At 72.7% G+C, this 57671-nt stretch carries 45 protein-coding genes (2 of these 45 running past the window's edge); 21 read left to right on the forward strand and 24 right to left on the reverse strand.

Annotation, left to right across the window (positions count from 1 at the left end; translation table 11 throughout):
• The 6 genes from TPA0908_RS20495 to TPA0908_RS20520 all read right to left on the reverse strand — a co-directional run.
• Positions 1 to 175, reverse strand: the 5' end (the start) of a protein-coding gene (locus tag TPA0908_RS20495) for an ROK family transcriptional regulator (RefSeq protein WP_281940273.1). Its footprint begins 1112 nt before the window's first position; only the first 175 of its 1287 coding nucleotides appear in the window; its start codon is at positions 173 to 175; the stop codon falls past the left edge of the window.
• A 296-nt stretch (positions 176 to 471) separates the two neighbouring features.
• On the reverse strand, positions 472 to 1497 hold the full coding sequence (locus tag TPA0908_RS20500) for an SDR family oxidoreductase (protein ID WP_281940275.1): 1026 nt from the start codon (positions 1495 to 1497) through the stop codon (positions 472 to 474).
• 8 nt (positions 1498 to 1505) lie between these two features.
• Positions 1506 to 2726, reverse strand: coding sequence for a beta-ketoacyl-[acyl-carrier-protein] synthase family protein (locus tag TPA0908_RS20505; protein WP_281940277.1), 1221 nt, complete (start codon positions 2724 to 2726; stop codon positions 1506 to 1508).
• On the reverse strand, positions 2723 to 2974 hold the full coding sequence (locus TPA0908_RS20510) for an acyl carrier protein (protein WP_281940279.1): 252 nt from the start codon (positions 2972 to 2974) through the stop codon (positions 2723 to 2725). The genes TPA0908_RS20505 and TPA0908_RS20510 overlap by 4 nt, the downstream gene beginning before the upstream one ends.
• 13 nt (positions 2975 to 2987) lie before the next feature.
• A complete protein-coding gene (locus TPA0908_RS20515; protein ID WP_281940281.1) occupies positions 2988 to 4232 on the reverse strand; it encodes an aspartate aminotransferase family protein in 1245 nt (414 codons plus the stop codon).
• Positions 4222 to 5448, reverse strand: a complete 1227-nt coding sequence (locus TPA0908_RS20520; RefSeq protein WP_281940283.1) for an acyl-CoA dehydrogenase family protein — start codon at positions 5446 to 5448, stop codon at positions 4222 to 4224. The genes TPA0908_RS20515 and TPA0908_RS20520 overlap by 11 nt, the downstream gene beginning before the upstream one ends.
• Before the next feature lie 193 nt (positions 5449 to 5641).
• Between TPA0908_RS20520 and TPA0908_RS20525 the strand changes: the two genes are divergently transcribed.
• Genes TPA0908_RS20525 through TPA0908_RS20550 form a run of 6 tightly spaced genes read left to right on the forward strand, consistent with a single transcriptional unit; the run spans position 5642 to position 11783 of the window.
• Positions 5642 to 6616, forward strand: a complete 975-nt coding sequence (locus TPA0908_RS20525; protein WP_281940285.1) for a hypothetical protein — start codon at positions 5642 to 5644, stop codon at positions 6614 to 6616.
• Positions 6613 to 7125, forward strand: a complete 513-nt coding sequence (locus TPA0908_RS20530) for a hypothetical protein (RefSeq protein ID WP_281940287.1) — start codon at positions 6613 to 6615, stop codon at positions 7123 to 7125. Before TPA0908_RS20525 ends, TPA0908_RS20530 begins: the two co-directional genes overlap by 4 nt.
• A gap of 43 nt (positions 7126 to 7168) precedes the next feature.
• Complete coding sequence (locus tag TPA0908_RS20535; RefSeq protein WP_281940289.1) at positions 7169 to 7606, forward strand: type II toxin-antitoxin system RatA family toxin; 438 nt, start codon at positions 7169 to 7171, stop codon at positions 7604 to 7606.
• 7 nt (positions 7607 to 7613) lie between these two features.
• Complete coding sequence (locus TPA0908_RS20540) at positions 7614 to 8435, forward strand: hypothetical protein (RefSeq protein WP_281940291.1); 822 nt, start codon at positions 7614 to 7616, stop codon at positions 8433 to 8435.
• A gap of 20 nt (positions 8436 to 8455) precedes the next feature.
• On the forward strand, positions 8456 to 11086 hold the full coding sequence (locus tag TPA0908_RS20545) for a phosphoenolpyruvate synthase (protein WP_281940293.1): 2631 nt from the start codon (positions 8456 to 8458) through the stop codon (positions 11084 to 11086).
• Positions 11087 to 11093: 7 nt separating this feature from the next.
• Positions 11094 to 11783 (forward strand): dTMP kinase, encoded by a 690-nt coding sequence (locus tag TPA0908_RS20550; protein WP_281940295.1) that lies wholly within the window; start codon positions 11094 to 11096, stop codon positions 11781 to 11783.
• A 17-nt stretch (positions 11784 to 11800) separates the two neighbouring features.
• On the opposite strand, the gene TPA0908_RS20555 is transcribed toward TPA0908_RS20550, so the two are convergent.
• From TPA0908_RS20555 to TPA0908_RS20580, 6 genes are all read right to left on the reverse strand, one after another.
• Positions 11801 to 12151 carry a LysR family transcriptional regulator gene (locus TPA0908_RS20555; protein WP_281940297.1) on the reverse strand — a complete coding sequence of 117 codons (351 nt, stop codon included), beginning with the start codon at positions 12149 to 12151 and terminating at the stop codon, positions 11801 to 11803.
• Between the two features lie 716 nt (positions 12152 to 12867).
• Complete coding sequence (locus TPA0908_RS20560; RefSeq protein ID WP_281940299.1) at positions 12868 to 14658, reverse strand: vWA domain-containing protein; 1791 nt, start codon at positions 14656 to 14658, stop codon at positions 12868 to 12870.
• An 85-nt stretch (positions 14659 to 14743) separates the two neighbouring features.
• Complete coding sequence (locus TPA0908_RS20565; RefSeq protein ID WP_281940300.1) at positions 14744 to 16075, reverse strand: serine/threonine-protein kinase; 1332 nt, start codon at positions 16073 to 16075, stop codon at positions 14744 to 14746.
• 134 nt (positions 16076 to 16209) lie between these two features.
• Positions 16210 to 19605: a S8 family serine peptidase gene (locus tag TPA0908_RS20570; RefSeq protein WP_281940302.1), complete on the reverse strand. Its 3396-nt coding sequence runs from the start codon at positions 19603 to 19605 to the stop codon at positions 16210 to 16212.
• A 45-nt stretch (positions 19606 to 19650) separates the two neighbouring features.
• Positions 19651 to 20889, reverse strand: a complete 1239-nt coding sequence (locus TPA0908_RS20575; RefSeq protein ID WP_281940304.1) for a hypothetical protein — start codon at positions 20887 to 20889, stop codon at positions 19651 to 19653.
• Positions 20886 to 22058, reverse strand: coding sequence for a ThiF family adenylyltransferase (locus TPA0908_RS20580; protein WP_281940306.1), 1173 nt, complete (start codon positions 22056 to 22058; stop codon positions 20886 to 20888). Before TPA0908_RS20580 ends, TPA0908_RS20575 begins: the two co-directional genes overlap by 4 nt.
• 425 nt (positions 22059 to 22483) lie before the next feature.
• On the opposite strand from TPA0908_RS20580, the gene TPA0908_RS20585 reads away from it, so the two are divergent.
• Positions 22484 to 25081, forward strand: a complete 2598-nt coding sequence (locus TPA0908_RS20585) for a tetratricopeptide repeat protein (protein ID WP_281940308.1) — start codon at positions 22484 to 22486, stop codon at positions 25079 to 25081.
• A gap of 341 nt (positions 25082 to 25422) precedes the next feature.
• Entirely contained in the window at positions 25423 to 26262 is an 840-nt protein-coding gene (locus TPA0908_RS20590; protein WP_281940310.1) for an SAM-dependent methyltransferase, read from the forward strand.
• Here TPA0908_RS20590 and TPA0908_RS20595 read toward each other — a convergent pair.
• The 7 genes from TPA0908_RS20595 to TPA0908_RS20625 form a co-directional block, all read right to left on the reverse strand.
• Positions 26259 to 27674: a GH1 family beta-glucosidase gene (locus TPA0908_RS20595; RefSeq protein WP_281940312.1), complete on the reverse strand. Its 1416-nt coding sequence runs from the start codon at positions 27672 to 27674 to the stop codon at positions 26259 to 26261. The two genes, TPA0908_RS20590 and TPA0908_RS20595, sit on opposite strands and share 4 nt — an antisense overlap.
• Complete coding sequence (gene yicI / locus TPA0908_RS20600; RefSeq protein WP_281940314.1) at positions 27671 to 29914, reverse strand: alpha-xylosidase; 2244 nt, start codon at positions 29912 to 29914, stop codon at positions 27671 to 27673. The genes TPA0908_RS20595 and yicI overlap by 4 nt, the downstream gene beginning before the upstream one ends.
• Positions 29911 to 30786, reverse strand: coding sequence for a carbohydrate ABC transporter permease (locus tag TPA0908_RS20605; RefSeq protein WP_281940316.1), 876 nt, complete (start codon positions 30784 to 30786; stop codon positions 29911 to 29913). Before TPA0908_RS20605 ends, yicI begins: the two co-directional genes overlap by 4 nt.
• 1 nt (position 30787) lies before the next feature.
• Positions 30788 to 31759 carry a carbohydrate ABC transporter permease gene (locus TPA0908_RS20610; protein ID WP_281940317.1) on the reverse strand — a complete coding sequence of 324 codons (972 nt, stop codon included), beginning with the start codon at positions 31757 to 31759 and terminating at the stop codon, positions 30788 to 30790.
• 67 nt (positions 31760 to 31826) lie between these two features.
• The gene (locus TPA0908_RS20615; protein ID WP_281940318.1) at positions 31827 to 33131 is read right to left on the reverse strand and encodes an ABC transporter substrate-binding protein; all 1305 of its coding nucleotides are present in this window, start codon (positions 33129 to 33131) and stop codon (positions 31827 to 31829) included.
• 78 nt (positions 33132 to 33209) lie between these two features.
• Complete coding sequence (locus TPA0908_RS20620) at positions 33210 to 34253, reverse strand: LacI family DNA-binding transcriptional regulator (RefSeq protein ID WP_281940319.1); 1044 nt, start codon at positions 34251 to 34253, stop codon at positions 33210 to 33212.
• Positions 34254 to 34480: 227 nt separating this feature from the next.
• A complete protein-coding gene (locus TPA0908_RS20625) occupies positions 34481 to 36862 on the reverse strand; it encodes a glycoside hydrolase family 95 protein (RefSeq protein WP_281940321.1) in 2382 nt (793 codons plus the stop codon).
• Between the two features lie 355 nt (positions 36863 to 37217).
• Here TPA0908_RS20625 and TPA0908_RS20630 point away from each other — a divergent pair, with 355 nt between their 5' ends.
• The 6 genes from TPA0908_RS20630 to TPA0908_RS20655 all read left to right on the forward strand — a co-directional run bounded on the left by TPA0908_RS20630 (position 37218) and on the right by TPA0908_RS20655 (position 42800).
• On the forward strand, positions 37218 to 38075 hold the full coding sequence (locus TPA0908_RS20630) for a fumarylacetoacetate hydrolase family protein (RefSeq protein WP_281940323.1): 858 nt from the start codon (positions 37218 to 37220) through the stop codon (positions 38073 to 38075).
• Positions 38072 to 38914: an SDR family NAD(P)-dependent oxidoreductase gene (locus TPA0908_RS20635; protein WP_281940324.1), complete on the forward strand. Its 843-nt coding sequence runs from the start codon at positions 38072 to 38074 to the stop codon at positions 38912 to 38914. Before TPA0908_RS20630 ends, TPA0908_RS20635 begins: the two co-directional genes overlap by 4 nt.
• Positions 38914 to 39882: an aldo/keto reductase gene (locus tag TPA0908_RS20640; RefSeq protein WP_281940325.1), complete on the forward strand. Its 969-nt coding sequence runs from the start codon at positions 38914 to 38916 to the stop codon at positions 39880 to 39882. The genes TPA0908_RS20635 and TPA0908_RS20640 overlap by 1 nt, the downstream gene beginning before the upstream one ends.
• A gap of 112 nt (positions 39883 to 39994) precedes the next feature.
• A complete protein-coding gene (locus TPA0908_RS20645; RefSeq protein ID WP_281940326.1) occupies positions 39995 to 40729 on the forward strand; it encodes a (Fe-S)-binding protein in 735 nt (244 codons plus the stop codon).
• A 20-nt stretch (positions 40730 to 40749) separates the two neighbouring features.
• Positions 40750 to 42168: a lactate utilization protein B gene (locus TPA0908_RS20650; RefSeq protein ID WP_281942625.1), complete on the forward strand. Its 1419-nt coding sequence runs from the start codon at positions 40750 to 40752 to the stop codon at positions 42166 to 42168.
• Complete coding sequence (locus TPA0908_RS20655) at positions 42135 to 42800, forward strand: LutC/YkgG family protein (RefSeq protein ID WP_308447839.1); 666 nt, start codon at positions 42135 to 42137, stop codon at positions 42798 to 42800. The genes TPA0908_RS20650 and TPA0908_RS20655 overlap by 34 nt, the downstream gene beginning before the upstream one ends.
• 1 nt (position 42801) lies before the next feature.
• Here TPA0908_RS20655 and TPA0908_RS20660 read toward each other — a convergent pair whose 3' ends face one another.
• Positions 42802 to 43413 carry a DedA family protein gene (locus TPA0908_RS20660; RefSeq protein ID WP_281940328.1) on the reverse strand — a complete coding sequence of 204 codons (612 nt, stop codon included), beginning with the start codon at positions 43411 to 43413 and terminating at the stop codon, positions 42802 to 42804.
• 370 nt (positions 43414 to 43783) lie between these two features.
• On the opposite strand from TPA0908_RS20660, the gene TPA0908_RS20665 reads away from it, so the two are divergent.
• Both TPA0908_RS20665 and TPA0908_RS20670 read left to right on the forward strand, forming a co-directional pair.
• Complete coding sequence (locus tag TPA0908_RS20665; RefSeq protein ID WP_281940330.1) at positions 43784 to 45247, forward strand: endo-1,4-beta-xylanase; 1464 nt, start codon at positions 43784 to 43786, stop codon at positions 45245 to 45247.
• A gap of 23 nt (positions 45248 to 45270) precedes the next feature.
• Positions 45271 to 46044, forward strand: coding sequence for a hypothetical protein (locus tag TPA0908_RS20670; RefSeq protein ID WP_281940332.1), 774 nt, complete (start codon positions 45271 to 45273; stop codon positions 46042 to 46044).
• A 150-nt stretch (positions 46045 to 46194) separates the two neighbouring features.
• Here TPA0908_RS20670 and TPA0908_RS20675 read toward each other — a convergent pair whose 3' ends face one another.
• A complete protein-coding gene (locus TPA0908_RS20675; RefSeq protein WP_281940334.1) occupies positions 46195 to 47079 on the reverse strand; it encodes an aminoglycoside phosphotransferase family protein in 885 nt (294 codons plus the stop codon).
• 532 nt (positions 47080 to 47611) lie between these two features.
• Positions 47612 to 47926: a hypothetical protein gene (locus TPA0908_RS20680; protein ID WP_281940336.1), complete on the reverse strand. Its 315-nt coding sequence runs from the start codon at positions 47924 to 47926 to the stop codon at positions 47612 to 47614.
• A gap of 401 nt (positions 47927 to 48327) precedes the next feature.
• Between TPA0908_RS20680 and TPA0908_RS20685 the strand changes: the two genes are divergently transcribed.
• From TPA0908_RS20685 to TPA0908_RS20695, 3 genes are all read left to right on the forward strand, one after another.
• Positions 48328 to 50283, forward strand: coding sequence for an elongation factor G (locus TPA0908_RS20685; RefSeq protein ID WP_281940338.1), 1956 nt, complete (start codon positions 48328 to 48330; stop codon positions 50281 to 50283).
• Positions 50284 to 50749: 466 nt separating this feature from the next.
• A complete protein-coding gene (locus tag TPA0908_RS20690; protein ID WP_281940340.1) occupies positions 50750 to 52249 on the forward strand; it encodes a SulP family inorganic anion transporter in 1500 nt (499 codons plus the stop codon).
• Positions 52250 to 52321: 72 nt separating this feature from the next.
• Positions 52322 to 53209 carry a hypothetical protein gene (locus TPA0908_RS20695; RefSeq protein WP_281940342.1) on the forward strand — a complete coding sequence of 296 codons (888 nt, stop codon included), beginning with the start codon at positions 52322 to 52324 and terminating at the stop codon, positions 53207 to 53209.
• Between the two features lie 124 nt (positions 53210 to 53333).
• Here the strand turns inward: TPA0908_RS20695 and TPA0908_RS20700 are convergent, their stop codons facing one another.
• Positions 53334 to 53783: an OsmC family protein gene (locus tag TPA0908_RS20700; protein ID WP_281940344.1), complete on the reverse strand. Its 450-nt coding sequence runs from the start codon at positions 53781 to 53783 to the stop codon at positions 53334 to 53336.
• 165 nt (positions 53784 to 53948) lie between these two features.
• On the opposite strand from TPA0908_RS20700, the gene TPA0908_RS20705 reads away from it, so the two are divergent.
• Positions 53949 to 54797, forward strand: a complete 849-nt coding sequence (locus tag TPA0908_RS20705; RefSeq protein ID WP_281940345.1) for a hypothetical protein — start codon at positions 53949 to 53951, stop codon at positions 54795 to 54797.
• Positions 54798 to 54811: 14 nt separating this feature from the next.
• Here TPA0908_RS20705 and TPA0908_RS20710 read toward each other — a convergent pair whose 3' ends face one another.
• Positions 54812 to 56806, reverse strand: a complete 1995-nt coding sequence (locus tag TPA0908_RS20710) for an acyl-CoA dehydrogenase family protein (protein ID WP_374709235.1) — start codon at positions 56804 to 56806, stop codon at positions 54812 to 54814.
• A 208-nt stretch (positions 56807 to 57014) separates the two neighbouring features.
• Here TPA0908_RS20710 and TPA0908_RS20715 point away from each other — a divergent pair, with 208 nt between their 5' ends.
• On the forward strand, positions 57015 to 57671 hold the 5' end (the start) of the coding sequence (locus tag TPA0908_RS20715; protein WP_281940346.1) for a Na+/H+ antiporter subunit A. The gene runs 2193 nt beyond the window's last position; 657 of the gene's 2850 nt are visible here — the first part of the coding sequence; it begins with the start codon at positions 57015 to 57017; the stop codon falls past the right edge of the window.

The following is a 57671-nucleotide window of genomic DNA, read 5'->3' on the forward strand; positions in this document are numbered from 1 at the left end:
TCTCGACCACCAGGCCCTCGTTGATGAGCTTGCGGACGAGGGTGGAGATCGTCGGCGCGGTGAAACCGGTGGCCTTGATCAGGCCGACCCGACTGATCGTCCCGGCCGCCCGGATCGCGTCGAGAACGACTGACTTGCTGCTCGTATGCGGCTTGCTCGTTGCTGGTTCGCTCACTGCTTCTCTGCCACGGCTGGTCGGTCGGCCGAGCGAATCATACAGCGATCCCGATGCCCGGGGCGGCGCCCGAGGTCGTCAAGGTATCGACACCCGCCTAAATGGGCGTCGAGAATTCTCCCCGAAAAGGTTTTCGGGAGCGTTCCGGTCCCGGCGCGATCAGGCGAGGCTCCCGCTGGGGACCATCCGGGACCTCGAACCGGTGAGATACGAAGACACCCATCAGCGAGCCGTGACCGGCAATCCTCCGGAGGACGTGCACCGGCACGCTGCCGGACGTGACATGGCGATGGACGTCACGGGGCCATGAGCCAGCCCTCGGTGGGGTGGCCCGCGCGGCGGGGCACCTGATCCGCCCACCAGCGAGTGGACGCGCGTACGACCTGGGCCGGGTCCGTCACCGGGAAGGTGGGCTCGAACGGTCGGCGCATCGCGGTGTACGCCTCGAACTGTTCGAGCAGGTCGGTGGCGCGCATCTGCATGGGTGAGAGGTGCTCGCGTACCAGTGGGAGATGCAGGCGCTTCCAGCGGTCGGGCGCGACGATCGGGGGGAACGGCACGGGGTCGCGTTCGCGCTGGTGCCGCCACTCGTTTATCTCGTCGAGGAAGGCCGACAGGAACGCGCCCATGGTCAGGCAGTCCTTCCCGGCGGCGATCACCTCGGTCCGTCCGCCGCCGGGCCGGAGGCAGCACGTTTCGAGCGCCGCGGCCACCTCGTCGACCGGAGCCACCTCGACATAGCCGTCGCCCGCGCCGACGACGGCCGGCGCCAGGCCCGACACGAGGGCCTGGAAGAGCGTGTACGGGCCGGTGAACGCCGAGATCACCCCGGTGGACCGTCGACCCAGGATCAGCGGTGGGCGGACGATCACGCAGTCTCCGACGGCAGAGTCGGTGACGATCCGCTCACCGACGGCCTTGGACCACTCGTAGCCGTTGCGGAAGCCGTCGTACTCGGCTCGCCCCGGCGCGTCCGTGGGGCCGGGTCCGTCGGCATAGGCGGTCGACACGTGCACGAACCGGGTACGTCCCGTGGCCAGAGCCAGGGCCGCGCGCAGGGTGTCGATGTTCGCGCGGGTGGCCTCGACGCGGTCCATGGTCCAGCGGGTGGACGCCGCGGTGTGCACGATGACGTCCCACGGGCCGCGCAGTTGCGCGGGTGGATCCTCCGTACCCATCACCCAGCCGACGGTCGGTGGCCCGCCCTCGGGCGCAGGGAGGTGGCGCACCGTGCGCACCACGTCGAACCGCGGGTCCCGGGCAAGAAGCCGGGCCGTCTCACTGCCGACGATGCCCGCTGCCCCCGTCACCAGGATGCGCATCGATGTTCCTATCGCTCGGGGGAGAGGACGAGGGAGCTGTTGTGCCCGCCGAAGCCGTAGGAGTGGCTGAGCACCGGCGTCGGGTCGATCCGGCGGGACGATCCAGCGACGACGTCGATGTCGACATCCGGCTGTCGCAGGTTGCCCACCGGAAAGACCGTGCCCAGCCGGGCACACTCGAGAGCGACGATCGCCTCCATCGCCCCGGCCGCTCCGAAGAGGTGCCCGGTGACGCCCTTGCAGGTGGTGACCGGCGGGCAGGCGTCACCGAAGACCGTGCGGTAGGAGCGGGCCTCCGCGGTGTCGCCGGCCCGCGTGCCCGTGCCGTGTCCGTTGATGTGCCCGATCTCGGCGGGGTTCAGCTTCGCGTCGAGCAGGGCCGACTCGATCGCCTGGGCGCCGCCCGCGCCGCTCGCGTCGGGAGCCAACGGGTGGTGGGCGTCGGAGCTGGTGCCGTACCCCAGGATCCGGCCCAGGACGGTGGCGCCCCGCGCTCGGGCACGGGTCTCCTCCTCCAGCACGAGGAACGCGGCCCCCTCGGCGAGGACGAGGCCGCTCCGGTCGGCGTCGAAGGGCCGGCAGGCCCGCCCGGGGTCGTCGGAGGCGGTGGCCATCACGCCCAGGTGCGCCATCCCGGTCATGATGTGGGGTGTGACCGGCGCGTCCGTCCCGCCGGCCACGGCCACGTCGAGCTCGCCGTACTGGACCTTGCGGAACGCCTCACCGATGGCGGTCGTGCCGCTGGCGCAGGCGGCGGCGTACGTCGTGGCGGAGCCGTGCGCCCCCAGCGTGAGCGCGAGGGCGGCGGCCGGGGAGTTGGGCATGGCCAGCGGCACCAGGAGGGCGGTGGTGCCGGTCGGGTCACCCGCGGCCTCCCGCACGGCGAACTCCATCGGCGGCGCGCCCCCGCTGCCCACTCCCACCGCGACGCCGGCGCCGCGCAGGAGCGGGTCACCGCTGAGGCCGCTGTGACTGACGGCGGCCAGCGCCGCGGCCACCGCCATCTCGGCGGAGCGGCTGTAGTACTTGCGCCGCCGGTCGGCCAGCCCCGGTGCCGCGACGAAGTCCGCCACGGTGGCGGCGAAGGGCACGGCGACGTTGTCGGCGACCAACTCGGGCACGACCGCGGCGACACCCCGGGCGCGGTCCAGGGCGGACAGCGCGTCGCCCACCGTGTTTCCGATCGGCGTGACCAGACCGAAGCCGGTCACGACCACCGACCGGGTCACGACCGACCTTCCCGCAGGTGCTCCGTCAGCACCCGCACGAAGTCGTCGACGGAGACGATGTCGCGCAGGGTCTGCACCGGCAGCCGCCGCCCGAGCGACCGTTCGAGCCGGACACCCATCTCTGTCAGTTCCAGGCTGTCGACCTTGTAGGTCCGCATGAACGGCTCGTCACCGGCGAGTTCGGTCGGGTCGATGCCGAGTACGGCGGCCACCTCGTGACGGACGATGCTGTCGATGGACGGTGACATGATGCGCGGCCTCCTAGTTCTCGACGTCCCGCACCGCGCGGTCGAGCGCGGCGGAGATGAGGTGGTGGGCGGTGTCGATGTCGTCGAGGCCGGCGACCAGCGGCGGCATGAGTCGCAGGCACTCCGGACGACCCAGGCACGGCGAGACCAACAGCCCTTCCTGGGCCAGGTTCACCAGCACCTCGCCGCCCAGGTGCGGCGTGGCGAACTCGATCGCCCACAGCAGCCCTCGCCCGCGCACCTGGCTGACCGCGTCCGGGTGTCGACCGCGAAGGTCGGCCAGGTGCCCGGCCAGCCGCTCGGCCAGGTCGCCGGCGTGGCCGGCCAGCCGCTCGACCTCGTCCAGGGCGGCCACCAGGGCGGCGCATCCGAGGGGATAGGCGCTGAACGTGGCCGTGTGCTTGTACGGGTCGGCCAGCAGCGGCCGGTAGAGGTCGTCGGTGCAGACGACCGCGGAGACCGGTACCACGCCGCCGCCGAGCCCCTTGCCGAACAGCACCGCGTCGACGGGCAGCTCGTCCGCGACGGCGACCGACGGTGCCAGGCAGCGGCGCAGCCCGCACTGGATCTCGTCGGAGATGGCGAAGGCGCCGGCGTCGTGCGCGGCGTCGCACCACTCGGCCAGCGCGTCCCGATCGAGGGGGACGACACCGCCCTCGCCCTGGATCGGCTCGAAGATCACCGCCGCGACGTCCTCGGCGCGTAGCCTGACCCGCAGCGCGGCGGTGTCGGCCACGTCGAGGTGCTCGACGTGGCCGAGCAGGGCGTGCAGTCCCTCCCGGAACAGCGGCGTCGAGGTGGCCGACAGGGCGCCCAGCGTCTTGCCGTGATAGCCGCCGCGGACCGCCAGCACGGTGGGGCGCCCGGTGGCCAGGCGGGCGAGTTTGAGTGCGGCCTCGACCGCGTCGCTGCCGTTGGCGCCGAGGTAGACCCGGGTGAGGCCGGCGCCGAGATAGGTGCCCAACCGGGTGGCGGCCGCAGCCGTGACCGGGTTGGCCAGGGTTCGGGTGCTGACCGGCAGCTGGTCGAGTTGGCGGATCACGGCGGCCAGCACCGCGGGGTTGCGGTGCCCCAGTAGGGCCACGCCGTACGATCCGAAGTCCAACAGGGATCGACCGTCGGAGGTCCGGACGCGGCATCCCGCCGCGGACTCCTCCACCGCCCCCTGACCGATCACCTTGCCGGTGAGCGCGGCGGCCGGGGTGAGGTGCCGGCGGACGGCTCCGAACGTGTCCGCCGCCACCGGGTCACGTCGCATCGCGCACCTGCACGGCCGCGCGCACCGGGGTGTCCGAGAGGTCCAGGCCCCCGCCGATGCCCAGGTGTCGTCGTCCCAGATACTGCCGGACGGCCGCCCGGGTCGGCGGGTGGTACCGGCTGGCCTGGGCGTCGCGCCACAGTCGGGACAGCGGGGCGCGCCGGCCGTACGACTGCCCGCCGCACACTTCGCCGAACGTGGCGACCGCATCGGTGACGACGTCCACGGCCTCGCTCTTGAGCGCCAGCGCGAAGGGCAGCAGCGCGGTGGCGTCGCGGCCGGCGTCCATCTGGGTGGCCAGGGCCAGGCACGACGCCTCCAGGGTCAGCAGCCGGCTGAGCGCGCCGCCGGCAACCCCCTGGTAGGTGGGAAGGTGTGCGCGGGACCCGCCGGTGTGCACGACCCGGCTGCGGTGCAGCATCTCACCGGCGGCGTCGGCCGCCGCCTTCGCCACCCCGAGGTAGACGGCGGTGGCGGTGAGGCAGAACCATACGAGCCCCGCATCGATCGTGACGTCCTCGACGCCCGCCCGTCCCTCGGTGAAGACCAGATCCTTGGGCAGGTGGACGTCGTCGAAGACGACGGTGTGTGACCCCGACGCCCGCATGCCCATCGCGTCCCAGGTGCGGTCGACGGTGATTCCGGGGGCGTGCCCGGGTAGCAGGCCGATGACGAGGTCGCCGTCGGCGCTCTGCGCCTGGGTGCAGTACAGGTCGGCGACGCCCGCGAGTGAGCAGGGTGTCTTGCGTCCGTTCACCGTCCAGCCGTCGGCGCGTCGAACCGCCGTCATGCCGGCCCGCGACACGCTGCCGGCCAGCCCGGGTTCGGCGAACGCCGACGCCACCAGTCTGCCCTGGGACGCGATCGCCTCCAGAAGGAACCAGGAGGTGTCGGCGTTCCGCCGCCATTCCTCGACCATGATCCCGACGGAGAACACGTGCATGTTCACCGCGATCGCCAGACCAGGGTCGGCGCTGCCGAGAAGGCGCTGAGTGGCGCAGCACTCGACCAGTCCGGCCCCACGGCCCTCCATCTCCACGGGTACGGCCAGCCCGGGCCACCCGCATTCCCGGAGCGCGGCGAGGCTGTCGAGATTCAACTCCCCGTCGTCGTCGGACTTCGCGGCGCGACTCGCGATGCCGTCGAGCGTGCCGGTCGGCAGGAGCGCACTCACGTCCGGCCACAGGTAGTCGTAGTTCATTAGGGTATCGCTCACCCGGAACCCCTCCGATGATCACGCCTGCTCCATCGGAATATAGGACAGCTGGCCATCGGCATTGCTGAATGTTTTTCAGTAATGCGTGTCGGCGGCGATGTTACCGTCCACCCACCACGGCGACACACCGTCGAATCGTGGCCGACATGTCACCTCAGCGTCGGGAGCGGGGATGCTGAAACAGGGAACAGATATGCGGAGCGCGTTGTCCAAGGTGGGCATCACCGTCGCGCAGTTGCGGGACACGGGTGGGAGTGTGCTGGCGGATGGCCGCGCCTATCTGGTCGGCTCGCTGGCTCAGGGGTTCGGCAACGGGGGAAGCGACGTCGATATTCATGTGTTCGCCGAATCCGCGCACCCGAACAGCGCCCCCTATCTGTTCTTCGTCAATCAGGTGCCGGTCGACATCGAATTCTTTCCCGCGGTCCGGGTCGCCACGCTGGTCGCCGAACTCGGCCGTGCGGCGGTGCCCACGGAGGTCGGGCGGATCGCGCTCCACCCGGCACCGCGTGGCCATCGGAAGATGTGCCTGTCCCGCTGGATGACGGCGGTTCCCCTCGACCCCGCACACGGCGCGCTGGTGACCTCTGCCGACGCCGCGGTGATCCGGGCGCATCTGATGCGTCACAGCGTCGAGCTCACCGTGCTGTACGCGGCGCTGGCCGAGTTGGTCGAGCTGGGCGGCGCGAACCCGGCGGGGCTGTGGAGACACAGCGGGCGGGCGTTGCTCGACCTGTTGTGCACCGAACGTGGCCTTCCACCGATGGGCGCCAAGTGGCTCCCGGCGCGACTGCGTGCGGCCGGGGTCGACGACGCCGTACGCCGATCGTTCGACCCGGTCAACCTCGACGACTGGGTCGGGGCCGTCGCCCGGCTGGTGTGGCCGATCGATGACCCCCTCGCCCTGGTCGAGTTGCAGGAGTGCACGATCGGCGAACCGGTCCCCCTCGGGCGACGGGCCATGACCGTGACGCGCTACAACCAACTTCACGGCGGCGAACCGCCGGTCGGCGGATGCCTCCGGCAGGTCGTCGCGCAGGCCGGTGCCCGGCGGGTCCTGGCGTGGATGCGGGCCGGTCTGGTGCGTCCCGCTGTCGACCCGGCCGCGCTCAACCACTCCGCCCGCAGGGCGCCGAGCGACGCCGAGCCCGTGGGAGAGCCACGATGACCCAGGCGCCGGAGCGGGACACCTGGTGGGTGGCCAACCGGGCGGCTCCCGCGACCTATGTCTACTTCACCTACGTGCAGAGCTCACTGGGTGACATGGACGCCGCGACCGTCGACCGTGACTGGGAGACCGTCGTGGCGGCGGCGACCGAGGCGGTGACGTCGATCGGGTACTGCCTGCTTGTGCTGCGGGGTCTGGAGGGCAACACCTACGACGGCGAGGTGGCGATCCACCTGGCCGACGCCCGGCCCGGGGATCCGATGGCGGAGGTCGAGTCGACCCGCCGGTCGCTGCCGGAGGCGGTGGGTGCGTCGCGGGAGCAGGCCGAGACGGCCCGCGCGGCGGTGCGGAGGCTGACCGATCTCGTCGTCGCCGAACTGCCGTCAGCGCTCCCGACCGTGCGCGCCTCCGACGGGTTCTTCCCCAGCGTCCGCATTGCCAAGGACTACGAGAACCTGCGCAAACGGCTCGGACTACCGCCCCTGGACTGGATCAAGTGGCTGCACTGAGAGCGTGTCCCGCCGCGAGCCGCCGTCGATTGCGAGGAGTGTCATGCCGCATGTGATCACCCGGACCGTCTGCGCCGCAGGTGTCGACGCGGTCTGGGCCAAACTCAAGGACATCGAGTCCTATCCGACCTACATGACCGTGGTCCGGTCGGTGGAGATCGAACGGGAGCTGTCCGACGGACGCCGGATCAGCTCGTGGTCGGTCCTGCTCAAGGGCTCGGTCCTGGAATGGCGTGAGGAGGAGGTCGTCGACGAGGCGAGTCGAACTCTGTCCTTCGAGCAACTTGACGGAGACATGGACGTGTTCAGCGGACAGTGGCGGGTGACCGCCGAGTCGGGCGGGACGGTCATCACGATGGAGGCCACGTTCGACATCGGCATCCCGCTGCTGGCCGAGATGCTGAACCCGGTCGCCGAGAAGGCTCTGCGGGACAGTTGCGTACAGATCGCCTCGGCCGTGGGCGCGCAGGCGCATGCCTAGGTGGGCGGTGGGCCCGTACCTGGCCGCCCGCTTCCCCGTACCGCTGATGGTGGTGGCCGCGCTTCCCGGGGCCGCCGCGGGTCTCGCCCACGGCGACGCCACGCCCGCCGCCCTCGCCGCGTGCGCCGCGGGCACGATGCTGCTGTTCCTGGCGCAGCGGCTGGTGGACGACATCGACGATTTCGACCGCGATCGCGCCCAGGGCCGGCTCCCGGAGGGGGTCACCCGGGCGGGCATGGTGGCCGGCCTGGTGCTGACCGGCGCCCTGGCGCTGCTGCTCGGCCTGCCGGGACCCGCGGCCGTGCTGACCGGGGCCGCGGCGTTGGCCGGCATGTGGGTGGGCCCCATGGTGGCGCGTCACCGGGCACTACGTCGGCCGGTGCTGCTGTTCGTGCTCTACGAGACCGTGCCCCTCGCGATCATGGTCTTCCCGTCCGCACGGGTCGCCGCCGACGCCCCGGTGGCGTGGGGTGCCGCGCTGACCGTCGGCGCCGTGCTGTGGTGCGCCTACGAGTTCTGGAAGTTCTCCCGTAAACCCGGCGACGCCGGCTACACGCCCTTCGACCTGGCGCCCGAGGGCCGGGTCCGGGCCGCCGCCGTCATCGCCGCCGGTGGTGCGGCGGTCGCCGCCGTGGCCGGCCGTACCGGTCTGCTGAACGGTCCGGTGTCGGTCGCTGCCGCGGCGGTCGCGGGGCTGTTCTGCCTGGCCGCCGCCCACCAGGCCGGGTTCCGCCACCGCCGGGGCCTCCCGCCGCGGTGGTGGCCCGGCCTGCCGTTGCTGGTGATCCTGCCGTCGGTGGTGGCGGTGACCGCCGCCGCCACGGTCTGAACCGACGAGAGCGAGCCGCGATGCGAATTCTCCACCCGGGCATGCCGGTCGCCGAGGTCGCCGCACTGGGCGGACGCAAGGCCGCCGGGCTACGTGACCTGCGCGAGCTCGGCCTCGCCGTACCCGACTGGCGGGCGCTGCCGGTCGACGCCTTCACCGAGCACCTGCGACGCTGCCAGCCCGCCCGCGGCGGGGAGTCGGGCCCGTCCGCAGACCCCGAGCATGCCCGGCGACTCCGGGAAGCCATCCTGACGCACGCCCCGGCCCCGCAGGTGCGGGCGGCGATCCGGCGGATCGAGGACGAGTTGGGTGACGGGCCCCTCGCCGTCCGGTCCTCGGGGCTGGAGGAGGACGGCGAGGTCACCTCCTTCGCCGGTCAGCACGAGAGCTTCCTCAACGTTCGCGGGACCGACGCCCTGCTGGACGCGGTCCTGAGATGCTGGGCGTCGGCCTTCTCCGACCGCAGCGTCAGCTACCGCGCCCAGCACGGCATCCAGGCGTCCCCCCGAGGGCTGGCGGTGGTCCTCCAGCGTCTGGTGCCCGCCGAGGTCAGTGGCGTTCTGTTCACCGCCAACCCGCTCACCGGATCGCGTACGGAGCGGGTGGTCAGCGGCACCTGGGGTCTCGGTGAGGGACTCGTGTCGGGAGCCGTCGACGCCGACACGGTGGTGCTGGACCGGGCGGGCTCGGTGCGCTCCGTCGTGCTGGGGGACAAGTCCGAGCGTTACGCCCCCGCCGACGGCGGCGGCGTCTCACCGCACCCGGTGGCACCGGCCGACGCCGCGCAGGCGTGCGTCGACGCGGGCCTGCTCACACAACTCGGCGCGGTGGCCGACGTCATCGACGAACGGTTGGACACGCCGCAGGACATCGAGTGGGCCGTCGCGGACGGTCGGCTCTGGGTCCTGCAGTGCCGGCCGATCACGAGCGCGCTGGACGCCGCGCCAGGACAGATCCGCACCTGGGACAACTCCAACATCATCGAGAGCTTCCGGGGTGTCACCTCGCCACTGACCTACAGTTTCGCCCGGCGCGTCTACGGCGAGGTCTACCGGCACTACGCCGCGTCGCTCGGGCTCGACCGCACGGCGTTGGACCAGGTCGAGCAGTGGACCCCGTACCTGTTGGGCTACTTCGACGGTCACGTCTACTACAACCTGCACAACTGGTACCGCCTGGTGGGGCTGGCGCCCTTCTACGACAACGGCCGACGCAACCTGGAACTCACCCTGGGCGTCCGCGAGGCACTGCCGAGGGAGGTGGCGGAGTCCCTGGTGCCGTACGAGCCGGGCGCCGGGCCGGCCCGCCTGCTCCGGATGGCACGTACCCGGACGGTTTTCGCCTGGCGCCTGTTGCGCCGTGACCGGATCGTCGCGCGCTTCCTCACCGGCTTCGACGCCGCGTTCGCGGCATACGACGCGGTCGACTACACCCGCCTGCCGGGCGACGAAGTGCTACGCCGCTATCTCGCGCTGGAGCGCGACTTCGTCACCCGCTGGGGTCCGGTGTCCATCACGGACCAGGCCATCGGCGTCTTCTTCGGTCTGCTCGCCCACCTCACGCGTCGCTGGCTGCCTGACGCGCCGCCATGGCTGGCATGGGCCGCCGCCGGGCCCGGCAAGGTCGTCTCCGTCGAGCCCGCGGAACGGCTGGCCGAGCTGGCCGAGCAGGTTCGGGCCGACCCCGCGCTGGAGGCGTTGGTGCGCGACACCGAGGGGACAGCGACCAGGCAGGCCCTCGCGGACGCCGGGCACCACGCGTTCCTGGCCCGGATCGACGCGTACATCGACCGCTTCGGGTATCGCAGCGTCGACGAGATGAAGCTCGAGGTGCCCGAACTCTCGCACGATCCCGCCTCGTTCTTCGCGCTGCTCACGACCGCACTCGGCGGCGGCGAGAAGCGGGCCGCCGCAGACATCGCGCCCCATGTGCGCGGCCTCGGCCCGCTCCGTCGCCCGGCCTACCGCTGGGCCTGCACCCGGGCTCAGCGCGCCTTCGCCGCCCGGGAGAAGACCAGGTTCTCGCGCACGAGGGCCTTCGGTGTGGTCAAGCGGATGTTCCGCGCGCTGGGTGCGGACCTCGCCCGGTCGGGCCGGCTGGCCGCCGCCGACGACGTCTACCTGCTCACCCTGGACGAGGTCGTCGGCGCCTACGAGGGCACGCTCGTGGAGTCCGACCTGGCCGGGATCGTCGCCCGTCGGTCGGCCGAGCGCGCCCGCGGTGCGGTCGCCCCCGAGCGCTTCACCACGACAGGCGCGGTGTATCCGCCGTCGGGCGGGCAGCAGTGGCCCGAGGACGTCGGCGACGCGCCGGCCATGGGTCCGCGGGACGAGATGGTCGGTGTGGCGGCCGGGCCGGGAACAGCCACCGGCCCCGCGATCGTGGTGGACACCCCGCACGGCGTCGACGGTCATGTGGTCGTCACGTACCGCACCGACCCCGGCTGGGTGGCGGTGCTGCCGTCCGCCGCCGCGCTCCTCATCGAGCGCGGCAGCCCGCTCACCCACGTCGCGATCGTCGCGCGTGAACTCGGTGTCCCCACCGTCGTGCAGATCAGGGACCTGACCAAGCGGGTCGCGGACGGGACCATGCTGGAGGTCAACGGCTCCACCGGCCGGGTACGAGTGGTGGCGCCGGCGGATCATGGATGAGCGGGGCGTGACCGGCCGGTTCATCGCCTTCGAGGGGATCGACGGCAGCGGCAAGACGACCACGGCGGCGCATCTGGTGGGGCTGCTGCGTCGTTCCGGGGTGCCCGCCACGCTGGTCGCGCACAACAGCACCGATGTGGGCCAGCCGGCCGTGTCGCAGTACGTCGCCGAGTTGGTGTCGTTGAAGCAGCGGACGCACTCGTTCGACTACGCGTCCCTCGGCGCGGTGCACTGGGCGTTGATCCGTGCCAGCTACTACGCCTTGGTCGACCGCTTCGTCGTCGGGCCGGCGTTGGAGCGGGGGGAGGTGACGGTGGCCGACGGGTGGTATCACAAGTTCATTGCCCGGGTCACCGCGGCCGGACACGCCGATGACCCGCAGGCGGTCAGATCGATCTTCGCCCCCGTCCGCAGCCCGGACACGGTGTTGCTGCTGGACACCGCGCCGGAGGTGGCCGCCGATCGGAAGAAGGACATCAACGACGCCGAATACGGCCCGACCCGCCGGGGTGAGGGCTCCCGCTCGGTGTTCGCCCGGTACCAGCGCCAGGTCCGCGGCGAGCTCCTGCGCATGGCCGATCCTCGGGTCTGGCAGGTGATTCCTACGGACGACCTCGGACCCGGGCGGGTCGCCGCCGCCTGCCTCGACGCGCTCCGCGGACAGGGCCTGCTGGCGGAAGGGTCTCGCGTACGGTGACGCCGACCGTGTTCTCGCTAGGTATGCCCGCCGTCCGGGCCGGTGCCCCCGCGGCGGGAATCGGCCGGGCCCGGCGTGCGGAAGCCGAACGGCGGTCCGGTCGTGGCGTGCGTCATGTCGGCGACCTTCTGCCGGGCCTCGACGAGCGCGATCTCGATTTTCTCCACCGCCGCCAACAGCGCCTCTCCGCCCCGGGTCGTGGACACCCGCCGCGTCGTTCGGGTGAGCAGCGGGACGCCCCAGTCCTTCTCGAGACGCCTGATCCGGTGCGAGAGTGTGCTGGGGCTGACGAACAGCAGGGCCGCCGCGCGCGTGAAGGACCGCTCTCGAGCGACGATGCGAAATGAGTGTAGGGCCTGCCAATCCACGTGAACCCCCTCGAAAATCGGAAGACGGCGTGTTCGGAACTTGTCAGGGTTGGCAGAGGTTCAGGCTGCGGCCCAGCCGGCATCCGGGTGGCGGCAATTCGGTCCGCCAGCGTCAAAATCGTCCGGGCGCGCACTTCTTGCCGGAATGGAATCTGTTCGGAGTAATACGGCGACCCGGGTCTGACGGGTCGTGGAGGTGCTATCGTCAACGACCGTGTTTCTGGCTGATGGCCATCCTTGCACCACTTCCCACCGGTTGTTCAACCCGCAGAGGGCATTGGCCCGTCCGCCGCGGAAATATCTTGAAAAAGTGCGAGCAATTGCTGCGGCTGACCCCGCCGCCTCGTTACTTCGGCTGATCCGAGTCTTGCATGAATGGAAGGCTTCCGGCCATTCCACTTGCGTATTCTTGTGGTTACGCACGGCAACCTCGCCGGATTGCCGGGTCGGCCGGGTCCGGGAGGCGGGCGCATTCGACTGCGGGTGCCGTGCGGGAAATGTCGCTTAGCAAGGTCGCCCGCGCGGCCGAATATCGGAGTTCGCAGAGCGGGGGCCGAAAGGTCGCCGGATCCCGTACCCGTCATTCGAGTTCGCGGCGGCCTATGCGCCGGCGGCGTGCCGGCCTTCCTCGGTCGCCGGCCGCTGCGGCGGTGAGACGTCGCTGCGGGCGTTGCGCCCTCCCGGCCCGGTGCGGGCGGGCCGGGCCGGATGGCGTGTCAGAAGCTGCTGACCAGCTTCACGAACGCGTCGTCGATCGTGGCGGGATCGGTGGCGTCGAAGGCCTTGCCGGACGACGCCTTGGCGATCCGGTCCAGGGTGGTGAAGTCCGACTCCCGGTCGAAGGCGATGCAGAACACCTTGACCGGACGCTGCGGGTCCAGGGCGACCTCGGCGAGCAGGCGGGCCAGGTCGTTGTCCGGGCCGTACTCGTTCTTGCCGTCGGTCAGCACGACGATCGCGTTGATCCGCTGCGGGTCGTACCGGTTGAGCAGCTCCCGGTGTGCGGCCCGGACCGTCGCGTAGAGCGCGGTGCCGCCCTCGACGTGCAGGCTGGCGATCTTGCTGTTGATCCGCTTCTGGTCGAACCCGCCGAGCGGGACCTCCGTCCGGTACGGGCTCTTCGGCCGCTGCTTGGTCTCCGAGGAGAACGACCAGAGCCCCACCCGGTCCTCGGAGTTGAGCAGCGCGAGGCCCTTGCCCGCCGCGGCCGAGGCGACCTGGAACCGGGTACGGGTGCCTACCTTCGCCTGCATCGACCCGGACGTGTCCAGCGCGATCAGGATGTTGGCCTTCTTGCGGAGCGTGCGCCAGCCGTCCAGCATCGCGCCGACCACCTGCGGGTCCGGGGGCTCGAAGTAGGTCAGTCCGCCGGTGGGCTCGGCGCCGACACTGGCGAGCAGTTCCGCCGACGCCCGGCGCTCGTGGTCCCGGAAGCCGAGGCGGGCGAAGCTCTCCTGCTGCGCGTCCTCGGTCAGGAACGCCTGGAAGTCGGCCGCCGCCGCGCGCTGCCGCTCGTCGGCGGAGGGCAACACCACGAACGGGTGGTCCAGGTTGAACGTGCCCTCCTTGGGATGGATGGCGACCAGCGGGACGTTCGGCCGGCGGCCCCGCTCCTGCCCGTCCTGCCGAGGGCTCAGCGCCCCCGTGTTGTAGAGGTCGACCAGCTCCTCCTGCAGGACGATGGCGCTCATGTCGTCGGTGCTGCCCGCGCCGCCGGCCAGGTCCGCCTCGGCGAGGTTGCGCAGCAGGTCCACCGAGTCGTCGCTGTAGTGCGACACGTTGGCCTCGATCCGGCGGACGAACTGGGTGACCGCGGGGTCGGCCAGGTCGGCGCGGGTCAGGTCGCTGGACCGTCGCACCGCCGCGTAGTAGGTGGCGATGGTCGCGGCCAGCCCTGAGGTGGACAGGTTGGGGTTGTCCTTGCCGAAGGTGAAGCGGCCCCACTCCGGCTTGCCGAAGCCGGCCCACCCGTCCCGCCCGGACAGACCCAGGATCTCCCCCCAGCCCAGCGGCCCGCGCCGGCGTACCAGCTCGGCCTTTGGCTGCGGCATCGCGATCACCAGCGGGCTGTTGGCGATCGACGGGTAGCGGTCCGGGGTCTGCGGCGCCCGCCCGGCGGCCTCGTCGAGCAGCCGGAGCTGGCCGGTCCACAGGCTCGACGTCGGCAGCCAGACCTGCGGTTGCGGCAGGCCGGTGCGGGCCCAGTCGGTGGCCAGCGCCTCGGTGGCCTGGCCCGAGTTCAACGCGCTGACGTGCACCTGGGCGCACCCGCCACCCTCGATCGACCGGTTGCTGCGGTTGTAGCGTTCGGCCAGTTCGACCAGCAGGTCCGCCTTCTCCGTCGAGGAGTTGACCTGGAGGGTGGTGGCGCAGTCGGCGCGGGCCCCCGTGCTGCCCGCGTCGCGCTGCCGGACGAACACGACCGCCCCGGCGATGACCACCAGCCCGGCGGTGACGGCGGCGGTGTAGGGCAACCACTGCCGCGTACGCGTAGCGGATGGGGTCATCGGGGCGTCCTCCTCGGTGGGCGGCTGGTGGCAGCCAACCTATCGATGCGGCGCCAGCCCGCGCCCCGGGCCCCACCGCACCGGGTCACCCGTGGTCGGGTCGTCCCCCGAGCGCGGTCGCGACCAGTAGCCGGACCAGGTAGACCACGACGAAGGCGACGGCCCCGACCGCGGCGGCCGGGCCGATCGCGCTCGACCCGACGTAGCCGGCGGCGGCGCCGGCCGAACCGAGGAAGAGCGCGGTCGAGATGCCCCAGGCGTCGAGGGCCTCACGACGCAGTCGCCGCAACGCGCCGTCCGGGCCCGCGCCGACGCCGGGCTCTCTCACCGGCAGGTGCGCCGGTTGGGTCGCCACCGGCAGGTGTGCCGGTCGGGTCGCCACCGGCGGGTGTGCCGGTCGGGTCGCCACCGGCGGGTGCGCCGGCTGTGTCGGTCCGGCCCGGAACGGCGTGGTCGGCGGTGCCTGAGTCGTCGGCTGCGTCGAAGTCGGCGGCGGTGTCGGGCGCGGCTGCGGCGCCGTCGGCGGGACCGTGGGAAGCGGGTGGTTCGGCGTCGGCGCGCCCGCAGTCTCGTTGCCGGCCTCGAGCAGGCTCTTCCGACGCAGCGGCGCGGTGACCGTGGCGTCCTGCCGGAGCAGCCGCACCAGCACGCGCTCGGCGTCCGGCCGGTCCGCCGGATCCTTGGCCAGGCACTCCCGGATCAACTCGTCGAGCACGGGCGGCAACGGCGGCAGCTCGGGAGGATCGTGCAGCACCCGGTGCATCACGGCGAAGAGCGAGTCGTTGCCGAACGGCGGCCGACCGCCGGCGGCGAAGGCGATCGTGGCCGCCCAGGCGAAGACGTCGCAGGGCGGACCGACCGCGTCGTTGCGGAACCGCTCGGGCGCCATGTACGCGGTGGTCCCCATGACCCGGCTGGACGCCGTCTCGGTGACGCCCAACGCGCGGGCGATGCCGAAGTCGATCACCCGAGGACCGTCCCTGCCCAGCACCACATTGTCCGGCTTCAGGTCGCAGTGCACCACGCCGGCGCTGTGGATCGCGGCGAGCGCGGTGACCGTGCCGACCGCGAGCCGGTGCAGGGCGTTGCCGGCCAGCGGGCCGCTCTCGCGGACGTGCCGGTGGAGCGTCGGGCCCTCGATGAACTCACTGACCACGTAGGGCTGCTCGCCGTCCACCTCGGCGAAGAGCACCTGCGCGGTGCAGAACGGAGCGACCCGGCGCGCGGCGGCGATCTCCTTCACGAACTGCGACCGCGCCCGTGGATCACTCAGATCGACGTTGACCATCTTGACCGCGACCCGGTCGCCGGCGTCGTCCTCACCGAGGTAGACGACCCCCTGTCCACCCGCGCCCAGCCGGCCGACCAGCCGGTAGCGGCCGGCGGTGACCGGGTCGTGCGTCCACAGTCTGGCCAATCCTGGCACCGGCGGGCCGGCCGGTTCTGACATCCCGACTCCATCAGTGTCGTGCCCGGCCACCGGCGGCGCAGGACACGGTCATCGTGCCATGTCGCCGCCGGTGACCGGAGACGTCCGGCCACCGGTGGAGGTCAGCGCTGGCTGCGGGGCTGCGCAACGGCACGATCCGGGCGTGCGCCACCCACCGTGTACGCGTACGGCACCGCCGCCACCTCCGTGCCGAACCCGGTACGCGCATCGAACGCGGTCACCGTCAGCGATCCGGCGACCCGCCGCCCGACCGGTCCGTCGGGCGTGAGGGTCACCGTGACCCGGCCGCTGTGCCCCGGCGCCAGCGTCAACGGCGCGTCCGGCTCGGTCACGCCCTCGACCACCCGCCGCCAGTAGCTACCGGTGGACGACGTGGCCTGCCGGTCGGGAAGCCGGGTCAACGCGGTCGCCGCGCAGTCCACCCGGGCCGTCGGCTGGGGCGTGGCACCGAACGGGCCGGAGCGGTTGGCGTTGCAGATCCAGGTCGTCGCCGCCACCTCGACCGACGACACCAGCACCTCCGATCGGCGGCCCGGGGTGCCGGCCAGGTCCGGGTCCCCGACGTAGTAGCCGTTGTCCCCGTAGGGCTGCGTGTCGAGCAGGTGCGGCAGTGTCGACTCGGCGGTCATCCGCAGCTCGGTGGTGCCCGTCGGAACGAAGAAGCGGGGGTAGACCTCGGTCCCGGACACCGGTGTCCGGTAGGTGGCGGACGCGACCGGCCGCAGCGGTACCTCGCCGACGGTGTCCAGCCGGGCGTCGACCAGGTAGGACGCCGGGGCGGCGCCGGTGTTCGTGATCGTGAGCGTGGCCCGGACCGGCGTGCCGGCGGGGAGCACGCCACCCGCCGGCACGCCGGTCGCGGCGACGGGTGGCGGGGCGTACGCCACCCGGCCGTGGAACGGTTGGCTGGTGCGCGCCGTGGCGGTCGGGGCGGTCAGCACCAGCACCACGGTCCACCGGCCGGCCTGCGGGGCCCGCCGGACCAGGTCCAGGCGGGGCGGCGCGGTGGCCCCTGCGGAGCGGGAGCTGCTGGCGGCGAGCGGCATGCCGTTCGGGTCGACGAGCAGACCCCACACCTCCAGGCCGGGATCGTCGCCGACGGCCACCGACACGGCCAGCGCCGGTCTCCCGGCGGGCACGTCGAGTTGGAAGCTGCGTCGCTGCCCGAGCAGGGCCCAGCCGGCCAGGGCGCCGTTGCCGCCGGAGAAGACGCCGCGGAAGCCTCCGCCGGAGGGGCCGGTCGGCACCAGCGTCCGTAGGCCCAGCGGAAGCGCCGCGTACCCGGTCGCGCCGGCGGTGACGGTCACTGCGGTCACCGCGTCACCGGCCTCGGCCGGCAGACCGACCGGCAGCCGGACGGTCCGCGTGCCGCCGGCCGGCACGACAGCCGACGGGCCGGTGTGTGTGCTCAGCCGCAGCGCGGTGATGTCGTACCGCACCGCGCCCACCGGCGGGGAACCGTCGTCGCGGGTCCAGATCGCCACGCTCCAGCGGCCCGGCTGCGGCCGGGCCACGGTCGCGGCCGCGTACCCGCCGTTGCCCAGCGGCAACGAGTAGCCGGCGAGCCGTCCGGCGGGGTCGAAGACGCTCACCGCGACCGGGGCGGTGTGCGAGCGGGGGTCCCAGGCCGCCGCGGCGTGGAGCTGGTCGGTTCCGCCGGGCACGGTGACCGGCACCCGGCGGGCGTTCGCCGGCACCCCGTCGGAGTCGGCGAACGTCTCGCCGGCGCCGGTGGCGGGCGTGACCCGGCCGGCAGCCAACCGGCGGGCCGGCGCGGTGGAGCGCAGGGCGACGGTGACGCGGCGGGTGCGTGTGCCCGGGTTGGTGACCCGCACGTCGACGGGGGTGACCCGTCGCGGCGCGCCGGTGATGCTCGCCGTCGAGGTGGTGACGAGCAGCCCCGCCGCGTCCCGGGCGGCGCGTCGACCGGCGTCGGCGGTGGGCGACCGGCCGGCCGGCGGGTCGGTCAGCGCGGCGGCCAGGCGCACCGCGGCGAGCGTGTCGACGCGTCCGGCGCCCTGCTGGCCGGCCGGCTGCCGCAGGTCGGCCGCGGAACTCATGAGGATGTGTTTGACCCGCGCCGGGGTGGGGGTGGCGCCGGTGCGCCGGCGTACCGTCTGGATCACCAGCGCGGCGGCGCCGGCCACGAACGGCGCCGCCGCGCTGGTGCCGCCGAACAGGAAGAACGGGCTGGGGGTGCCACCGTCGAAGAAGGAGACGCAGCTCTGGTAACGGGTGGTGTCCGGGGAGCAGGCGGCCCAGCCGGTGTCGCCGGGAGCGACGAGGTCGACGGTGCGCGGTGCGGTCTGGGCGGTGCCGCCGGAGCTCAACGCGGACACCGAGTCGGACCGGTAGCCGCGTCCGAGTGGGGCCCCGCCGTAGCCGAGCTGGTCGTAGGCGCGTAGTTGGGTGCTGGCGCCGACGGCGACGACGTCCGGGTCGCTGGCGGGTGAGCCGAGGGTGTCGTCCGGTCCGGCGTCCCCGGTGGCGACCACCACGGTCACGCCCGCCGCGACGGCCGCGTCGTTCGCCAGCCGCAGGGCGTTGGCGGCCGTGTCCGGGTAGCCGAAGCCGACCAGCGACTCGTTCAGCACGTCCACGTGTTCGTGGAGCACCGCCCACTCGATGCCCCGCAGGACGACGGACGTCGGCGCGGCGACGTTGCTGAACACCTTCGCCACGTGCACGGTGGCCGCCGGCGCGACGCCGAGGATCCGGATCGGGCACGGGGTCGCCGGGCGGTGCACCGGGTGGGCGTACGGACCGGCGTCGTAGACACCGGCGCCCTGGGCGGCGATGACGCTCGCGTCCCCGAAGGACTCCAGGATGTACGAGGGGGCGTCCAGGCCGTCGCCGGTGAAGTCGGCGTACCCGGCGACGACGGACCGGCCGTCGCGGACGAACTCGGGCGCGCCCGGATCGATCGGCCCGCCCAGCACCCCGACGCGCACCCCGGCCCCGTCGGCGAGGTCGTGCGCGCCGGGACCCTGGACCGAGCCGACGGTTCGCGTCACCGTCAGCCCCTCCGGTTCGGTCGCCGGCGGTTCACCAGGGCGGGCGCAGCTCCGCCCCCCGTTTCCGGCGGCCACCGGCGCGGACGCGGGACGGGGCGCGCCGACCGGGGTGACCGGTTGGCGTAGTCGTAGCTGACGGTCGGGCAGCACGGCGCGTACCCCCGGGCGGGACGCCAGTTCCGCGGCGGCCCGCGCCGGCAGCGTGGCGGCGACGGCGTTGACCAGGCGCAACGGCTGCACCCGGGTGGCGCCCGCGCGGCGCAGGTCGGTGAGCATCGGCTGCTGCCCGGCGGCGATGCGGGCGGTCCGGTCGGCGAGCCGCCGGCCCGGCGCGGTGTCGTGCTGGTCGGCGAGCACGACGATGACAGCCCGGGCCGGCCCACCGGCCGCGACCGCCGGCGCGGCCACGGTGACGACCGGGACGGCGGCCAGGGCCGGTGTGAGGAGCGCGGCCAGTACGCGGCGCGGCGCGGTGAACAGCACGATGATGTCCTCGCTTCCGGGGGAGGTCGGCGGTGGGCGAGCCGGTCAGCTGGCGGTACGGCGTTCGGTGACGACGACCCAGCCGAAGGTGGCCAGTTGCAGGGCGACGAGCGCGAGGAAACCGACGCCGTTCCAGAAGGCGGGCCCGTCGGGCGGGGCGTCGAGGCCGTCGACGGCCAGGCTGACCATCGTGACCATGGCGGGCACCGTCAGGGTCAGCAGCGCCACGGTCACCAGGAGCGACCCGAGCAGGTAGCACGGCGCGTACCAGCGGATGATCCGCAGCTCCCGCGCCGGCACACCGGTGAGGTCGTGCGCGGCGGCACGGCCGATCACCCGCCGGGCCCGGTCGGCCAGCCAGCGCCGGGTGTCGCCCATCAGATCACCCAGCCGTAGCCAGTTGCCCAGCACGAAGTAGATGTCGGTGCGCATGAACACCAGGAACTGGTAGACCACCGACAGCGTGAGCGTGTAGACGATCCCGCGCACCAGCCGCTCCTGCACCCCGGCGAGTTGCAGCAGCAGGCAGGCCGACATGAGCAGCAGGTCCCAGGTCAACCCCGCCAGATAGGGGGCGTAGCGGCGGCGGCGGGGCACGGACCGCACCGCCGACATCTCCGTCTGCGCCACCAGGAACCACAGCCGTCGACTGATGGACAGTCGTCCCGTGACGCCCAACGCCCGCACGGTGGCCGCGTGCGCCAGCTCGTGCAGCAGCACCAGGGTCCAGGCCACCGCCGCGACGACCAGCGCGTTGGCCAGGACCCCGTCCAGGAGGAACGCGTCCGCCGGGGTGGGCCGCAGCCGAGGGAAGAACGCCAGCAGCAGCGGCACGGTCAGCCAGCCGGCGGCGTAGAGCAGCCGCATCGGCGGCGCGAGCAGCCAGGCGACGCGCTGCGGCGACAGGTTCCCCAGCAGCGCCAGCCCTCGCCGGGGCGCGGCGGCGCCGGTGCCCGGTCCGGCGCCGGTCGTCGACGTGCCGGCGCCGGCCGGGCCGTCGTCCGCGCCCGGTGTGGCGTCGGCCCGCACGAAACCGCAGGACGCGATGCCGTCGAGGAAGTCGGCGAGGTCCGGCTCCGTTCCGTACCGCTCGGTGAACCGCCGGCGGACCTCGCCCAGCGGGAGCCCTTCGCCGAGCCACCGGACGAGGTCGACGCCCTCGACCGGCAACTCGACGAAGTCGCCGGTGTCCACCCGGCCGACCTCGCACAGACCGTCCTCGCTCTCGCCGATGTGCAGCGGATACAGCCGGACGACCGTGGTGTCGGCGAGCGTGCTGGTCACGTCGCGGATCCCGACGCGACCGTGTCCCGTACGCCGGGAGCCGAGGCGCCGGGGCGGGGCACCCGGCCGTGCGGGCCGCAGGCGGCGCAGTCGTCGAGCAGCGTGCCCTCGGCGAACTGCGTCTCCATCCGGTGCACGTCCACGACGAGCTTGCGGCCGACGATGACCGGTTCCGCCATGCCGGTGAGGTACTTGACGGCCTCCAGGGCGGCCAGGTTGCCGATCATCCCGGCCATCGGCGCGTTGCAGGGGTTGATGGTGCGGTCACCGATCACCCCGACCACGTACTCGGCCATCGGCGTGTACTCCGGATGGTTGGCCGCGGCGTCCTGCTCGACGCACTGGAAACACGCGGTCCGGTAGGGCACGTGCAGGAAGAGGCTGACCGTGAGCCCGTCGTTGGAGCCGCGCATCCACGCGGTGCCCTCCCGCAGGGCCGCCTCGTTCAGCCACTGGTAGAGCGTGAGCCGGGGGCGGTCCGCGGCGCAGATGACCAGGTCGCGGCCGGTCATGCAGGCGCGGGCGGCCTCGACCCCGTCCACCCGGGCGTTGCGTCCAGTGACCCGGACGTGCGGGTTGATCTCGGTCAGCCGACGGACGGCGGCGCTCACCTTCGGCTGCCCGACGTCGGCGTCGGTGTAGAGCACCTGCCGGTTGAGGTTCATCAGCTCCACGTCGTCGTCGTCGACGAGCAGGATGTCCCCGACGCCGATCGCGGCCAGGCTCATGGCCACGTACGACCCGAGGCCGCCGATGCCGAGCACCGTGACCCGGGCGTCGCGCAGCCGGAGCTGGAAGTCCGCCGCGGTCAGCGGTGGCTTGTGGAAGTAGGAGAAGAACTCCAGGTTGCGCCGGTACCGTTCGCGTTCCGCCGCCGGCAGTCGGGCCGGCGGGGGCACGGCGGCGTCCTCCACGAAACCCATGTCGATCAGCGCGTCGACGGACGCGTCGACGTCGGCGGCGGTGATGCCCGGCTGGTGCTGCGCCATCGCGTCGGCCAGCTCCGGGCGGGTGCGCGTGCCGTCCATCAGGTTCAGCAGACGCCAGGTGTTGCCGTGCTCGTCGTCGACCATCTCCGAGGCGATGCCGTAGTCGCCGCCGCCGATGCGGATGCGGCCGTCGCCCAGCGGGATGGGGGGAAACACACTCTTGATCCGGGGTCGCCTCATCCGTACTCGCTCCTTCTGGTGTTGCCGGGGCGGCGGTCGCCCCGCGGCGTCGAGGCGGTCCTGGCCACCGCCCCCGGCGGTGGCCAGGACCATCGGGTCAGCAGTCCGTGCAGGGGCTGCAAGCGCAGATGACGGTGGTCTCGATCTTCTCGAGACGGCGGATCTGGATCTTCATGGCGACACCTCCCTCGTCAGCTAGCGGCGGGCCGGACCGTGGCCGGCGGGCGCCGGCGGTGCCGGTCGGCACCAGGAAGTCTGCGGCGGGTCGGCGGGGCGTGGAGAAATCCCGGACGACTCCGGACGGCTCCGCGTCACGCACCGCCGGCGCCCCCGACGTCGGTACAAATCAACGACACATCTGGTGACGCCGCTGGCCAGTGCGGGTCTAGTAGGGGCATCAACCGATGCGTTTTCCAGGAGCTGCCGTGATCGAGTCGCTGTCGAGTGGCGGCGATGGGGCACCGCCCGACCCGGGGCGGGCCGACTCACTGGACGAGGTGGCCCGCACCCTGCGGAGCCTGAAAGTGTGGGCCGGCGACCCCTCCTACGACACGATCAAGAACCGGATCAACGCCGCCTGCCGGGCCGCGCATCCCGCCGGCCCGGTCATCGCCAGGCGGACCACAGTCGCCGACTGCTTCAAGACCGGCCGACGGCGGGTCAACACCGACCTGGTGATCGCCGTGGTGCAGGCGCTGCACCCGGACGTGGGCTACGTGGCGCAGTGGCGCCAGGCGCTGCGGGTCGTCAGCGGGGAGGCCCGCGCGGCGTCGCAGGTGCGGGTGTACGACACGCTGCCGCCGGACCTGCCCGGCTTCATCGGTCGTGCCACCGCGCTGCGCCGGCTCCGACAGGCACTCGACACCGGCGTGCACGGCGGCGTGGTCGTCGTCGCGCTGCACGGGATGGCGGGCGTCGGCAAGACCCAACTGGCGGTCCACGCCGCGCACGCCCGGCACCGCGAGGAGCCGTTCGACCGGATCCTGTTCGTCAACCTCCGCGGATTCCACCCCGACCCGACCCAGCCGCCGGCCGACCCGTCCTCCGTCCTCGAGGGTTTCCTGCGTCTGCTGGGTGTCGCCGGCCAGCAGGTACCGCACGGCCTGACCGCCCGCGCGGCCACCTACCGGCGTCTGCTGGCCGGCACCCGCACGCTTGTCGTGCTGGACAACGCCGGCGACGCCGAGCAGGCCCGCCCGCTGCTGACCGACACCCCGGGCTGCCCCGTGCTGATCACCAGCCGACGCGACCTGCGCGAGCTGCCGCACACCACCCACGTCGCGGTGGACCTGTTCACCCCGGACGAGTCGGCGGCCCTGCTCGCCGTCGGCGGATCGCACCTCCCCGGCGGCCCCGACCCGCACGCGATGGCCCGGATCGCCCACCGGTGCGGGCACCTGCCGCTCGCGCTCGGACTGGTCACCGCGCACATCAGCGGCACCTCCGGCTGGACGCTGACCGACCACGCCGACCGGCTCGACGAACGGCATCACCAACAGCGCCTCGACCTCAGCGTCGAACTTGCCTTCGACCTGTCGTACCGGCACCTGCCCGCCGACCGGCGCCGGCTGCTGCGCCTCGTGGCGGCACACCCGGGCGACGACTTCGACGCCCCGGCCGCCGCCGCCCTCGCCGGCATCTCCACCTGCGAGGCCCGAGCCCACCTGTGTCACCTGCACCGCGACCACCTGCTGCACCACGCCGCCCCCGGCCGCTACGCCCTGCACGACCTGGTGCGCGCCTACGCCACCAGCCGATGCGGCGACGAGGACCCGCCACCCGAACGCCGCGCCGCGCTGACCCGCCTGTTCGACTACTACCTGGCCGGCACGCTCGCCGCCGTGGATGTCCTGTACCCCGCCGGATCGCACCGCCGGGTGCCGTCGAACGGCGGCACCGTCGCCGCTCCGGCCGACCCGGACACCGCCCGCAGGTGGCTGGACACCGAACGCCCGACCCTGGTGGCCGTCGCCACGCACGCCGCCGCCCATGGCTGGCCCACCCACGCGGCGCACCTGTCGGCCGCCCTGTTCCAGTACCTGCACGGCGGACATCCCACCGACGCGCTCGTCATCCACGAACAGGCCCGGCACGCCGCGTGCCGTGCCGGCGACCCGGTCGAGCAGGCCCACGCGTCGACCAGCCTCGGCGCCACCTACACCCAGCTCGGCCGATACGCGTCGGCCGCCGAGCACCTCCAGCGGGCCGGAATCCTGTTCCGGGGGACCGGGGACCGGGTCGGCGAGGCCCGCGCGCTGATCAACCTCGGCGTCATCGAGTCACAGCTCGGCCGCAACCGGCCCGCCGCCGACAACTACCGCCACGCGCTGGCCCTGTTCCGGCAGGCCGGTCACCGGGCCGGGGAGGCGCACGCGCTGAACAACCTCGGTGAGGTCGAGGCGCAACTGGGTGAGTACGGTTCGGCCGCGAAACACGTGCAGCAGTCGTTGGCACTCTTCCAGCAGTTGGGCGGCCGGGCCAGCGAAGCCTGGACGCTGAACACCCTCGGTGACGTCGACATCCGGCGGGGACGGCACGCGGCGGCCCGGTCCCATCTGCGGCAGGCGCTGACCCTGTACCGCCAACTCGGCAATCGCACCGGCGAGGCCTGGACGCTGAACAGCCTCGGCGCGCTGCACACCCGACTCGGTCAGCGCACCGACCACCACCAACGGTCGCTCGACATCTTCCGCGAGACCGGCGAACGGTACGGCGAAGCCAGCGCCCTCAACGGCATCGCCGAAGCGGCCCGCCTGGCGGGAGAGCCGGCCGACGCGCTTCGTCACCACACCGCGGCCCACACGGTCGCGGTCGACATCGGCGCGCACCAGGAGCATGCCCGCGCCCACGCCGGCCTCGGTCACGTCCACCGCGCCCTCGGGGCGCCCGCCTCCGCCCGTCAGCACTTCCAACGGGCGGTGACCCTCTACCGCGACCTCGACATGCCCGAGGCCGAGCAGATGATCGTCCACCTCGGCGCCCTGGACGACGCCGATCACCGGCTGCCCTCCCCGCACCGTTGAGGCCCGATCGGCAGGAATCCCGCGACTTCTGTCTTCGACGCGGCCCGGCCGGCGGCGACCACATCCACCTGCCGAACCTGTGCCCGGGACCGCGTGGCGACCGCTCGCCCGCCCGGCCGAGCGGTCGGGCCCACTCCGGGGCACGATCGTCGCGGCGGTCGGGACAGTTCGTGCCGTCCGCCCCCGACACGCCGGGCCGCGTCTGCCGGTGTGCTTCCTGGTCGCGGGGCCGATCCGCTGGGAGCGATACCAACGGGGCGACGATCCACATCGCCCGGTCGCTACACTCCCCGACAGAGTCCGGAACCGCACCCGACACCCGGTGCGCCGACCAGGATCGGATGGAGACGCCAGTGACCCGCGACAAGGCCGCACCCCGCGGAATCGACCGCACCGTTCCCAGCGTGGCCCGGGTCTACGACTACTTCCTGGGCGGTAAGGACAACTTCGAGGTCGACCGGAAGGTCGCCGAGCACGCCCTGCGGATCACTCCGGACGGGCCGGCCGCGGGCCAGGCGAACCGGGCCTTCCTGCGCCGGGTGATCCGGTTCCTGGTCACCGAGGCCGGCATCGACCAGTTCCTCGACCTCGGGTCGGGGCTCCCCACCCAGGGCAACGTGCACGAGGTCGCCACCGAGCACAACTCGAACGCCCGGGTGGTGTACGTGGACAACGACCCGATCGTCCTGACGCACGGGCGGGCCCTGCTCGCCGCGGAGGGCACCGCGACGGTGATCCAGGCCGACATCCGGCGACCGCAGGAGATCCTCGACGATCCGGACGTCCGCCGGTTCCTCGACTTCGACCGGCCGGTCGGGTTGTTGCTCTTCGCGATCCTGCACCACCTCGGCGACGACGAGGAGCCGCGCGCGGTGTCGGCGGAGCTGATCGACGCGCTGCCGTCGGGCAGTTACGTGGCGATCTCGCACTTCCGTGACCCGGGCGAGCGGGACCCGGAGGGCTCCCGGAAGGCCCGCGAGGTCGAGCGGGTCTTCAACGAGTCGCTGGGCACCGGCCGTTGGCGTACCGACGAGGAGATCCTCTCCTTCGCCGACGGGCTGACGGTGCTGGAGCCGGGGCTGGTGCCGCTGGCCGAGTGGCGTCCGGATCCGGGCACGCCCGCGCCGAAGCAGACCGACACCTACCACACCTTCGTCGGGCTGCTCGCCCGCAAGCCCTAGGTCGTCGCGGCGTCACCGTCGAGGTGGCCGGTGGTGGCCAGGTGGCGGTACCAGTGGGCGCTGTCCTTCCAGGTGCGCTGCTGGGTGTCGTAGTCGACGCGGATGATGCCGAAGCGGCGGTCGTAGCCGTAACCCCACTCGAAGTTGTCCAGCAGCGACCAGACGAAGTAGCCCCGGACGTCCGCGCCCCGCGCGCAGGCGTCGGCCATCGCACCGATGTGCCGGCGCAGGTAGTCGACCCGCCGGTCGTCATGGACCCGTCCGTCGGCCGAGACCACGTCGTCGAACGCCGCGCCGTTCTCGGTGATCATCAACGGCTGGCCCGGGTACTCGTGACGCAGCCGCAGCAGCAGCTCGGTCAGGGCGGGCGGGTCGATGTTCCACCCCATCGCCGTGTGCGGGCCGGGCTGCGGCAGGAAGTCGACGTCGTCGGCGCCCACCCACGGGGTGTGTGCCGAGGCGCCGTGGCCGTCGGCGTCGGAGCGGGCCGTGTGTCCGTCCCCGGCCCGGACCAGGGTGCTGGCGTAGTAGTTGACCCCGAGCACGTCCAGCGGCACCGCGATCAGCTTCTCGTCACCCGGGCGCACGAACGACCAGTCGGTGACGGCGGCGGTGTCGGCCAGCAGGTCGGGCGGGTACGCCCCGTCCAGCATCGGGCCGAGGAACGCCCGGTTCGCGAGGGCGTCGATCCGCCGGACCGCCTCGGAGTCGGCGGCCGAGCCGGACGCGCCGCGCACGACGTGCAGGTTCAGCGTCACCGACAGCTCGGCGCTCGGCGCCAGCTCCCGGACCACCCGTCCGGCCAGGCCGTGCGCCAGGTTCAGGTGGTGCACCGCCGCCAGCGCGGCCGCCGGTTCGGTGCGGCCGGGCGCGTGCACGCCGGAGGCGTATCCCAGGTACGCCGAGCACCAGGGCTCGTTGAGCGTGGTCCAGGTGTGCACCCGGTCACCGAGCGCGGTGACGATCCCCGACGCGTACTCCTGGAAGCGCAGCGCGGTCTCCCGTGCCGGCCACCCGCCGGCGTCCTCCAGCTCCTGCGGCAGGTCCCAGTGGTACATGGTCGCCACCGGTCGGACGCCGCGCTCCAGCAGGCCGTCGACCAGCCGAGCGTAGAAGTCCAGGCCGGCGGCGTTGAACCGGCCGGAACCGCCGGGCTGCACCCGGGGCCAGGAGATCGAGAAACGGTACGCGCCGAGCCCCAGCTCGGCGATGTGGTCGAGGTCCTGCGGCCACCGGTGGTAGTGGTCGGCAGCCACGTCCCCGGTGTCGCCGCCCAGCGTACGCCCGGGGGTGTGGCTGTAGGTGTCCCAGATGGACGGGCCGCGGCCGTCCTCGGTGGCCGCGCCCTCGACCTGGTACGCCGCCGTGGCCGAACCCCAGACGAAGGTCTCCGGGAAGTCTCGTGCCGTCATCGTCCCGTCCTCTCCCTGCCGGCCACCACCACGCAGTGGTACGCCGACGACTCGCCCGCCACCAGCTCGGCGGTCGCCACGCCGTCGCGGAAGCCCACCTCGAACTCCGTGCCCGGCCCCTCGCCGGGTGCCGGGATGCGTACCCGCTGCCGATGCCCCTCCGCCGGGGCGTAGAGCCGCAGCTCCACCCCGTCGGCCCAGTCGTAGTCGGGCCGGTCGGAGCGCGCCCCGAACCCGATGACCGCGCCGGGCCGGACGAGCACCGGCAGGCTGTCGTACTCGTGCTTCTCGGTCACCCAGGCCGGCCCGGTGAGCTGCGCGCCGGTGACCAGGTGGGTCCAGGTGCCGGCGGGCACGTAGAAGGTGACCTGCCCGTCGGCGCTGAGCACCGGCGCGACCAGGATGTCGGAGCCGAGCATGTACTGCCGGTCGAGGTGCGCCACGGCCGGATCGTCCGGGAACTCCACGATCATCGGCCGCATCATCGGAATGCCGTCGCGGTGCGCCTCCTCGGCGATGGCCGCCAGGTACGGCATGAGCCGGAGCTTGAGCCGGGTGAAGTGCCGCAGCACGTCCACGGCCTCCTCGTCGTACGCCCACGGCACCCGGTACGAGCCGGAGCCGTGCAGCCGCGAGTGCGAGGAGAGCAGGCCGAACGCGATCCACCGCTTGAACACCGCCGGGTCGGGGGTGCCCTCGAAGCCGCCGATGTCGTGGCTCCAGTAGCCGAAGCCGGACGAGGCCAGGGACAGCCCGCCGCGCAGCGACTCGGCCATCGCGACGAACGTCGACTCGCAGTCGCCGCCCCAGTGCACCGGGAACTGCTGGCCGCCGGCGGTCGCCGAGCGGGCGAACACCACCGCCTCGCCCTCGCCCCGCTCGGTCTCCAGCAGCTCGAAGACCGCCTTGTTGTAGAGGTAGGCGTAGTAGTTGTGCATGCGTTGCGGGTCCGACCCGTCGTGCCACACCACGTCGGTCGGGATGCGCTCGCCGAAGTCGGTCTTGAAGCAGTCGACGCCCATGTCCAGCAGCACCTTGAGCTTGCCGGTGAACCAGGCCACCGCGTCCGGGTCGGTGAAGTCGACGAGCGCCATGCCGGCCTGCCACTTGTCCCACTGCCACACCGAGCCGTCCGGGTTGCGCACCAGGTAGCCGGCCCGGCGACCCTCCTCGAACAGGTACGAGCGCTGCGCGATGTACGGGTTGATCCACACGCACACCTTCAGGCCGCGCTCGTGCAGCCGCCGCAGCATGCCCTCCGGGTCGGGGAAGGTCGCCGGGTCCCACACGAAGTCGACCCAGTGGAACTGGCGCATCCAGAAGCAGTCGAAGTGGAACACCGACAGCGGCAGGTTCCGCTCGGCCATCCCGTCGACGAACTCGGTCACCGTCTTCTCGTCGTACGACGTGGTGAACGACGTGGACAGCCACAGCCCGTACGACCAGGCGGGCACCCGGGCCGGTCTGCCGGTCAGCGCCGTGTAGCGGCGCAGCACGTCCTTCGGGGTGGGCCCGTCGACGACGTGGTAGGTCAGCGACTGGCCCTCGACGCTGAACTGGGTCTGCGCGACGACCTCGGAGCCGACCTCGAACGACACGTGCTCCGGGTGGTCCACGAACACGCCGTACCCGGCGCTGCTGAGATAGAACGGCACGTTCTTGTACGCCTGCTCGCTGGCGGTGCCGCCGTCGGCGTTCCACACGTCGACCGTCTGGCCGTTCTTCACGAACGGGCCGAACCGCTCGCCCAGCCCGTACACCGTCTCGCCGACGCCGAGCGCGAGCCGTTCGTGCACGTACCGGCGGCCCTCGCCGTCGGTGACGATCCCGACGCTGCGCCCGGTGGACGCCGTGACCAGCCGGTCGCCGTGCCGGAACTCGACCCGCCACCCGTCGACAAGCGCGACCCGGACGGTCAGCTCGCCGGTGGTCAGCGACGCGCTGATCCCGGTGATGTCGACGGTGACCGGGTGGGTGTCGTCGGTGCGCAACCCGAAGTGGGGTTCGCGGGGCAGCCCGCCGCTGTGGTGGCCGATGGTCACCCCGACCACGCCGGGCGCGGGGGAGAAGAACCGGACGGTGACGACCGGGCGGTTGAGCGTGTCGCCCCGGCCGTTGATCTGACCGGCCGGCGCGAAGACGGTGAAGCCACGCTCGTCCATCTCGACCGATTCCACCGTGCCGGGGCGCAGCACGCTGACCCCCGGGCGCAGTTGCCAGTACCCGTCGGTGAACTTCACTTCTCGGCTCCTGCCGTGATGCCGCGCGCCAGAGTGCGCTGGAAGATGAGGAAGAAGAGGATGGCCGGCACCAGGCTGAGCAACGCGCCGGCGTTCGTCGTCGGGGCGTCCATCAGGCGGTCGCCCTGCAACGACGCGAGCGCGACCGGGATGGTCTGCGTCTGGTTGTCGATCAGCATGACCAGCGGGATGAGGAACTCGTTCCAGGTCCAGATGAAGAAGAAGATGAGCAGGACGGCGAGGGTCGGCCGCAGGTTGGGGAAGACCACCCGCCACAGCACCGTCCACTTGCCGGCGCCGTCCAGCGCCGCGGCCTCCAGCAGTGAGCGCGGGAACGTACCAAGCACCGAGGCGAGCAGGTAGGTGCCGAACGCGCTCTGGATGACGGTGAAGATGATGATCACCGACAGTCGGGTGTTGTAGAGGCCGATCTCCTTGGCCACGTAGTACAGCGGGTAGATCAGCGCCTCCTGCGGCAGCATGTTGGCCAGCAGGAACACCCCGACGATCCAGAGCCGGCCGCGGACCCGGCCGATCCCCAGGGCGTACGCGTTGAGCAGCGACACGACGACGCCGAGCACCGCCACGGACCCGGCGATGAGCGCCGAGTTCCACAGCTTCAGCGGGAAGTTCACCTCGGACCAGTACGTCCGCAGACCCCTGGTGTAGAACTCGGTCGGCCAGCTCAGCGGGCCGCCCGACGAGTAGTCACCGGGCGACTTGAACGCGTTGAGCAGCATGAACGCGAACGGCACCAGCATGACGAGCGCGCCGATGGTGACGCCGGCGAGCACCACCCACCGGCTGACGCCCCGGTGGTGCCGGTCGCGCACCGGCCGGCGCGGCGGGGCACCGGTGATCGTGACTGCCATGTCAGATCCCCCGGTCCCGGCGCTCGCTGCGGGCCTGCACCCCGATGAAGACCACGGCCACCACGACGATGATCACCGTGAGCACGGTGGAGATCGCGGAGCCGTACCCGACCTGGAGCTTCTTGAAGAACGTGTAGTACGCGAAGTACGACGGCACGTTGGTGGCGTTCTCCGGGCCGCCCCGGGTCAGCGCGAAGATCGGCCCGAACACCTTCAACGCGGCGATGGTGCAGGTCAGCGCCACCACGAACGTCTCCGGCCGGATCTGCGGCAGCGTGATCGCCCGGAACCGGCGCAGCCAGTTCGCCCCGTCGACCTCGGCCGCCTCGTACAGCTCCGGGTCGACCCGCTGCAACGCCGCCATGAACACGACCACCGGGTAGCCGATCTGCACCCAGATCATCACCGCCATCACCACCGGCAGCGCGGTGTCCGGGTCGCCCAGCCAGTCGTGGCGCAGCGCCCCGAGACCGACCGCGTCGAGCAGGCTGTTGAACGCGCCGTCGGGGCGCAGGATCCAGCCCCAGACGATGCCGGCGACCACCACGGGCAGCACCTGCGGCAGGTAGAACGCGGCCCGCAACGCCGCCGCCGTACGCGGTTTGAACCGACGCCCGACGACGTCGAAGAGCACCGAGGCGAGCAGCAGCCCGAGCAGGGTCGGCACCACCACCATCGCGACGATCATCGCCACGGTGTTGCGGAACGACGCCCAGAACACCTCGTCGTCCAGCAACCGCCGGTAGTTGTCCAACCCGACGAACGTGGGGTCACCGACCCCCGACCACCGGGTCAGCGACAGGTAGCCGGTGCCGACCAGCGGCGCGCCGATGACCAGGACGAACAGCGCCGCTCCGGGGAGCAGGTAGAGCCAGTACGCCGCGTCGCGGCCCCGCTGTCGGCGGCGGGACGGGGGAGCGGGGGCGGGGGTCGCCGCGGACGGCGCGGCGGCGACGGTGTCGGAGACTGCCATGGCGGATCCTTCCCGGCGGGGCGGCCGGGCGCACCGGTCGTGCCGGTCGCGCCCGCCGCTCGCCGTGTCACTTGCCGGTGATCTCCTTGACGCCGTCGGCGTACGGCTTGGCGATCGTGTCGAGCACCTGGTCGGGGGACTTGGACCCGTTGATCAGGCCCTGGAACCCGCCGACCAGCACGTCGTAGTAGCCGGGCACCGGCCAGTCCGGGTAGAAGGCCAGACCGTCCTGCTTGCTGACCGTGTTGAAGTCCTCGATCAGCTTGCGGTCCTTCGGGTCGGTGATCCTGGCGGGGTCGCCGGCCACCGGGACACCACCGTTGTTGCCGATCAGGTCCTGGATCTCCGGACGCAGGGTGATGTCGATGAAGTCGTACGCCAGGCTCTTGGCCTTGCTGTTCGTCGGGACGACCCAGAGGTTGCCGGACGAGCCGGCGTTCAGCCTGTTGCCCGGGAACAGGAAGGTGTCCCAGTTGGCCTTCATCTCGGCCTTGAAGCGGCCGTACCACCAGCTCCCCGAGACGATCATCGGCGTCTTGCCGGCGATGAACGCGGTGCCCATGTCCTCGGCCTTGAGGCTCGCCGAGTTCTTGGCCACGTAGCCCTTCCGCACCCAGTCGGCGAAGGTGTCCGCGCCGTACTTCAGCGGGTCGGCCTTGAAGTCGACCGGGTTTTTGTAGAGCTGGTAGTCGTCGACGAACGTCCGGTCGGCCTTCGACAGGGCCAGCTGGTAGAAGAGTTGCCCGGCCGGGTACTCGGCGCCGGCCATGCCCAGCGGGGTGATCTTCTTGCTGACGAAGGTGTCCATCGCGGCGGTCATCTCGGCCATGGTGGTGGGCACCGTGACGCCGTTGCGGTCGAACAGGTCCTTGTTGTAATAGACCGTGACGTACTCGCCGTAGTTCGGCACGCCGAACCAGTTGCCCGACCCCATCACGCCCTTGTCGGTGTAGCGGGCGGTGGTCTGGAGGCTGGGGCTGAGCTTGCCGGCCCAGCCGCGCTTCTCCGCCTCGTCGCTGAGGTCGGTGAGCAGGCCCTGGGAGGACAGCAGGCCGGCCGTCGCGTTGCCCTTGTTGTACTCCATGATGTCCGGGCCCTCGGACGAGTTGATGATCATGCCGGCGTTCTGCTGGATCTGCTCGAACGCCTTGCGCTCGAAGCGCACCTCCACGCCCGGGTGCTCGGCCTTGAAGATCTCGATGGCCCGGTCCCAGCCGACCCCCATCGCGCTGTTCTCGCCCTCGTAGTGCCAGAGCTTGAGGGTCTTGGCCCCGCTGTCGTCACCGCTGTCGTCGCCCCCGCACGCGGCCACGGTGGTCGTCGCGGTCGCCGCCAGGGCGAGCGCCGCGACGATCCGGCGGAATCGCTGCATTGCTATCCTCCTCGTTGAGTATCGAGCCGGTACTTCACTGGGTCCGTCGTCGCGTTGCCGCGCGGCGACGGGCCGTTTCTACTGGTCAGCCCCCATGAGTTGGCGGCTTCGTGGGGCTGCGGTCGAGCCCCGGATCTCCAGCGCGCACGGCAGCAGTTGCTGGTGTCGCTCGTCGCCGGCCCCGTCCAGGTGACGCACCAGCGCCTCGATCGCGATCCGGCCCAGCGCCGATCCGGGCGACGTCATCGCGGTCAGCGCCGGGGTGGCCAGCTCGGCGACCTGCGGCGAGGTGACCATCGAGACGACCGAGACGTCGTCGGGCACGGACAGCCCCCGCGCGGTCAGCTCGCCGAGGATGCCGAAGATCGCCGTCTCGTTCATGGCCAGCACGGCCGTCAGGCCCGGCGCTCGCGTCAGGGCGGCGGCCAGCGCCGCCCGGCCGCCGGCGGCGCTGTCCTCGGCCGGGATCATGACCGGTTCCAGGCCGTGGCCGGTCATGGCCGTGACAAAGGCGTCCCGGGTGCGCAGCGCCGGGCCGTAACCGCGGGTCAGGGTCTGCGCCGAGTGGTTGACGTAGACGATCTGCCGGTGCCCCAGCCCGACCAGGTGCGCCACCGCCTCCCGTACGGTCTGCCCGAAGTCGATGTCGACGTAGGAGAGCCCGTCGGTGTCCCCGGTGCGCCCGATCAGCACCAGCGGCACACCGGCCTCCTGGAGCGCGGCGACCCGCTCGTCGGCGAGCTTCACCTCCATCAGCACGACGCCGTCGAACATCCGCTGGCTGGCCAGCCGGCGCAGGTCGTCGAGGTCGCCGCCACCCCCGACGGGCGACAGGACCAGGTGGTAGCCGACGGCGCTGGCCGCCGCGGCCGCCCCGGTGACGAACGCCGTCTCGGTCGCGCCGAGGCCGCGCTCGTCCATCGGCAGCAGCAGGCCCAGGATCCGGCTGCGTCGGCTGGCCAGGCCGCGGGCCATGGCGTTGGGCTGGTAGTCCAGCTCGGTCATGGCGGCGCGCACCTTGGCCCGGGTGGCCGGGGAGATCGGCCGGGTGCCGGTGAGCACGTAGGACACGGTGCTGACCGAGACCTGGGCCAGGCGGGCGACGTCGTGCATGGTGGCCATCGCGCACCTCCTCCGGCCGGGCGTGGTACCGCGTTCGAATGATCGTCGAAGCGCTTCGACGAAGCGGTTCGACAGACGCTAGGCCGCTGTTTCGGCGACGTCAATAGCCGATGTCGAAAGACGTCACGCCACCGGTCCGCGAGGGTGGCCGGCCGGCTGGCGGCCGAACAGCCGGCGGTAGCGGACCGAGCCGGTCACCTCAGCGGCCCGAGCCGGTCACCTCGGCGTCACCCGCGCGCGAGCGACTCGGCCGTGTGCCGGTGTCCGGCGGTCGCGGTGAACCGGATCTCCGACCCGTCCCGGGTGACGTCGACCGGGCGGCGGGTGGTGCGGTCGGTGACCTGGAACCGGCCGTCGAACAAGGTGCTGCGGACCCGAAGCGATCCGCCGCTGCCGGCGGTCAGCGTGATGCGGGTCGCGGTGCGCCCGCTCCACTCGGCGTCGACCGTGACGTCGCCGCGGGCGCGCAGGCCGCGGACCGAGCCGTCGGCCCAGTCGTCGGGGAGCGCGGGCAGCACGTCGATGACGCCGCGGTGGCTCTGCAGCAGCATTTCCGCGACCCCCGCGGTGGCGCCGAAGTTGCCGTCGATCTGGAACGGCGGGTGGTTGTCCCACAGGTTGTCGAGCGTGCTCGACCTGAGCAGCTCGGAGAGCATCCGGTGGGAGTGGTTGCCGTGCCGCAGCCGGGCCCAGAAGTTGATCTTCCAGGCCTTGCTCCAGCCGGTGCCGCCGTCACCCCGCGCGGTCAGTGAGACGTCCGCCGCCCTGGCGTACCCGGGCGTGGTCAGCGGGCAGATCTGCCGGCCGGGAAAGAGGCCGAACAGGTGCGAGACGTGCCGGTGGGTGTCGCCCTCGTCGTCCCAGTCCTCCTTCCATTCCCGCAACTGCCCCCACGCGCCGACCCGGATGCCCGGGTCGAGCTTGGCCAGCGTCTCGGCGATCCGTTCGCGGAACGCGGCGTCCGGCTCGCGCACCGTCGCGGCGGCCTCCGACACGTTGGTCAGCAGGTCCCACACGATCTGCTGGGACATCGACGCGCCGGCCGAGAAGTCGCCGTGCTCCGGGGAGAAGCTGGGGCTCACCACCAGCCTGCCGTCGCGCGGGTCGACGACCAGCTCGTCGAGCCAGAACCGGGCCAGCTCCTTCATCAGCGGGTACGCCCGCTCGCGCAGGAACGTCTCGTCCCGGGTGAACCGATAGTGCTCGTGGTAGTGCTGCGCCAGCCACGCCCCGGCCTCCGGCATCCAGAACGAGGTGGGGTGGTCGTGCACGCCGGTGAAGCCGAACGGGTTCGTCTCGTTGTGCACCACCCAGCCGCGGTTGTCGTAGATCTTCCTGGCGCTGATCCGGCCGGGCGCGACCATGGCGTCGACGTGGTCGAAGAACGGCAGGGTCGTCTCGGCGAGGTTCGTCGTCTCGGCGGGCCAGTAGTTCATCTGGAAGTTGATGTTGGTGTGGTAGTCCGCCGACCAGGGCGGGCTGGTCGAGTTGTTCCAGACGCCCTGCAGGTTCGCCGGCAGCGAGCCGGCCCGGGAGGACGCGATGAGCAGGTAGCGACCGTACTGGAAGAAGAGCACCTCCAGGGCCCTGCGGGCGGCCGGGTCCGCCCGCCCGCGCCGGTAGCTGAGCAGGAGCTGGTCGGTGGGGACGGCCGGCATCCGCTGGCCGATGTCGAGCGTGAGCCGCTGGAACAGCTTCCGGTGGTCGCGGACGTGGGCGGCCCGCAACGCCGGGTACGGCGTGGCCGCCGCCGCGTCGACCCGCGCGGTCACCGCCGCGTGCGGGTCGTCTCCCCGGTACGTCGGATGGTCGTTGGCGTAGTCGGTGCCGGCGGCCATGATCAGCGTGACGGCGTCCGCGCCCTCGACGGTGACCGTGCCGTCGCCGTTGTCGACCCGGGTGCCGCCGGCGTGGACCACCTGCACCTGCGCCTCGAAGCGCAGCCCGTTGTCGTCGAGGCGTCCGCGGAACGTGATCCGCCCGTGCGCGGCGGAGAGGCGCCGTGACCGGTTGGACGCGGTGGTGACGGACAGGGTGAACCCGATGCTGCCCGGCCGGTCGGCGGTGAGCCGGGCGACGAGGACGTTGTCGGGGGCGGAGGCGAAGTACTCGCGGGTGTGGCGGACCCCGGCGGCGGTGTACGCGACGCCGGCCGTGGCGTCGGAGATGTCGAGCTGCCGGCGGTAGTCGGTGTGGTCGGCCGGCGTGTCCGGGAAGGACAGCCGCACGTCACCGAAGGGCTGGTAGCAGCCGAACCCGCTCCTCGGCTGCCCCAGCCTGTCGGCCACCCAGGACGGGTCGACCCGCGTGTCGGCGTTGATCCGCCGCTGGACCTCGTCGATCGCGCCGGGGCGCGGCGTGGTCCAGTCACCGAAGTCGTAGCCGGGGGAGCCGGGGCCGCCGGTCCACAGCGACTTCTCGTTGAACTGGAGCCGTTCGGCCCGGACCCCGCCGAAGACCGAGGCGCCGAGGGCGCCGTTGCCGATGGGCAGTGACTGCGACTCCCAGTCGGTGGCGGGCTTGTCGTACCAGAGGGTCATGCCGCTCGGCGGCGGTCCGGCGAGCGGGCCGGGCAGCCCGGGAGCCGTGACCGCCGTGACGGCGGTCAACGCGGCGCCGCGGCGGCGTGGGTGTCGGGGCGGGTCCGAGCTTTCGTCGTCAGGAACGGCATGGCAACCCCTCGGTCGTCCACACATCGGATGTGTTGCGCGGACGCTACCGGCGGCGCTGTCCGTGAGCAAGGCGTCGCCCGGCCCATTCGCCCGATGGCGGGCCGAGGACCTGCGGCGAGTACGTCAAAGACATCGGATGTTCAGCGAGGAGGTCGGGGTGCCCGTCCGTCCCGCTGCCGGGGAAGGTCATCCGATCTCTTGCGGCGAATGGCGCGACCCCTCTTGCCGCACAATTAGTTGCCCCACTATACAAATCAGGCGACAGATCCGATGTCTGGCCGGAGGGTGTGGAGTGAAGCTGCTTCGAGTGGGGGCGGTCGGCCAGGAACGTCCGGCGGCGTTGGACGCGGACGGTCGGCTCGTGGACCTCTCCGGCGTGGCGACCGAGATCGACGGGGCGTTCCTCGCCGACGGGGGCGTCGAGGTGGCGCGAGCCGCGGTCGCGGGCGGTGAACTGCCCGTGCTCGCGGACTCCGCGCTGCGGACCGGCGCCCCGATCACCCGCCCCGGCAAGATCGTGTGCGTCGGGCTGAACTACGCCGACCACGCGGCGGAGACCGGCGTCGAGCCGCCGGCCGAGCCGGTCCTGTTCCTGAAGGCGCCGAACACCGTGGTCGGCCCGAACGACCGGGTGCTGATCCCCCGGGGCAGCGTCAAGACCGACTGGGAGGTCGAGCTGGCGGTCGTCATCGGCCGCACCGCCCGCTACCTGGACAGCGACGCCGAGGCGCTGGCCTGTGTCGCCGGCTACGCCGTCTCGAACGACCTCTCCGAACGGGAGTTCCAGCTCGAACGGGGCGGCCAGTGGGACAAGGGCAAGTCGTGCGAGACGTTCAACCCGCTCGGGCCGTGGCTGGTCACCGCCGACGAGATCCCCGACCCGCAGGATCTCGGGCTGCGCCTGAGCGTCAACGGACGCCGCCGCCAGGACGGCCACACCGCGAACATGTTCTTCCCGGTCGCCGAGATCATCCGTTACGTCAGCCGGTTCATGGTGCTCGAACCGGGCGACCTCATCAACACCGGAACCCCGGCCGGAGTGGCGCTGGGCCTGCCGGACCCCAAGCCCTATCTGCGCGCCGGCGACGTCGTCGAGGTCGAGATCGACGGCCTCGGCAACCAACGCCAGACCGTGGGGGAGGCCACGTGACCGCCGAGTTCAGCGGCCTGCGAGCCGTGGTGACCGGCGGCGGCTCCGGCATCGGCCTGGCCACCGCCCGGCTGCTCGCCGCGCGGGGAGCAGCCGTCGCCTGCCTCGACCTGGACCCCGGCGGCGTGCCCGCCCCGCTGCACGCCCTGCGCTGCGACGTCACCGACGACGCCTCGGTGATCCAGGCGGTGGCCGCCGCGACCGACCGCCTCGGCGGCATCGACATCCTGGTCAACAACGCCGGCGTCGGCGCCCGGGGCACCGTCGAGGCGAACCCGGACGACGAGTGGCACCGGGTCTTCGACGTCAACGTCGTCGGCATCGTCCGGGTCACCCGGGCGGCCCTGCCGGCACTGCGCGCCTCGACCCACGCCGCCGTGGTAAACACCTGTTCGATCGCGGCGAGCGTCGGGCTGCCCGACCGGGCGCTCTACAGCGCGACCAAGGGCGCCGTGCAGGCCCTGACCCTCGCCATGGCCGCCGACCACGTGGCCGAGGGCATCCGGGTCAACTGCGTCAACCCCGGCACCGCCGACACCCCCTGGGTCCGCAGACTGCTCGACACGACCGCCGACCCGGCCGCCGAACTCGCCGCGCTGCGCGCCCGGCAGCCCCTGGGCCGGTTGGTCTCCGCCGACGAGGTGGCCGCCGCCATCGCCTACCTGGCCGGTCCGCTGGCCGCCGCCACCACCGGAACCGTGCTCGCCGTCGACGGCGGCATGCACGGCCTGCGCCCCCGCCCGGCCGCCCCGGCCGGCGACGATCCGTCGTCGTCGCCGACCCGGGGGCACCCGGCCGGGTCGCCCGACGGCCCGGCCCAGGGCCGACGGGAGCGGTGATGAGGACCAGCCGGGTGGGCCGCTCGGCGGTCCGGGTCACCGAGATCGGGTTCGGGGCGGCCGGGATCGGCAACCTGTACCGGACCGTCGAGGACGACGACGCCCGCGGCGCCCTCGACGCCGCGTGGCAGGCCGGGATCCGCTACTTCGACACCGCCCCGCACTACGGACTCGGCCTGTCCGAGCGCCGCCTCGGCGCGGCCCTCGCCACCCGACCCCGCGACCGGTTCACCGTCTCCACCAAGGTGGGCCGCCTGCTGGTGCCGTCGCCGGGCACCGCCGACCGGCGCGACGACGCGGGCGGGTTCGACGTGCCCGCCGACCACGAGCGCCGGTGGGACTTCAGCGCCGACGGGGTACGCCGCTCGCTGGAGTCCAGCCTGGACCGCCTCGGCCTGGACCGGGTGGACGTGGTGCTGATCCACGACCCGGACGACCACTGGCGGCAGGCGGTCGACGAGGCGTACCCGGCCCTGCACGAGCTGCGCGACCAGGGCGTGGTCGGCGCGATCGGGGTCGGCATGAACCAGTGGCAGATGCTGGACCGGTTCGTCACCGACACCGACGTGGACACCGTCATGCTCGCCGGCCGCTACACCCTGCTCGACCAGTCCGCGCAGCGGATCCTGCTGCCCCGCTGCCGGGAACGCGGCGTGGGGGTGCTCGCCGCCGGCGTGTTCAACAGCGGCGTGCTCGCCACCGCCACGCCCGGCCGCACCTACGACTACCGGCCGATCCCGGACGCGTTGTACGCCAGGGCGCTGCGGATCGCCGAGGTGTGCCGCGCCCACGGCGTCACCCTGCCGCAGGCGGCGATGGCCTTCGTCGCGCGGCATCCCGCCGTCGCGACGCTGGTGCTCGGCGCGAAGACACCGGCCCAGGTGCGGCGGAACCTCACGCTCGCCGCCGCGCCGGTCCCCGACGCGCTCTGGGCCGACCTCGTCGCGGAAGGGCTCATCGAACCGTGATCGTGGACGACGCTGGGCGGCACCGCCCGACGCGGCTACGCTCGGCCGTGAACGCGCATCGGCCGGCGCCGCGGTCGCCGGCCCGCCGCCCGTCCCGGGAGAGGGGCTGACCGTGCGGATCGCCCTCTTCGTCACCTGCGTCAACGACACCATGGCCCCCGGCACCGGTCGGGCCGTGCTGCGGGTCCTCGAACGGCTCGGCCACCGGGTGACGTTCCCGATCGCCCAGACCTGCTGCGGCCAACTGCACTTCAACACCGGTTACCAGCGCGAGTGCGTGCCACTGGTCCGCAGGTTCGTGGCCGACTTCGCCGACGCCGACGTGGTGGTCTCCCCGTCCGCGTCCTGCGTGGCGATGGTGCGCGAACACCACCGTCGGGTCGCCGTGGTCGCCGGCGACCAGGGCCTCGCCGAGGCGGTCGCGGTCACCGCGCCCCGGGTGTACGAGTTCAGCGAACTGCTCGTCGACGTGCTGCGGGTGACCGACGTGGGGGCCCGCTTCCCGCACCGGGTCACCTACCACCCCACCTGCCACGGGCTGCGGATGCTCGGGCTCGGCGAACGACCGGTGACGCTGCTGCGCGCCGTACGCGGCCTCGACCTGGTCGACCTCCCCGAGGCCCGCGAGTGCTGCGGATTCGGCGGCACGTTCGCGCTGAAGAACCCGGACGTCTCGGTCGCGATGGGCCGGGACAAGGTGCGGCAGGTGCTCGCCACCGGCGCCGAGGTCCTCACCGCCGCCGACAACTCCTGTCTGCTGCACGTCGGCGGTCTGCTGTCGCGGGCCCGGTCGGGGGTGCGGGTCATGCACTACGCCGACATCCTCGCGGCGGGGGAGCGTCCGTGAGCGGAGCCACCTGGCTGGGCATGCCGGCCTTCCCAGAGGCGGCCCGCAGGGCGCTGGCCGACCAGCAGCTCCGCGCCAACCTGCGCACCGCGACCACGACCATCCGCGCCAAGCGGGAGGCCGTGGTGGCCGAGCGCGCGGACTGGGAGCACCTGCGCGAGGCCGGTGCCGCGATCAAGGACCGGACGCTCCGACACCTCGACCGCCACCTGCTGCGGTTCGAGGAGCAGGCCCGCGCGGCCGGGGCCGTCGTGCACTGGGCGCGCGACGCGGCGGAGGCCAACCGGATCGTCGTCGACCTGGTCCGTGCCGCCGACGCCGACGAGGTGATCAAGGTCAAGTCCATGGTCACCCAGGAGATCGACCTGAACGCCGCGCTCGCCGCGGCCGGGATCACCGCGTACGAGACCGACCTGGCCGAACTGATCGTGCAGCTCGGCGACGACCTGCCCTCCCACATCCTGGTCCCGGCGATCCACCGCAACCGGTCCCAGATCAGGGACATCTTCCGGCGGGAGATGCCGGACGCCCCGGACGACCTGACCGACGAGCCGGCCGTGCTCGCCGCCGCCGCCCGCCGACACCTGCGGCGCAAGTTCCTCACCGCCCGCGTCGCCGTGTCCGGCGCGAACTTCGCCGTCGCCGAGTCGGGCGCCCTGGTCGTGGTGGAGTCCGAGGGCAACGGCCGGATGTGCCTGACCCTGCCGGAGGTCCTGATCAGCGTCGTCGGCATCGAGAAGCTGGTGCCGACCTGGGCCGACCTGGAGGTGATGCTGCAACTGCTGCCGCGCTCCTCCACCGGGGAGCGGATGAATCCGTACACCTCGACGTGGCGCGGCGTGCACCCCGGCGACGGACCGCGGGAGGTCCACGTGGTGCTGCTCGACAACGGCCGCACCGACGTGCTCGCCGACGACGTCGGCCGGCAGGCGCTGCGCTGCATCCGTTGCTCCGCCTGCCTCAACGTGTGCCCGGTCTACGAACGCACCGGCGGGCACGCGTACGGATCGCCGTACCCCGGGCCGATCGGCGCGATCCTCACCCCGCAGTTGCGGGGCATGCGCGACGACCCGGTGGCGGCCAGCCTGCCGTACGCCTCCACGCTCTGCGGCGCCTGCTACGAGGCGTGCCCGGTGCGCATCGACATCCCGGCCGTCCTCGTGCACCTGCGGGCCCGGGCGGTCGACGCGACGCGCGGTCCGCTGTCGCCGGAGCGGGCGGTGATGCGCGCCGCGGCGTGGACGCTCGCCGGCCCGCGCCGGCTCGCCGCCGCACAGCGGCTCGGCGCCCTGGCCGGAGCGCTGCTCGGGCGCCGGGGACGGATCGGCCCGCTGCCCGGCCCGCTGGCCGGCTGGACCCGGGCGCGCGACCTGCCCGTACCCCCGGCGCGGTCGTTCCGCGCCTGGTGGCGACGGCACCGGCCGGGGCCGGGCCGGTGAACGCCCGGGACGAGATCCTCGCGCGGGTGCGGGCCGCGCTCGCCGGGCGGCCGGACGCCGAGGTCGAGGTGCCCCGGCGGTACGCGCGCGCGGCCGACACCGGGGACGTGGTGCGGTTGTTCGCCCAGCGGGTCGGCGACTACCGGGCCCGGGTCCGGGTCGTCGCACCGGCGATGCTTGCCGGCGCGGTGGCGGCGGAGTTGCGGAACGCGGCGGTCGGCACGCTCGCCGTGCCGCCCGACCTGCCCGGCGAATGGTGGGCCGGGGCAGCCGTCGAGCTGCGCGTCGACTCACCCGCGCTGTCCGTCGGCGAGTTGGACGGCTGCGACGGGGTGCTGACCGGCTGCGCGGTGGCGATCGCGGAGACCGGCACGATCGTTCTCGACGGCGGACCGGGCCAGGGGCGGCGTGCGCTCACGCTGGTGCCCGACGTGCACGTCTGCGTCGTGCCGGCGGCGGCGATCGTCGGCACCGTGCCCGAGGCCGTCGCCCGGCTGGACGGCGCGCGTCCGTTGACGTGGATCAGTGGCCCGTCCGCCACGAGCGACATCGAACTGAACCGGGTCGAGGGCGTGCACGGCCCCAGGAACCTCGTCGTGCTGGTCGTCGCCCCGGGCACCGGCGGCGGATGACCTACGACGCGTCGCCGCCCCGGCGGCGGGCCAGTCGCCGGCCGACGTAGGCGAGCGTGAGAACGACCGCACCGGCGACCAGGTACCACCCGAACCGGTGCAGGTCCACGAGGACGGCCCGCAGGTGGTCGCCGGTCAGGTAGCCGGCCGTCGTCCACAGCCCCACCCAGGCGGCGGCGTCGAGCGCGTTGTAGGCCACGAAGCGCCGCCACGGCATGCCGGTGGTGCCGGCGACGACCCCGTTGAGCTGCCGCAGACCGTCGACGAAGCGGGCGGCGGCGACGAGCTTCGGGCCGTGGCGGCTCACCACCGCCTCCAGCCGGGTGAACCGGTCCGGGTCCAGACGCAGGCGGCGGCCGTGGTGCAGGACGAGCCGGCGGCCGCCGTGGCGGCCGATCAGGTAGCCGATGCTGTCCCCGGCCACCGCGGCCAGGAACGCGGTGGCCGCCACGGCGACGACGCTCAGCCGGCCGTGGGACGCGTACCCGGCGGCGAGGACGATCGCGGTCTGGCCCGGCGCCGGGACGCCGAAGCCCTCCACGCCGACGAGCAGGGCGAGCCCCGGGTAGCCGTAGTGGCTCACCAGGTCGGTGAGCAGCCGGAACGGGCTCACCGGCCGGTCCCGGGAAGGCGGCCCACCACGTCGACGAGCCTAGCCGGCGCAAGCGTCGGCCGATGGTCCCGGCTGCCGGCTCACCCCGCCGGGGACGGGGGCGTGTCGCGCATCGAATTGATTCGATATAGCATCGCGGCAGGGCAGCGTCACTCCGACCGGGCGTACGACGCGGAGTGTTCGCCATCCACCGGGCGGACCGGGTAGCCGGCCGGTGGTCACCGATTCGGACGCGGCCGGGTGGACGCCACGACGGCGTCACCTGCCGCGTGCTGGTCCCGCCGCGAGCGCGGCACGCCGACCGTCGACCGGCCGGATCCCGTGCCGTGCGCGGCAACGGACCAGACCGCTCACCGAGGAGTAGGCACAGATGAACGACGTACCCGATCGACCGCGACGCCGGAGCAGGAGCGCCGCCAGGCTGCTCCTGGGCGGCGCCTGCGCCCTGGCGGTCACGGTGTCCTCGATGGCCGTGGCCACCTTCGCCCGCGCCGATCTCAGCGGACCGCCCGGAACCACCCTGAAGGCCGCGGCCGAGCGCAGCGGCCGGTACTTCGGCGCCGCGATGGGCGGTGACCGGCTCACCGACTCGGGCTTCCTGACCATCGCGAACCGTGAGTTCGACATGATGACGGCCGTCAACGAGATGAAGCCCGACGCGACCGAGCCCAACCCGGGCCAGTTCGACTTCCGGGCCGGTGACGCGATCTACAACTGGGCCACCCAGCACGGCATGCGGGTCCGCGGTCACACGTTGGCCTGGCACGCCCAGCAGCCGAGGTTCTGGGGAAGCCTCAGCGGCAGCGCCCTGCGGCAGGCGATGATCGACCACATCAACGGCGTGATGGCCCACTACCGGGGCAAGCTGGCCTACTGGGACGTGGTGAACGAGGCGTTCGCCGAGAACGGCAGCCGGCGGTCGTCGAACCTGCAGTCCACCGGCAACGACTGGATCGAGGTGGCGTTCCGGACCGCGCGCGCCGCCGACCCGGGCGTCAAGCTCTGCTACAACGACTACAACATCGAGAACTGGACGTACGCCAAGACGCAGGGCGTCTACAACATGATCAAGGACTTCAAGGCCCGGGGCGTCCCGGTCGACTGCGTCGGTCTGCAGACCCACTTCACCGGTGGCAGTTCGCTGCCGTCCACCTTCCAGACCACGCTGTCGAGCTTCGCCGCCCTCGGCGTCGACGTGGCGCTGACCGAGGCCGACGTCACCAACGCCTCGACCAGCCAGTACCAGGGCCTCACCCAGGCCTGCATGAACGTGCCCCGCTGCGTCGGCATCACGACGTGGGGCATCCGGGACAGCGACTCCTGGCGTGGCAACGAGAACCCGCTGCTGTTCGACCGCAACAGCAACCCCAAGGCGGCGTACGGCGCCGTGCGCGACGCTCTCAACGCCGCCTCCACCACGGTGCCGGGCACGACCGCGCCGCCGACCACCGCGCCGCCGACCACGACCCCGCCGACCACCGTGCCACCGACCACCACCCCGCCGACCACGCCGCCCGCCACCGGGCAGCCCGGCGCGTGCACCGCGACGTACCGCATGGTCAACAGCTGGAACGGCGGCTTCCAGGGCGAGGTGACCGTGACCAACAACGGTTCCACCACGCTCACCGGCTGGACCGTGCGGCTGACGCTGGCCGGCGGGCAGACCATCGCCAACGTCTGGAACGGCGTCAACACCGGCACCAGCGGCACGGTCGGCGTCCGCAACGCCGACTACAACGGGTCCGTCGGCGCGAACGCCTCGACCACCTTCGGATTCCTGGTCAACGGCAGCAGCAACGCTGCCCCCGGTGGCCTCTCCTGCACCAGCCCCTGACCGACGACACGTGGAGGATGATCATGCGTAGGTTCCTCGCGGTGTTCGCCGCCGCCCTGACGCTGGGCACCGTCGCCGGCAGCGGGCCGGCCGGCGCGTCGACCGCCGCCCCGCGTTCGTGTCCCCGCGGCCTGCTCTTCTGCGAGGACTTCGAGCGACTGCCACCGGGCGGGCCCAGCACGCTGAAGTGGGGCGTCGACACCCGCCACGGCACGCTCACCGTCGAGCGGGCCCGCCGGGGCAACCAGGTGCTGCACGTCCACACGGTCGACAACGGGCGTGCCTTCCTGCGCGTGGACGACGTCGCCGCGCCGGGTAACCGCCTCTACGGCCGGATGCGGCTGCGCGTCGACGCGTTCCCCACCGCCCCGGACTGGGCGCACTTCACGTTGGTGGAGGTGACCGGCGCCGGCAGCGCGGAGGTCGTCCGCCCGGTCGGCGGCCAGTACGCGCCCACGGTCCCCGGCACCTTCTGGGGGATCGGCGCGGACGGCGGCCCGACCGGCGACTGGACCAACTGGCGGGAGTCCGCCCCGGTCACCGAGGACACCTGGCAGTGCGTCGAGTGGCGGCTGGACGCGACGGACAACCGGGTCGCGGTGTGGATCGACGGCGTGGCGAACCCGGAGCTGACCGCGTCCACGACCGAACACGGCGGCAACGACGTGCCCTTCGTCCTGCCGACGGTCGACACCGTGAAGATCGGCTGGCAGCTCTACCAGGGCGGCACCACGCCGGGCGAGTTCGACCTCTGGATCGACGACGTCGCCCTGTCCAGCAAGCGGCTCGGCTGCTGACCGGACCCCGCCGGCGGAACGCCTGGCCGGTGCTCACCGGCCAGGCGTTCCGCTCACAGAGGTCGGGGACGCGGCCGGACGCCGCTCCGGCGCAGCCGCGGTAGCGCAACGCGGCGTCCGCCAGCCGCAGAGCCCTCCAGGGACCGCGGATCAGTCATGGCGGTGCCGCACGATGTAGTCGAGGTAGCGAATCGTGTCCTCGCGGTCGGCTGGGCCTATCGACTCCCACAGGTCGGCCAGCCAGTAGAGCGAGCCGGACAGCATCCAGGCCCAACCGCGTACCCAGGTTGCCTCGTCGAAGCCGAGCGCCTCCCGGTAGGCGGCCCGCGCGCGGGCGTCGAACAGGCTCCACCCCGGCCGGACCTCGACCGCCGGATCGCCGAGGCCGAGAGCACCGAAGTCGATCACCCCGGTGAGCCTGCCCCGGTCGACCAGCAGGTTGCCCGCCAGGAGGTCACCGTGCAGCCACACCGGCGGACCGGGCCACTCGTCGACCGCCATCGCCTCGTCCCAGGCCGCGGTCACCACGCGCCCGTCGATCCGATCACCCAACTCCGCGATCGATCGACGGGTGAGTTCGTCCCGTTGCGCCAACGGCACACCGCGTTGGATCCCCTCCTTGACCGGCCCGCCCATCGGGTCGATCGCGATCATCGCGCGGACGAAGCCGGCGAGGTCGACGGCGAGGTCCACGAGGTCCTGCCCGTTCTCCGGGTTGTGCCCGTCCAGCCACGGGACGACCGTCCACGGCCACGGGTAGTCCCCGGCGGGCCGGCCGACCGCGACCGGGGCGGGTACCGGCACCGGCAGCCGCGGCGCCAGCTTCGGCAACCAGGTCGTGTCGGTCGTCACCTGGTCGACCGCCCACGGTGCCCGGGGCAGCCGTGCGGTCAGGGAATCGCCGAGCCGAAACAACGCGTTGTCGGTGCCGGTCAGCGGCTGCGCGTCGATCGGCAGGCGCGACCATTCGGGGAACTGCTCGTCGACCAGGGCGCGAACCTGCTCGACAGTTACGACGATCTCTCCGGGGCGCATCGGAGCGACCGTAGGAACAACTCGGTGGGCCCGTCAATCCCATTCGATTCGGCACGCCTTTGCTCCGCCGCCGCGGGATCCGCAGCGTGTGACATGCGGTATCGGGCGACCACGCCGGACCCGGCCCGAGCGTCGCCACCCGGCAGAGTCCGGTGGACGACCGCCGACCATGGCTATTCGACGGCTGAATCGCAGTGCGTGGGCCGGTTCGTCGCAGCGGCGACGTCACTGCGACGCTGCTGGGCCTAGGGTAGGGGCGCGGCACCATTCCTGAAAGGTCGACACGCTCCAATGTGATGGCTCGCGTCCCGGGGGTGATCGGTCAACCGGTTCCTGACCGCTCGTGAAGCGCGACATCGCGTTCTCGAAGCCCGCTCGAAGGATTCGGGTGTGTCCGCCGTCGGCACCAGCAGGCTCGAAGGCCGGTACGACTCGTGGCTGGCCAGGTTCGAGCCGCTGACGCCGCCGCGATGACCAGCGTCGACGACGTCGCCCTGTCCAGCAAGCGGCTCGGCTGCTGACCGGAGGCCGCTCAGGCGCAGCCGCGGTACTGCAACGCGCCGTCCTTCATGTACGCCCACAGCGCCAGGCCGTTCCAGTAGTCGTAGGTGAGCGTCCAGCCGTTGGCGGTGTTGCCGGTCGGGCCGGTGACGACCTGCCCGTAGCGGCGGGTGCCGTACAACGTGGACTCGTTCGGCTCGGTGTACATGCCCGCGTAGTCCCAGACGACGGTGAAGCTGCTCGTCGTGCACGCCGCCTGCGCCGTCCCGGCCGGCGCCAGGGCCGTCAGCGTCGTCGCCGCGAAGCAGGCCGCCATCGTGCGCGACAGCAGTCGTCGAACGGTCATCAGTTCCTCCACTCGATCGTGGTGCACGGATGTGCCCCGCGGGCACCCATCCGTCGGATTGTATTGGTCGGCGCCGATCCCCGCGATCGCCGTGCCGTCGACCACGTCGATCTCGTGGGGCCGCAGGCTTCGTTTCTTCGGCCTGGTCGGTCCGAACGGCGCCGGCAACACGACATCGTCGACAACCGAGCCGGCCGGGCCGGCGGTCCTTCGCCGACCGGTGATCGCGAGCTGGAATCGGCCTGCCGGCGAATTCGGTTGTGGCGGTCGCCTCGGGCTTGCGAACCTGGCCATGCTCCCCGCCGCACCCGGCGGGCACCGGCCACCACGACGACGAGGAGTGACGATGCGAGCGGATTCCACGCCCCGGACCCTGGACCGTCCCACCGTGGAGTTCTGCCTTGGCCCTGTTGAACCTCGGAATCGTCGCCCACGTTGACGCCGGAAAGACCAGCCTGACCGAACGCCTGCTCTACGAGGCCGGCGCGGTCTCCCACCCCGGCAGTGTCGACGCCGGCACGACGCGGACCGACTCGATGGAGTTGGAGCGTCGACGCGGCATCACCATCCGGGCGGCGGTCACCTCGATCGCGCTCGGTGACCTGAGCGTCAACCTGGTGGACACCCCCGGTCACCCCGACTTCATCGCGGAGGTCGAGCGTTCGCTCGCCGTGTTGGACGCCGCCGTGCTCGTGGTGTCGAGCGTGGAGGGTGTCCAGCCGCAGACGGTCGCCATCTGGCGGGCGCTGCGCCGCATCGGCGTGCCGACGGTGTTCTTCCTCAACAAGGTGGACCGTCGCGGCGCCGACGTCGACCGGGTGGCGGCCCAGGTGCGCCGGCGACTCGGCGCGTGCCCGGTCGTGCTCACCGCGGTCGCCGGCCAGGGCACGCGCGACGCCCGGGTACGGGCCGTGGGCCTCGACGCCGAATCGGTGGTGGAGGCCGTGGCGGAGGTCGACGACGCGGTGGCGGCCCGCTGGCTGACGGACGAGCCGGTACGCGTCCGCGACGTCCGGCGCGCGATCCGGTACGCGGTGCGGCGCGGCGACCTCAGCCCGGTGGCGTGCGGCTCGGCGATCACCGGCGCCGGGGTACGGCAGTTGTGCCGCCTCGTGGCCGACCTGCTGCCGTGCGACGAGCAGCGGGACGGGCCGACGGCGGGCACGGTCTTCGCCGTCGACCGGGACGGCCAGGGCCGGCGGGCCTGGCTGCGGTTGTGGTCCGGGCAGCTCCGGGTGCGTGACCGGGTGCGGCTCGAAGGGGCGCGCCCCCAGACGGTGACCCAGATCGCCGTCACCGAGCCCGCCGGCGTCCTGGTGCGCCCCTCGGTGTCCGCCGGGCAGATCGCCGCGGTGCGCGGCGTGTCGGCCCGGATCGGTCAGCACCTCGGGGACCCGCCGCGGCGGCACGCCTACCGGTTCCCGCCACCGACCCGGCAGGCGGTCGTCGAGCCGGTCGACCCGGACCAGCGCCTGGCGATGTTCGCCGGCCTGGCCGAGCTGGCCGACGAGGATCCGCTGGTGGACCTGCGGCTCGACGAGCGGCAGGCGGAGGCGGTGATCCGCCTGCACGGCGAGGTCCAGAAGGAGGTGCTGGCCGCGCTCATGGCGGACCGGTACGGCGTCCGGGTGCGGTTCTCCGGCACGCTGACGGCCTGCATCGAACGGGTCGTCGGCACCGGCGCCGCCGAGGAGCGGGTGCAGGAGCGGGGCAACCCGTACCTGGCCGGGCTGGGGTTGCGCGTCGACGCCGCGCCGGTGGGGCACGGCGTCGAGTTCCGCCCGGGGGTCGAGCCCGGCCGGCTTCCGCCGGCGTTCGTCGCCGCCACGGAGGAGGGCGTGCGGGCCGGGCTGCGGCAGGGCCGGCACGGCTGGCCGGTCACCGACTGCACGGTCACCATGACGGCGTCCCGGTACTGGCCGCGGCAGAGCCGGCCGCACCAGAAGTTCGACAAGTCCATCTCGACGGTGGCGGCGGACTTCCGCAACCTCGCCCCGGTGGTGGTCGCCGCGGCGCTGCGCCGGGCCGGCACCCGGGTGTGCCAGCCGATCGAGCGCTTCGACGTCAACCTTCCGCAGCAGGCGGTGGAGACGGTGCTGGCGCTGCTCGGTCGGGTCGGCGCGATCGTCCACGACACCGTCGTCGCCGGCGGGTACCTCGAGGTGAGCGGCACCCTGCCGACGGCGCGGGTGCCGCAGGTCGTGGTGGCCCTTCCCGACCTCACCGGTGGTGAGGCGGTGCTGACCACCACCTTCGACCACTATGCGCCGGTCACCGGTGCGGAGCCGCCGACGTTGCCCAGGCGTGGACCCGACCCGGCCGTCCGGGACGAGTGGTTCCGGGCCGTGCCCCGGTAGCTCCGACCGGGCGACGTGCCGCCCTCCCCTCGGGTCCGACGCGCTCGGGTCGGGCCCTGAATGGTGATTCGAGCGGCTGCGTGCTGTGCGAATAATATTTATCTCGATATATTGTCGGGGGTTGCCGGAGGGGCGTAGCAGAAAGGCGGAAAGCGGTTCTCTGATCGCTCCGATGTCGCCGGCACTGCCCCTCACCAGCGCCGATGCGACGACGGGAGGAGGACGAGCCGCATGGGACCATGAATCGTCGACCCGGGTGGATAGCCCGCCCGGCCCCGCCCGACGGAGGCGAGGAAATCTCCTTTCCGGCGCGCTGTCGCGCCACCTCCGGCGTATTCATCATTGGCGCAATGTTGTTCCTCCGGGGGCGGTCGAATGGCGGTCCGTGCCCGCCGGTGACACCGTTTCCGCCGCCCTGCGTCCCGGGGACCACCAGTTGTCCGTCCACTCTCTCCGGATGTGAACGATGTCGTCTCCGACCCTGTCCTGGCGCACCGTGGGCGCCGACCTGTCCGCCTCCGTCGTCGTCTTCCTCGTCGCGCTCCCGCTCTGCGTGGGCATCGCCGTCGCCTCCGGCGTACCGGCCGAACTGGGCCTGGTCACCGGCATCGTCGGCGGTCTCGTCGTCGGCTGCCTGCCCGGCAGCAGCATGCAGGTCAGCGGCCCCGCCGCCGGCCTGACCGTGCTGGTCGCCGACGCGGTGAGCCGGCACGGCCTCGGTGGCCTCGGCACGGTCGTCCTGGTCGCCGGCCTGATCCAGGTGATCCTGGGTTTCCTCCGACTCGGCCGCTGGTTCCGGGCCATCTCCGTGGCCGTGGTGCAGGGCATGCTCGCCGGCATCGGCCTGCTGCTCGTCGTCGGCCAGCTCTACGTGCTGTCCGGGCGGGAGGCGCCCCGGTCCGGGGTCGGGAAGTTCACCGGCCTGCCCGCGCTGTGGAGCGACATCCTCGGCTCCACCACGGTGCGGACGTCACTGGCCGTCGGCGTGGTCACGCTCCTGGTCATGCTCTCGTGGGACCGGCTGCCGGACCGACTGCGGAGGGTGCCCGGAGCGCTGGTCGCGGTCATGGTCGCCGCCGCGACGGCCGGCGTCCTGCGTCTGCCGGTGGCGACGATCACGGTGGAGGGGTTGCTCCCGGCCGTGCAGCCGTCGCTCGGACACTGGACCATGCTGACGGAGCTGAGCGTGCTGGCCAGCGTCGCCACGTTCACCCTGATCGCGTCGGCGGAGAGCCTGTTCAGCGCCGCGGCGGTGGACCGGCTCCACCACGGACCGCGTACCGACTTCGACAAGGAGCTGATGGCGCAGGGCGCCGGCAACGCGGTCTGCGGAATGCTCGGCGCGCTGCCGATGACCGCGGTCATCGTGCGCAGCTCCGCCAACGTGCGGGCCGGCGCGCGAACCAAGGCCTCCCGTGTCCTGCACGGGGCGTGGCTGCTGCTGTTCGCCGCCGCCGCACCCGGCCTGATCGAGCTGATCCCGTTGCCCGCCCTGGCCGCCGTGCTCATCCACGCCGGGACGAAGCTGCTGCCGTTGCGGTCGATGCCGGAGCTGTGGCGGGGGCACCGGGGGGAGGCGCTGGTGCTGCTCGTGACCGCGCTCGTCATCCTCCTTACCGACCTGTTCGTCGGGGTGCTCGTCGGCCTCGGCCTGGCCATCGTCAAGACCGCCTGGGAGACCTCCCACGTACGGGTGGCGGTGGCCGACGGGGGGACCGGCCCGATCGACGTCACGCTCACCGGCAACGCCACCTTCCTGCGACTGCCCACGATCCTCACCGCGCTCAACGCCCTGCCGACCAGCCGGCCCGTACACCTCGACCTGGGCGGTCTGCGGCACGTCGACCTCGCCTGCCGGGCGGCGCTGACCACGTGGATCGAGACGCACAACCGCAGCGCGGGCGTCCTGGTGCGGGTCGCCGCCGCGGACGGGACCCCGGACGGCCCGCCCGACGGCCGGGACTGACCGGCACCGGCCCCGTCGAAGCGCTGGTCAGGGCGCGCGGAGCGGAAACCGGGCCGTGACATGATGACGCCCATGGGCGAGCAGCGGGACGTAGGCGGACACCACGGCGTGAGCGACGCGACCGGGGCGGGTGTCGATGCGCGGCTCGCCCTCGCGCAGTACCCCGCCACCTCCCAGATGACCCTCATCGACCTGGCGTCCGACCCGTCCGCCGCGGTCCGCAAGGCGGTCGCGACCCGCCCCGACGCGCCGGCACAGGCCCTGCGACCGCTGGCCCGCGACCATGACCGGCACGTCCGGGAGGCGGTGGCGCGGAACCCCTCGACCTCGGTGGGCAACCTCCTGCGACTCGTGAAGGACGCCGACCGCTGGGTCCGCTGGGCGGTCGCCGGCAACCCGGCCTGCGACGAGTCGGTCCGCCGGGCGATGGCGGACGCCCCCGACAAGGAGCTGCGCGGTCTCCTCGCGGAGCGCCGCGAGCTGGAGCCCGAGCTGGCCGCGCGGCTGGTCGACGACGTCTCGCCCGAGGTACGGGAACGACTCGCCACCCACACCCACGACCCCGACACGATCACGGCCCTGATGGCCGACCGCACCGCACGCGTGCGCAAGGGGCTGGCCCGAAACCCGCGGACCACCGCGACCCAGCGCCGCGCGCTCGCGCAGGACCCGGTGGCGGACGTCCGCGCCGCGCTGGTGCTCGCCGTCGAACTGGACGAGGCGGACCTGCGACTCCTGCTCGACGATCGCGCGGTGCAGGTGCGGATGGCGATGGCGAGGTCGGAGCTGATCCCGGCGGACATCCGTCGGGCGCTCGGTCGCGATCCCGACGAGATGGTGGCCGGCGTCGCGCGGGACTTCCGCCCCGGGGCGGGCGCGGCCCCGGTGGTGCGCGCCGCGGGCGGCGGTCGCCGGTCCTCCGCGGCCAGCCGGAGCCGACCCGGTGGCGCCCGGCGCTGAGGCCGGCGACCGGGACGGCCGGCCCGGACACGTCATTCGCGGTGACCGATGGCCTAGACCGGCGGAGGCGCGTCGCGAACCGGGTCGCCGCCGTGACGCCCGATGACGACCGGGGCCGGCTCGGTCACTCCTCGGCCGTGCCCGTCCCGGCGACGTCGACGATCGTGACGGGCGTGCCGAGCTGGACGGTGCGGGAGACGGTGCAGAGCCGGTCGTGCGACTGACGCAGTGACCGGGGCAGCGCCTCGCGCGCCCGGTCGCCGTCCGGTCCCTCCGGGAAGGTCACGGTGAACTCCACCCGGAGGTCGCGCATCCGGTTGCCGCCGGCCTCGTCGCGGATCTTCTCGCCGGTGACCTCGACGGTGAATCGGTCCGGCTCGGCGCGGCGGCTGGTGATGTGGTCGACGTCGACGGCGGTGCACCCGCCGATGGCGGCCAGCAGCAGTTCCACCGGCGTGAACGTGTCGTTCTGGCCGGAGCCGATGGAGATCGACCCACCACGGGGATTCCGCACGGTGTAGGTGCCGAGGGCGGTGCGCTCGATCTCCACCGAGCGGAAGGTGTCGTCACTCATGCCCGCGAACCTACCCGGCGGCCGGCGCCGTCAGCGGACGAACGTGACGTCCGGGAAGCCGGCGGAGGGCCGGGACAAGGAGGTTGGCACCCGATGTCGCACCGGGGGTTGGCCCCCACCCCCCGGCGCGACATGGCGGTGGTGGTCGATGTCTACCCTGGCCGCGTGACCTTCCTGACGGTCGTCGTCGCGATCCTGGGATTCGTCGGATACGCCATGTTGGTGCTGGCGCCGGTGCTGCTGGCCCTGGCCGTGTCGGAGGGCCGCCAGCACCGGTGGGTCCGCCGGCACCCGGTCTCCCCGTGTGCCGCGCTGCGCCCGGACGCCCGACTGCCCCGGCGGTTCGCCGTGTACGGCGAGACCGCGCCGGGGCCCGCCGGGCTGGTGGTCGCGCCGCTGTCCGGCGTCGAGGCGGTCTGGTTCCGCACCACCGTCTACACGGTCGACAGCGCCGGCGACCCGCCGCTCACCAGTACGAATGTGTTGTGGGAGCAGTCCGCGGGGGACCTGTTCGGGGTGGCCGACGGCACCGGCACCGCCGTGGTGTCGGCGCGGCTCCTCCAGGCGGCCGTCGACGATCCGCGGCTGTCCGTGTGGGCGCAGACGCGGCTGCCGGTGGCGCACGACGGTCCCACGCCGGTGCGGACCGTCGTCGGTGAGAAGACCACCAGTCCTCGCCGCCACGGCCGGTGGCTCCAGGACCTCATCGACCGCGGGCTGGTCCCGGCGGACGCGGCGCGGCGCGTGGACCGCGTGTGGGTGGTCGAGCAGGTCGTGCCCCCGGGCCTTCCGCTGCACGTCATCGGCAGGCCGGCGATCCTCGACGGCGGCGTCGCCGCGCTCACGCTGCCGAGAACCGGTCGCTACCTCGCCGTGAGCCGGGAGCCCACGGAGACCGAACGGAAACTCGTCGGCGACCGCGCGTACGGGATGGGGTGTGCGCTGTGGGCCGCGGTGGTCGGGGTGGCCTCCCTCGCCGTCGTCTGGGCCGTCAGCTTCGCGATGAGTCGGTAGGCGGCGCGGGCGCGTCAGGTGGTGGCGGCGTCGTGGACGGCCATGGTCTCCTGCCGGTCGGGTTCCTCGCGCAGGACGGCGCAGTGCAGCCAGGCGTCCGGGATGGCGAAGCCGTCCACGAGCGTCCGCAGGTGCGGGCGCAACTCCTTCAGCAGACCGTTCACCACCGCGGTGATCGCCTTGGCGCGGGCCGGGGTGAGCCGGCCGTGCTCCAGCAGCCAGCCCTTGTCGGCCTCGACGACGCTGAGCGCGTAGAGGTCGCAGACCCGGGAGAGCAGCGCCCGCACGGCCGGGTCCGTGGCGGCGTCGATGGCGGCGACGAACGCCTCGAGCGTCACCCGGTCGATGTGGGCGGCGGCCACCGCGAGGAGGTGGTCCTGCACGTCGTTGAAGATGTCGAAGGGGCGGTCCTTCTTCGTGGCGGTGCCCTTGCGCAGCCGGCGGACCGCGCCGTCGAGGCGGTGCCGCTCGCGGTCCTCGAAGACGGTGAGCTGCCAGCCGCGGTCGGTGACGGCGACCTCGTCGTCGCGGCCGGGCACGGCGCTGGTCAGCCGCTCGATGAGCGCACGCGCGGCGGTGCGTTCGAGCACCATGTCGCGGATCTGGTCGGCGACGAAGGAGGCGCGTCCCCAGCCGTCCAACGAGCCGAACTCGTCGCGGTGGCCGGTGAGCAGTCCCTTGGCCACCAACTGCAACAGCACCGTGTTGTCGCCCTCGAACGTGGTGAAGACGTCGGTGTCGGCCTTGAGGCCGGGCAGCCGGTTCTCGGCCAGGTAGCCGGCGCCGCCGCACGCCTCCCGGCACATCTGGATGGTGCGGGTCGCGTGCCAGGTCTGCGCGGCCTTGAGACCGGCGGCCCGGGACTCCAGCTCCCGTTGCCGGTGCTCGTCGACCGGCCCGTCGCCGCCCTGCACCTCGCTGAGCGCGGTCACCAGCTCGGTCTGGGCGAAGGTCAGCGCATACGTGGTGGCCAGCGCGGGCAGCAGCTTGCGCTGGTGGGCCAGGTAGTCGTTGAGCAGCACCTCCCGGTCGGCGTCGGGGGTGCCGAACTGGCGGCGGATGTCGCCGTAGCGCACCGCGATGGTCAGCGCCGCCTTGGTGGCCGCCGAGGCGGCGCCGCCGACGCTCACCCGGCCGCGGACCAGGGTGCCGAGCATGGTGAAGAAGCGCCGGGAGTCGTTCTCGATCGGGCTGGAGTAGGTGCCGTCCGCCGCGACCTGGGCGTAGCGGTCCAGCAGCATGTCGCGCGGCACGCTCACGTGGTCGAAGCTGAGGCGCCCGTTGTCCACGCCGAGCAGGCCGGCCTTCGGCCCGGCGTCGCCGATGGTCACCCCGGGCAGCGGGTTGCCGTGCGCGTCGCGGATCGGGACCAGCCAGGCGTGCACGCCGTGTCGCCGCCCCTCGATGACCAGCTGGGCGAAGACCACCGCCATCCGGCCGTCGCGGGCCGCGTTGCCGATGTAGTCCTTGCGCGCCGCCTCGTGCGGGGTGTGCAGGTCGAACGTCTGCGTCCGCGGTTCGTACACGCAGGTGGTGCGCAGTTGCTGGACGTCCGAGCCGTGGCCGGTCTCCGTCATCGCGAAACAGCCGAAGACCTCGCCGGCGATGATGTCGCGCAGGTAGGCGTCGTGGTGGCGCCGGGTGCCGAGGGCCGCGACCGCGCCGCCGAACAGGCCCCACTGCACGCCCGCCTTCACCATCAGCGACAGGTCGACCTGGGCCAGCATCTCGATGGCGACGATCGAGGCGCCGACGTCGGAGTCGCCGCCGTACTCGGTGGGGAAGCCCCCGCCGATCCCCAGCTCGACCGGGAGTTCGCGGAGCAGCCGGCTGATCCGCTCGCGCGCCTGGTCGCCGGTCTCGCCGTACACCGGTAGGAAACGCCCGTCGAGGTGCTCGCGGTGCGCGTCGCGGACCCGGGCCCACGGGCCGTCGAGCACGGCCCGCAGGCGGGCCGGGTCGACCGGGCCGGTCTCGTTGCTCATGGCTACCTCGGATGCCGACGTCATACCCACCTCTCCTACCCGGAGAACGCCGCTGATCAGCCGCGGTGACGTGGTGAGAGCCGTCACGGCGACCGGTTCGCCGGGCATATCGAAAAGGCATACGCCCGCGCAACAGCGCTCCCCCTCGAGTGGAGGCACGGAACCACACGTGGTCGATCGCGCCAAGCCCGGTTAGGGTTGACTAACCGGGTGTCGATCTTGAGGGGGCTGTGTGCTGGTTCTGGTGGCGGTCCATGCGCTCGCAGCCGTGACCGCCCCGGCGCTGGTACGCATCTGGGGCCGTCGGGCGCTCTACCTGCTGGCCGCCGTCCCGGCCGCGGCGCTGACCTGGGCCCTGACCCGCACCGACTCGGTCCGCTCGGGCACGCCCGAGGTCGAGACGGTGACCTGGGTGCCGCAACTCGGCCTGGACCTCGCGCTGCGGATGGGCACGCTGTCCTGGCTGATGGTGCTGCTGGTCGGCGGCGTCGGTGCGCTCGTGCTCGCGTACAGCGCCCGCTACTTCCGCTCCGACGATCCCGGCCTCGGCCGCTTCGCCGCGGTGTTCGTCGCGTTCGCCGGCGCGATGCTGGGCCTGGTGGTCTCCGACGACCTGCTGCTGCTCTACGTGTTCTGGGAACTCACCACCGTCTTCTCGTACCTGCTGATCGGCAGCGACCCGACCCGACGGGCCAGCCGGCACGCCGCCATGCAGGCGCTGCTGGTGACCACGCTGGGTGGCCTGGCGATGCTCGCCGGCTTCGTGATGCTCGGCGAGCACGCCGGCTCGTACCGGTGGTCGGAGATCTCGCAGGACCTGCCGACCGGCGGCTACCTCACCGTCGCGCTGGTGCTCGTCCTGCTCGGGGTGACCAGCAAGTCGGCGATC

Origin of the sequence: Micromonospora sp. AKA38 (assembly GCF_027925725.1) — a bacterium.
Taxonomy (GTDB): Bacteria; Actinomycetota; Actinomycetes; order Mycobacteriales; family Micromonosporaceae; genus Micromonospora.

Coding starts and splice junctions, on each gene's coding strand:
- TPA0908_RS20695 (WP_281940342.1), top strand. CDS start 52,322: ATGGGCGAGCAGCGGGACGTAGGCGGACACCACGGCGTGAGCGACGCG.
- TPA0908_RS20700 (WP_281940344.1), bottom strand. CDS start 53,783: ATGAGTGACGACACCTTCCGCTCGGTGGAGATCGAGCGCACCGCCCTC.
- TPA0908_RS20650 (WP_281942625.1), top strand. CDS start 40,750: ATGCCGGCCTTCCCAGAGGCGGCCCGCAGGGCGCTGGCCGACCAGCAG.
- TPA0908_RS20605 (WP_281940316.1), bottom strand. CDS start 30,786: ATGGCAGTCACGATCACCGGTGCCCCGCCGCGCCGGCCGGTGCGCGAC.
- TPA0908_RS20640 (WP_281940325.1), top strand. CDS start 38,914: ATGAGGACCAGCCGGGTGGGCCGCTCGGCGGTCCGGGTCACCGAGATC.
- TPA0908_RS20515 (WP_281940281.1), bottom strand. CDS start 4,232: ATGCGACGTGACCCGGTGGCGGCGGACACGTTCGGAGCCGTCCGCCGG.
- TPA0908_RS20615 (WP_281940318.1), bottom strand. CDS start 33,131: ATGCAGCGATTCCGCCGGATCGTCGCGGCGCTCGCCCTGGCGGCGACC.
- TPA0908_RS20590 (WP_281940310.1), top strand. CDS start 25,423: ATGGAGACGCCAGTGACCCGCGACAAGGCCGCACCCCGCGGAATCGAC.
- TPA0908_RS20620 (WP_281940319.1), bottom strand. CDS start 34,253: ATGGCCACCATGCACGACGTCGCCCGCCTGGCCCAGGTCTCGGTCAGC.
- TPA0908_RS20665 (WP_281940330.1), top strand. CDS start 43,784: ATGAACGACGTACCCGATCGACCGCGACGCCGGAGCAGGAGCGCCGCC.
- TPA0908_RS20525 (WP_281940285.1), top strand. CDS start 5,642: ATGCGGAGCGCGTTGTCCAAGGTGGGCATCACCGTCGCGCAGTTGCGG.
- TPA0908_RS20530 (WP_281940287.1), top strand. CDS start 6,613: ATGACCCAGGCGCCGGAGCGGGACACCTGGTGGGTGGCCAACCGGGCG.
- TPA0908_RS20510 (WP_281940279.1), bottom strand. CDS start 2,974: ATGTCACCGTCCATCGACAGCATCGTCCGTCACGAGGTGGCCGCCGTA.
- TPA0908_RS20500 (WP_281940275.1), bottom strand. CDS start 1,497: ATGCGCATCCTGGTGACGGGGGCAGCGGGCATCGTCGGCAGTGAGACG.
- TPA0908_RS20675 (WP_281940334.1), bottom strand. CDS start 47,079: ATGCGCCCCGGAGAGATCGTCGTAACTGTCGAGCAGGTTCGCGCCCTG.
- TPA0908_RS20535 (WP_281940289.1), top strand. CDS start 7,169: ATGCCGCATGTGATCACCCGGACCGTCTGCGCCGCAGGTGTCGACGCG.
- TPA0908_RS20690 (WP_281940340.1), top strand. CDS start 50,750: ATGTCGTCTCCGACCCTGTCCTGGCGCACCGTGGGCGCCGACCTGTCC.
- TPA0908_RS20545 (WP_281940293.1), top strand. CDS start 8,456: ATGCGAATTCTCCACCCGGGCATGCCGGTCGCCGAGGTCGCCGCACTG.
- TPA0908_RS20595 (WP_281940312.1), bottom strand. CDS start 27,674: ATGACGGCACGAGACTTCCCGGAGACCTTCGTCTGGGGTTCGGCCACG.
- TPA0908_RS20670 (WP_281940332.1), top strand. CDS start 45,271: ATGCGTAGGTTCCTCGCGGTGTTCGCCGCCGCCCTGACGCTGGGCACC.
- TPA0908_RS20560 (WP_281940299.1), bottom strand. CDS start 14,658: ATGACCCCATCCGCTACGCGTACGCGGCAGTGGTTGCCCTACACCGCC.
- TPA0908_RS20680 (WP_281940336.1), bottom strand. CDS start 47,926: ATGACCGTTCGACGACTGCTGTCGCGCACGATGGCGGCCTGCTTCGCG.
- TPA0908_RS20710 (WP_374709235.1), bottom strand. CDS start 56,806: ATGACGTCGGCATCCGAGGTAGCCATGAGCAACGAGACCGGCCCGGTC.
- TPA0908_RS20580 (WP_281940306.1), bottom strand. CDS start 22,058: ATGAGGCGACCCCGGATCAAGAGTGTGTTTCCCCCCATCCCGCTGGGC.
- TPA0908_RS20610 (WP_281940317.1), bottom strand. CDS start 31,759: ATGGCAGTCTCCGACACCGTCGCCGCCGCGCCGTCCGCGGCGACCCCC.